50 protein-coding genes, 4 tRNA genes and 1 pseudogene (2 of these 55 cut by a window edge) are annotated in these 56,830 nt (G+C 65.3%); 17 read left to right on the forward strand and 38 right to left on the reverse strand.

What is annotated here, in order from left to right:
- The 4 genes from ACLI1P_RS10450 to ACLI1P_RS10465 form a co-directional block, all read right to left on the reverse strand.
- Nucleotides 1-45, reverse strand: the start of a protein-coding gene (locus ACLI1P_RS10450) for an acyl-CoA thioesterase (protein WP_408930939.1). It extends 417 nt beyond the left edge of the window; the window shows 45 of its 462 coding nt (coding positions 1-45); it begins with the start codon at nt 43-45; its stop codon lies beyond the left edge, outside the window.
- Nucleotides 46-99: 54 nt separating this feature from the next.
- On the reverse strand, nt 100-1,770 hold the full coding sequence (gene ettA, locus ACLI1P_RS10455; protein WP_296133510.1) for an energy-dependent translational throttle protein EttA: 1,671 nt from the start codon (nt 1,768-1,770) through the stop codon (nt 100-102).
- A gap of 94 nt (nt 1,771-1,864) precedes the next feature.
- The gene (locus ACLI1P_RS10460) at nt 1,865-2,503 is read right to left on the reverse strand and encodes a single-stranded DNA-binding protein (protein WP_408930940.1); all 639 of its coding nucleotides are present in this window, start codon (nt 2,501-2,503) and stop codon (nt 1,865-1,867) included.
- A gap of 205 nt (nt 2,504-2,708) precedes the next feature.
- On the reverse strand, nt 2,709-4,793 hold the full coding sequence (locus ACLI1P_RS10465; RefSeq protein ID WP_408930941.1) for a cytochrome c oxidase assembly protein: 2,085 nt from the start codon (nt 4,791-4,793) through the stop codon (nt 2,709-2,711).
- Between the two features lie 76 nt (nt 4,794-4,869).
- Between ACLI1P_RS10465 and ACLI1P_RS10470 the strand changes: the two genes are divergently transcribed.
- The 3 genes from ACLI1P_RS10470 to ACLI1P_RS10480 all read left to right on the forward strand — a co-directional run bounded on the left by ACLI1P_RS10470 (nt 4,870) and on the right by ACLI1P_RS10480 (nt 6,566).
- The gene (locus ACLI1P_RS10470) at nt 4,870-5,808 is read left to right on the forward strand and encodes a LysR family transcriptional regulator (protein ID WP_408930942.1); all 939 of its coding nucleotides are present in this window, start codon (nt 4,870-4,872) and stop codon (nt 5,806-5,808) included.
- 45 nt (nt 5,809-5,853) lie between these two features.
- A tRNA-Arg gene (locus ACLI1P_RS10475) sits at nt 5,854-5,927 on the forward strand.
- A gap of 3 nt (nt 5,928-5,930) precedes the next feature.
- Nucleotides 5,931-6,566, forward strand: coding sequence for a hypothetical protein (locus ACLI1P_RS10480; RefSeq protein WP_408930943.1), 636 nt, complete (start codon nt 5,931-5,933; stop codon nt 6,564-6,566).
- Between the two features lie 3 nt (nt 6,567-6,569).
- Here ACLI1P_RS10480 and ACLI1P_RS10485 read toward each other — a convergent pair whose 3' ends face one another.
- Nucleotides 6,570-6,755 (reverse strand): PspC domain-containing protein, encoded by a 186-nt coding sequence (locus ACLI1P_RS10485; protein WP_408930944.1) that lies wholly within the window; start codon nt 6,753-6,755, stop codon nt 6,570-6,572.
- 141 nt (nt 6,756-6,896) lie between these two features.
- Here ACLI1P_RS10485 and cmrA point away from each other — a divergent pair, with 141 nt between their 5' ends.
- Nucleotides 6,897-7,709, forward strand: a complete 813-nt coding sequence (gene cmrA, locus ACLI1P_RS10490) for a mycolate reductase (protein ID WP_408930945.1) — start codon at nt 6,897-6,899, stop codon at nt 7,707-7,709.
- Here the strand turns inward: cmrA and ACLI1P_RS10495 are convergent, their stop codons facing one another.
- A complete protein-coding gene (locus ACLI1P_RS10495; RefSeq protein WP_408930946.1) occupies nt 7,710-9,239 on the reverse strand; it encodes an alanine/glycine:cation symporter family protein in 1,530 nt (509 codons plus the stop codon).
- Between the two features lie 292 nt (nt 9,240-9,531).
- Here ACLI1P_RS10495 and orn point away from each other — a divergent pair, with 292 nt between their 5' ends.
- The 4 genes from orn (at nt 9,532) to ACLI1P_RS10515 (ending at nt 12,101) form a co-directional block, all read left to right on the forward strand.
- On the forward strand, nt 9,532-10,164 hold the full coding sequence (orn, locus tag ACLI1P_RS10500; protein WP_408930947.1) for an oligoribonuclease: 633 nt from the start codon (nt 9,532-9,534) through the stop codon (nt 10,162-10,164).
- Between the two features lie 51 nt (nt 10,165-10,215).
- Nucleotides 10,216-10,291 (forward strand) — tRNA-His (locus ACLI1P_RS10505).
- Between the two features lie 157 nt (nt 10,292-10,448).
- Complete coding sequence (locus tag ACLI1P_RS10510) at nt 10,449-11,522, forward strand: HNH endonuclease signature motif containing protein (RefSeq protein ID WP_411708826.1); 1,074 nt, start codon at nt 10,449-10,451, stop codon at nt 11,520-11,522.
- A gap of 33 nt (nt 11,523-11,555) precedes the next feature.
- Nucleotides 11,556-12,101, forward strand: coding sequence for a DNA-3-methyladenine glycosylase (locus ACLI1P_RS10515; protein WP_408930949.1), 546 nt, complete (start codon nt 11,556-11,558; stop codon nt 12,099-12,101).
- A gap of 8 nt (nt 12,102-12,109) precedes the next feature.
- On the opposite strand, the gene ACLI1P_RS10520 is transcribed toward ACLI1P_RS10515, so the two are convergent.
- Nucleotides 12,110-13,270 (reverse strand): L,D-transpeptidase, encoded by a 1,161-nt coding sequence (locus ACLI1P_RS10520; RefSeq protein WP_411708827.1) that lies wholly within the window; start codon nt 13,268-13,270, stop codon nt 12,110-12,112.
- 340 nt (nt 13,271-13,610) lie between these two features.
- On the opposite strand from ACLI1P_RS10520, the gene ACLI1P_RS10525 reads away from it, so the two are divergent.
- Nucleotides 13,611-13,683 (forward strand) — tRNA-Lys (locus tag ACLI1P_RS10525).
- Nucleotides 13,684-13,726: 43 nt separating this feature from the next.
- Here ACLI1P_RS10525 and ACLI1P_RS10530 read toward each other — a convergent pair.
- The 5 genes from ACLI1P_RS10530 to ACLI1P_RS10550 form a co-directional block, all read right to left on the reverse strand.
- Nucleotides 13,727-14,230 carry a 2'-5' RNA ligase family protein gene (locus ACLI1P_RS10530; protein WP_408930951.1) on the reverse strand — a complete coding sequence of 168 codons (504 nt, stop codon included), beginning with the start codon at nt 14,228-14,230 and terminating at the stop codon, nt 13,727-13,729.
- Nucleotides 14,231-14,241: 11 nt separating this feature from the next.
- Nucleotides 14,242-15,003, reverse strand: a complete 762-nt coding sequence (locus ACLI1P_RS10535; RefSeq protein WP_296133013.1) for an ABC transporter ATP-binding protein — start codon at nt 15,001-15,003, stop codon at nt 14,242-14,244.
- Nucleotides 14,994-16,100: a FecCD family ABC transporter permease gene (locus ACLI1P_RS10540; protein ID WP_296133014.1), complete on the reverse strand. Its 1,107-nt coding sequence runs from the start codon at nt 16,098-16,100 to the stop codon at nt 14,994-14,996. The genes ACLI1P_RS10535 and ACLI1P_RS10540 overlap by 10 nt, the downstream gene beginning before the upstream one ends.
- A 2-nt stretch (nt 16,101-16,102) precedes the next feature.
- A complete protein-coding gene (locus ACLI1P_RS10545; protein WP_296133042.1) occupies nt 16,103-17,251 on the reverse strand; it encodes an ABC transporter substrate-binding protein in 1,149 nt (382 codons plus the stop codon).
- Between the two features lie 249 nt (nt 17,252-17,500).
- Nucleotides 17,501-17,779 (reverse strand): DUF3618 domain-containing protein, encoded by a 279-nt coding sequence (locus ACLI1P_RS10550; RefSeq protein WP_296133015.1) that lies wholly within the window; start codon nt 17,777-17,779, stop codon nt 17,501-17,503.
- 132 nt (nt 17,780-17,911) lie between these two features.
- Here ACLI1P_RS10550 and bcp point away from each other — a divergent pair, with 132 nt between their 5' ends.
- Nucleotides 17,912-18,385 (forward strand): thioredoxin-dependent thiol peroxidase, encoded by a 474-nt coding sequence (bcp, locus tag ACLI1P_RS10555; protein ID WP_296133016.1) that lies wholly within the window; start codon nt 17,912-17,914, stop codon nt 18,383-18,385.
- Here bcp and ACLI1P_RS10560 read toward each other — a convergent pair.
- The 6 genes and pseudogenes from ACLI1P_RS10560 to ACLI1P_RS10585 all read right to left on the reverse strand — a co-directional run bounded on the left by ACLI1P_RS10560 (nt 18,366) and on the right by ACLI1P_RS10585 (nt 30,722).
- Complete coding sequence (locus ACLI1P_RS10560; RefSeq protein WP_408930953.1) at nt 18,366-18,791, reverse strand: holo-ACP synthase; 426 nt, start codon at nt 18,789-18,791, stop codon at nt 18,366-18,368. The two genes, bcp and ACLI1P_RS10560, sit on opposite strands and share 20 nt — an antisense overlap.
- 21 nt (nt 18,792-18,812) lie before the next feature.
- A complete protein-coding gene (locus tag ACLI1P_RS10565) occupies nt 18,813-19,565 on the reverse strand; it encodes an ATP-binding cassette domain-containing protein (RefSeq protein WP_306508004.1) in 753 nt (250 codons plus the stop codon).
- A gap of 2 nt (nt 19,566-19,567) precedes the next feature.
- Nucleotides 19,568-20,608 (reverse strand): ABC transporter permease, encoded by a 1,041-nt coding sequence (locus ACLI1P_RS10570; protein ID WP_306508003.1) that lies wholly within the window; start codon nt 20,606-20,608, stop codon nt 19,568-19,570.
- Nucleotides 20,605-21,594, reverse strand: a complete 990-nt coding sequence (locus ACLI1P_RS10575) for a substrate-binding domain-containing protein (protein WP_408931000.1) — start codon at nt 21,592-21,594, stop codon at nt 20,605-20,607. The genes ACLI1P_RS10570 and ACLI1P_RS10575 overlap by 4 nt, the downstream gene beginning before the upstream one ends.
- A gap of 105 nt (nt 21,595-21,699) precedes the next feature.
- Nucleotides 21,700-30,548: pseudogene (locus tag ACLI1P_RS10580) on the reverse strand (fatty acid synthase subunit beta domain-containing protein).
- 3 nt (nt 30,549-30,551) lie between these two features.
- Nucleotides 30,552-30,722: a hypothetical protein gene (locus tag ACLI1P_RS10585; protein WP_411708828.1), complete on the reverse strand. Its 171-nt coding sequence runs from the start codon at nt 30,720-30,722 to the stop codon at nt 30,552-30,554.
- Nucleotides 30,723-30,759: 37 nt separating this feature from the next.
- On the opposite strand from ACLI1P_RS10585, the gene ACLI1P_RS10590 reads away from it, so the two are divergent.
- Nucleotides 30,760-31,494, forward strand: coding sequence for an HNH endonuclease family protein (locus ACLI1P_RS10590; RefSeq protein WP_411708829.1), 735 nt, complete (start codon nt 30,760-30,762; stop codon nt 31,492-31,494).
- 60 nt (nt 31,495-31,554) lie between these two features.
- Here ACLI1P_RS10590 and ACLI1P_RS10595 read toward each other — a convergent pair whose 3' ends face one another.
- The 5 genes from ACLI1P_RS10595 to pflB all read right to left on the reverse strand — a co-directional run bounded on the left by ACLI1P_RS10595 (nt 31,555) and on the right by pflB (nt 37,372).
- Nucleotides 31,555-32,760, reverse strand: a complete 1,206-nt coding sequence (locus ACLI1P_RS10595; protein ID WP_408932595.1) for an SPFH domain-containing protein — start codon at nt 32,758-32,760, stop codon at nt 31,555-31,557.
- A gap of 96 nt (nt 32,761-32,856) precedes the next feature.
- Nucleotides 32,857-34,107, reverse strand: a complete 1,251-nt coding sequence (locus tag ACLI1P_RS10600) for an alpha/beta fold hydrolase (protein WP_411708830.1) — start codon at nt 34,105-34,107, stop codon at nt 32,857-32,859.
- Nucleotides 34,108-34,112: 5 nt separating this feature from the next.
- Entirely contained in the window at nt 34,113-34,982 is an 870-nt protein-coding gene (gene pflA, locus ACLI1P_RS10605) for a pyruvate formate-lyase-activating protein (RefSeq protein ID WP_408932593.1), read from the reverse strand.
- Nucleotides 34,983-35,234 (reverse strand): autonomous glycyl radical cofactor GrcA2, encoded by a 252-nt coding sequence (gene grcA2 / locus ACLI1P_RS10610; protein WP_296133027.1) that lies wholly within the window; start codon nt 35,232-35,234, stop codon nt 34,983-34,985. It lies immediately after the preceding gene.
- Nucleotides 35,235-35,278: 44 nt separating this feature from the next.
- Complete coding sequence (gene pflB, locus ACLI1P_RS10615) at nt 35,279-37,372, reverse strand: formate C-acetyltransferase (RefSeq protein ID WP_296133028.1); 2,094 nt, start codon at nt 37,370-37,372, stop codon at nt 35,279-35,281.
- Nucleotides 37,373-37,751: 379 nt separating this feature from the next.
- On the opposite strand from pflB, the gene ACLI1P_RS10620 reads away from it, so the two are divergent.
- The gene (locus ACLI1P_RS10620) at nt 37,752-39,671 is read left to right on the forward strand and encodes a solute carrier family 23 protein (protein ID WP_296133029.1); all 1,920 of its coding nucleotides are present in this window, start codon (nt 37,752-37,754) and stop codon (nt 39,669-39,671) included.
- Nucleotides 39,672-39,684: 13 nt separating this feature from the next.
- On the opposite strand, the gene ACLI1P_RS10625 is transcribed toward ACLI1P_RS10620, so the two are convergent.
- The 3 genes from ACLI1P_RS10625 to ACLI1P_RS10635 form a co-directional block, all read right to left on the reverse strand.
- Nucleotides 39,685-40,290, reverse strand: a complete 606-nt coding sequence (locus ACLI1P_RS10625; protein ID WP_408929515.1) for a hypothetical protein — start codon at nt 40,288-40,290, stop codon at nt 39,685-39,687.
- Between the two features lie 67 nt (nt 40,291-40,357).
- Complete coding sequence (locus ACLI1P_RS10630; RefSeq protein WP_408929516.1) at nt 40,358-40,744, reverse strand: DUF3817 domain-containing protein; 387 nt, start codon at nt 40,742-40,744, stop codon at nt 40,358-40,360.
- A complete protein-coding gene (locus ACLI1P_RS10635; protein ID WP_408931001.1) occupies nt 40,744-41,163 on the reverse strand; it encodes a hypothetical protein in 420 nt (139 codons plus the stop codon). The genes ACLI1P_RS10630 and ACLI1P_RS10635 overlap by 1 nt, the downstream gene beginning before the upstream one ends.
- A 149-nt stretch (nt 41,164-41,312) precedes the next feature.
- On the opposite strand from ACLI1P_RS10635, the gene ACLI1P_RS10640 reads away from it, so the two are divergent.
- Nucleotides 41,313-41,394: transfer RNA gene (locus tag ACLI1P_RS10640), tRNA-Leu, on the forward strand.
- A gap of 320 nt (nt 41,395-41,714) precedes the next feature.
- Here ACLI1P_RS10640 and rdgB read toward each other — a convergent pair.
- The 8 genes from rdgB to clpS form a co-directional block, all read right to left on the reverse strand.
- Nucleotides 41,715-42,326, reverse strand: coding sequence for an RdgB/HAM1 family non-canonical purine NTP pyrophosphatase (rdgB, locus tag ACLI1P_RS10645; RefSeq protein WP_296133032.1), 612 nt, complete (start codon nt 42,324-42,326; stop codon nt 41,715-41,717).
- Nucleotides 42,320-43,048, reverse strand: coding sequence for a ribonuclease PH (gene rph, locus ACLI1P_RS10650; protein ID WP_296133033.1), 729 nt, complete (start codon nt 43,046-43,048; stop codon nt 42,320-42,322). Before rph ends, rdgB begins: the two co-directional genes overlap by 7 nt.
- Before the next feature lie 23 nt (nt 43,049-43,071).
- Nucleotides 43,072-43,839 carry an MBL fold metallo-hydrolase gene (locus ACLI1P_RS10655; protein ID WP_408929517.1) on the reverse strand — a complete coding sequence of 256 codons (768 nt, stop codon included), beginning with the start codon at nt 43,837-43,839 and terminating at the stop codon, nt 43,072-43,074.
- Between the two features lie 66 nt (nt 43,840-43,905).
- Nucleotides 43,906-44,682 carry a glutamate racemase gene (gene murI, locus ACLI1P_RS10660; protein ID WP_408929518.1) on the reverse strand — a complete coding sequence of 259 codons (777 nt, stop codon included), beginning with the start codon at nt 44,680-44,682 and terminating at the stop codon, nt 43,906-43,908.
- A complete protein-coding gene (locus ACLI1P_RS10665; RefSeq protein WP_408929519.1) occupies nt 44,682-45,383 on the reverse strand; it encodes a rhomboid family intramembrane serine protease in 702 nt (233 codons plus the stop codon). Before ACLI1P_RS10665 ends, murI begins: the two co-directional genes overlap by 1 nt.
- Before the next feature lie 13 nt (nt 45,384-45,396).
- On the reverse strand, nt 45,397-46,371 hold the full coding sequence (locus tag ACLI1P_RS10670) for a P1 family peptidase (RefSeq protein WP_408929520.1): 975 nt from the start codon (nt 46,369-46,371) through the stop codon (nt 45,397-45,399).
- Nucleotides 46,372-46,379: 8 nt separating this feature from the next.
- Nucleotides 46,380-46,916 carry a DUF2017 domain-containing protein gene (locus ACLI1P_RS10675; protein WP_411708831.1) on the reverse strand — a complete coding sequence of 179 codons (537 nt, stop codon included), beginning with the start codon at nt 46,914-46,916 and terminating at the stop codon, nt 46,380-46,382.
- Between the two features lie 11 nt (nt 46,917-46,927).
- On the reverse strand, nt 46,928-47,263 hold the full coding sequence (clpS, locus tag ACLI1P_RS10680; RefSeq protein ID WP_408929522.1) for an ATP-dependent Clp protease adapter ClpS: 336 nt from the start codon (nt 47,261-47,263) through the stop codon (nt 46,928-46,930).
- A gap of 103 nt (nt 47,264-47,366) precedes the next feature.
- On the opposite strand from clpS, the gene ACLI1P_RS10685 reads away from it, so the two are divergent.
- From ACLI1P_RS10685 to ACLI1P_RS10695, 3 genes are read left to right on the forward strand one after another with little or no spacing between them, the layout of a single operon-like run.
- Nucleotides 47,367-47,939: a hypothetical protein gene (locus ACLI1P_RS10685; protein WP_411708832.1), complete on the forward strand. Its 573-nt coding sequence runs from the start codon at nt 47,367-47,369 to the stop codon at nt 47,937-47,939.
- Nucleotides 47,940-47,981: 42 nt separating this feature from the next.
- Nucleotides 47,982-49,328: a nicotinate phosphoribosyltransferase gene (locus tag ACLI1P_RS10690; RefSeq protein ID WP_408929524.1), complete on the forward strand. Its 1,347-nt coding sequence runs from the start codon at nt 47,982-47,984 to the stop codon at nt 49,326-49,328.
- A 20-nt stretch (nt 49,329-49,348) separates the two neighbouring features.
- Complete coding sequence (locus ACLI1P_RS10695; protein ID WP_411709719.1) at nt 49,349-51,337, forward strand: ATP-dependent DNA helicase; 1,989 nt, start codon at nt 49,349-49,351, stop codon at nt 51,335-51,337.
- A 13-nt stretch (nt 51,338-51,350) separates the two neighbouring features.
- Here the strand turns inward: ACLI1P_RS10695 and ACLI1P_RS10700 are convergent, their stop codons facing one another.
- From ACLI1P_RS10700 to nrdF, 4 genes are all read right to left on the reverse strand, one after another.
- Nucleotides 51,351-52,094 carry a peptidyl-tRNA hydrolase gene (locus ACLI1P_RS10700; RefSeq protein ID WP_296135008.1) on the reverse strand — a complete coding sequence of 248 codons (744 nt, stop codon included), beginning with the start codon at nt 52,092-52,094 and terminating at the stop codon, nt 51,351-51,353.
- Nucleotides 52,087-53,295 carry a phosphoserine phosphatase SerB gene (gene serB / locus ACLI1P_RS10705; RefSeq protein WP_411708833.1) on the reverse strand — a complete coding sequence of 403 codons (1,209 nt, stop codon included), beginning with the start codon at nt 53,293-53,295 and terminating at the stop codon, nt 52,087-52,089. The genes ACLI1P_RS10700 and serB overlap by 8 nt, the downstream gene beginning before the upstream one ends.
- 144 nt (nt 53,296-53,439) lie before the next feature.
- Nucleotides 53,440-55,146 carry a cytochrome c oxidase subunit I gene (gene ctaD / locus ACLI1P_RS10710; protein WP_408929527.1) on the reverse strand — a complete coding sequence of 569 codons (1,707 nt, stop codon included), beginning with the start codon at nt 55,144-55,146 and terminating at the stop codon, nt 53,440-53,442.
- A gap of 409 nt (nt 55,147-55,555) precedes the next feature.
- Nucleotides 55,556-56,545 carry a class 1b ribonucleoside-diphosphate reductase subunit beta gene (nrdF, locus tag ACLI1P_RS10715; protein ID WP_296134706.1) on the reverse strand — a complete coding sequence of 330 codons (990 nt, stop codon included), beginning with the start codon at nt 56,543-56,545 and terminating at the stop codon, nt 55,556-55,558.
- A 167-nt stretch (nt 56,546-56,712) separates the two neighbouring features.
- Between nrdF and ACLI1P_RS10720 the strand changes: the two genes are divergently transcribed.
- Nucleotides 56,713-56,830 carry the 5' portion of a FadR/GntR family transcriptional regulator gene (locus tag ACLI1P_RS10720; RefSeq protein ID WP_296134707.1) on the forward strand. Its footprint extends 605 nt past the window's final position, so 118 of the gene's 723 nt are visible here — the first part of the coding sequence; its start codon is at nt 56,713-56,715; its stop codon lies beyond the right edge, outside the window.

Genomic DNA, 56,830 nt, shown 5'->3' on the forward strand with positions numbered 1-56,830 from the left:
GACGTTGTCCGTGGTCTCTTCCGACACGACATTCTGAGTAGACATTCCAGAGTCCTTCCGGTTTCTTCTCTTCCCCGGCTTTCCCGAGGCGCTCGGGGCCTAGCGGCTGAGCTTGCGGTGGGTCACGCGGGACGGGCGGGCAGCGTCCTCGCCGAGGCGCTCGACCTTGTTCTTCTCGTAGTCGCCGAAGTTGCCCTCGAACCAGAACCACTGGCCCTCGGCAACGTTGCCCTCCCAGGCCAGGATGTGGGTACAGGTGCGGTCCAGGAACCAGCGGTCGTGGGAAATGACCACGGCGCAGCCCGGGAACTTCTCCAGCGCATTTTCCAGGGAGCCCAGGGTCTCGACATCCAGGTCGTTGGTCGGCTCATCGAGGAGGATCAGGTTGCCGCCCTCCTTGAGCGTCAGCGCCAAGTTCAGGCGGTTGCGCTCACCACCGGAGAGCACCTTGGACGGCTTCTGCTGGTCCGGACCCTTAAAACCGAAGGCAGAGAGGTATGCGCGCGACGGCATCTCGTTCTGGCCCACGTGGATGTAGTCCAGGCCGCCGGAGACGACCTCCCACACCGTGGCCTCCGGATCGATGTTCTCGCGGTTCTGATCCACGTAGGACAGCTTCACGGTCTCGCCCACGTCGACGGAACCGGAATCCGGCTGCTCCAGGCCCACGATGGTCTTGAACAGAGTGGACTTACCCACACCGTTCGGGCCAATAACGCCGACGATGCCGTTGCGCGGCAGGGTGAAGGACAGGTCCTTGATGAGGACCCGGCCGTCGAAGCCCTTGGTCAGGTCCTTGACCTCCACGACCTTGTTGCCCAGGCGCGGCGGGGTCGGAATCTGGATTTCCTCGAAGTCGAGCTTCTTGTACTGCTCGGCCTCGGCCGCCATCTCCTCGTAGCGCTGGAGACGGGCCTTGTTCTTGGCCTGGCGAGCCTTGGATCCAGAGCGCACCCAGGCGAGCTCTTCCTTCAGGCGCTTCTGCAGCTTCTTGTCCTTGGCGCCGGCGACCTCGAGGCGCTCCGCCTTCTTCTCCAGGTAGGTGGAGTAATTGCCCTCGTACGGGTAGAGCTTGCCGCGGTCGACCTCACAGATCCATCCCGCGACGTGGTCGAGGAAGTAGCGGTCGTGGGTCACGGCCAGGACAGCGCCCGGGTAGGACTCAAGGTGCTTCTCCAGCCACTGGACGGACTCGGCGTCGAGGTGGTTCGTAGGCTCATCGAGCAGCAGCAGATCCGGCTCAGAGAGCAGAAGCTTAGCCAAGGCCACGCGACGGCGCTCACCACCGGAGAGGTTGGTCACCGGGTCATCGGACGGCGGGCAGCGCAGAGCCTCCATGGCCTGCTCAATCTTGGAGTCAACCTCCCACGCATCGGCGTGGTCCAGCTCCTCCTGCAGCTTGCCCATCTCTTCCATGAGCTCATCGGAGTAGTTGGTGGCCATCTCCTCTGCGATCTCCTCGAAGCGCTGCTTCTTCTGGAAGATCTCGCCTAGGCCCTCCTCGACGTTTTCGCGGACCGTCTTGTCGTCGTTCAGCGGCGGCTCCTGGAGGAGGATGCCCACGGTCTTGCCCGGGTCGATGAATGCCTCACCGTTGGAGGGCTGGTCCAGGCCGGCCATGATCTTCAGGATCGAGGACTTACCTGCACCGTTGGGGCCGACGACGCCAATCTTGGCGCCCGGGTAGAAGGCCATGGTGACGTTGTCCAAAATGACTTTGTCACCGATGGCCTTGCGCACGTTTTTCATCGTGTAGATGAACTCGCCCATGTTTCACCCTTTGCTTCTGTCAGGATTGGTAAATAACAGTACAAAGACTACATCACATGGGCGGCGGCGGTGCCCCGCCCTTTGTTCCCTCGGCCTAGGCCATAACCTCCTCCGGCTCGCGCTGCTCCTCCTGCTCCGCTGCTGCCCCGTTCAGGGCCTGCTGGCGGTCCGCAGCCGTGTCGTGCGGGGAGTCCCCCGCTCCCGGCTGGAGCGCCTCCGGCATCTCTTCGTCCGGCGCGGGCTCTGCAGGCTGTTCCGTGCCCGCGTCCGGCTGGCCGGTGGGGACCGTGTGATCGTAGTCCGGCACCGGCGGGTTCTCCCCCAGCCACAACGGCTCGCTGCCGTCCTCGCTATAGACCGCCGGGACCTTGGTGGAGGTCACCACCACGAAGCGGTTGAGGTCTAAGCCCACGTGGTAGGCCTTGATGTAGCTTCGTGAGCGCTTGGCGCCGTGCTGATCCTCCCAGCGGTCGGTCACGAGGGGGCCAGTCACCAGAATCGGCATTCCCTTGCGCAGGGAGCGCTTCACGTTGATGGCGCACTGGCCCCACACCTCGGCGTCGATGAAATTAAGGTCCAGCTCGCGCCAGAGGATGCCGCCGCCCTCCTTCGGCTCGGCGACACTGCGCGAGGATGCGATGCGAAAGCGGGTCTTGTACATGTTCTCACTGATCTTGGAAAGCTCCGGCTCGTGAGTAAGCCGGCCGGTGATGGTGATGGGGTATTGAGACATTGTGGTAGTCCGTTCTTTGTAGGTTGTCGTGGGTTCTGTGCGGTTTTAAGGAAACCTGTTCGCTTCCCTCACTTCGCATCTTCGCCGCCTTCTGCGGAACCCACAATGCCCCGCGCGCCAGCCTGTGGATAACTAGTTGAAGACGTCAACTAGAACCCCGTTTCCCCAGGCTGGTTGTCACACCCGTTACACGGACAAAGGACTACTACTGCTGACGGAAGCCCGTCTCGTCGCCTTCACTCATCTGCTTGAGCATGGCGTTGTAGCGCTCCAAGTCCGCGTCACCATCAATGTCGGCCTTGGCGTCGTGGCGGCGAGCCAGGGCGCGGTCCTCCCGCAGCCAATCAATGAACAGCTTGCCAAAGACCACCACCAGCGGGAATTGGCCGAAGCCCCACGCAATGCCGCCGCCCGTGCGCTGGTCCGTGACAAAGTCCGGGTTCCACGGCAGCTCCAGGGACTGATAAAAGTCCAGACCCAGGATGGTTTGCATCTGCATCAGGTACACGCCGGCAAACAGGTGCAGGGGCATCGAGGCGAAGATGATGAGCAGCCGGATGCCCGTGGGCGCGCGCCACGGCAGCGGGTCTGGACCGATCACCTCCCAGTAGTAGATGTAGCCCGAAATCAAAAACACCCAGTTCATAATGACGTGCCCGGCATGCTCCGAAATCGCCAGGTCGTAGAAGTTCGGGAAGAGGTAGAGCACGTACAGGAAGCCGAGGAACTGCACCAGGTTGACAGCCGGATGTGTGAGCACGCGGAGGATGCGTGACTTGGTGAGTGCCACGGCGGCGTCGTGAAGCGTGGGCTTGCCCGGAGCCCCCGGTTCGAAGGCCTCCATCACCAGCGTGACCGGCGCGCCCAGCACCAAGCAGAGCGGGATGGCCATGGAGAGGATCATGTGGACCAGCATGTGCATGGAGTACAGCGCCGGCATGTACAGGCCGATGCCATTGCTCATGATGAAGGTCATACCCAGCGCACCGAGCAGGAACCACGCGGTTCGCGACGCCGCCCAGGTAAGCCCGCGGCGCTTGAGACGCCACACGGCGTACAGGTAGAAGGCAGCGAGGACCAGCCCCAGGGTGCCGAACATGAGGTCAAAGCGGAACATGGTCCACACGTTGGTGTAGCTGGGGGCGTCGAAAAGCTCGTAGCCCAGCAAGATCTGCATGGAGTTCAGGTTCGGATCGCGCGGCGGCGGGGGCGGGGTGCGACCCATCGAGATGGCCACGCCCACGGTGGCGGCCATGATGAGAACCTCCACCACAGCGACGCGGACAAACAGACGCGAGGAGCGCTCCAGCTGCGGGATGGTCACGCGGCGGTGGACGAAGCCGATGGCGGCAAGCACCACGGTGAACACGAACTTGGCGAGTACGAGCAGGCCGTAGCGCGTAGCAAACAGGTCTGCCAGCTCTACGCGGATCAGCGCATTGACCACGCCCGTAGCTGCGAGCCCGACGATGGAGAAAAGGGCCACGCTCGAATAGCGGCGCACCGCCACGCCCATGTCGGGGCCGAGGCGCCGGCCGTGCGCGATGAGCCCCATGAGGCCGCCTACCCACAGCATGATGAACAGGAGGTGCAGCAGCAGCGAGTTGGTGCCGTAGTCATGGTCGCCGCCGGCTGCGGAGTGGCCCTCCAAGCCCAACGGCACGGTGAGCAGCAGCGACAGGAAGAAAGCCACGACCTGACCGGACCACGAGCGGGCGGCGAAGCCCACCACTGCCACGACGGCCGCAATGACGGCGGTGACGAGCCAGACTTGCGACGCCGCAATCTGGCCCACCGCCATGCCCATGAGCTCCGAGTTGAGGACCTGCCCCAGCGGCGTGCCGGTCAGGTCCGACATCACCAGTGGGACCTCCAGCAACGACACCACGCCGGCACCAAGCGCAGCCCATGCGCCGGTGCGGGCGGCCAGGTGACCGTCGACAGTCAGGCGTGCCTTATTCAGCCGCTCGTTATCCCCCTCCGGCACGGCGGGGTAAATCAGCAACGCGCTGGCCATGAAGGAACCCACGGACAAGGCCATGAGCATCCAGGCGACGGCACGGAAGAAGGGCAGGCCAAAGGTGGTGAGGCGACCAGGATCCGGGATTCCCAACGCGGCAAGGGAATCCGCGAGGAAGAACAGGGAAATGACGCCGCCGACAAGTCCGGCAAAAACGAGGAAAAAGAGATAGAGAAGGCGGGAAGACTTGGCCCTAGAAGGCGCGTGCGAGGGCTGCGCCACAGCCTCCTTCGGGGCCCGTGAGCTGGAGTTATCTTTTTCTTCGTGCATAAGGGGCAGTCTACCGCCAGCCTTAGATTCTTACCTAAATAGCAGCAAAGATTCAGCAATCGGGTAATATGCCCTTATGGACTCCCGCCAGCTGCAGTATTTCCGGACGGTCGTTGACCATGGGTCCTTTACGCATGCCGCGGAACAGTTGCAATTAACACAGCCTTCACTCAGCCTTTCCGTGCGCAGGCTAGAGGAACACCTCAAGGTCAAGCTCCTCTCCCGCGGTCGCGGTGGAGTAAAGACCACAGAGGCCGGTGACTACCTCTATGGAATCGCCACCTCGATCGACGCCCTGCTCAACTCGGCGGAGACGCGCCTGGCGGAGATGGCGGCCGGCACCGCCGGCTCCGTCACGGTCTCCTGCGCCCCGGAGTTCACCTGGCTGTTCATGCCGGAAGCGCTGCGTCGCATGCGGATGCAGGCACCAGAGGTAAGCATTTCCTTAAATGACTTAGACGCCTCATCCACGCTCAGCCGCGTCACCGACGGCTCCGTCGAAATCGGCATCGTGCTCACCACGGACGCAGCCGCCTTCGCACACCGTTACAACGACCGGGTATCCATCCACCGCGTCTGTGACATCGACTTGTGCGTGGCACTCCCGGAGCGCCTGGCGCACCTTCCCGAACCGCTCAGCCTCACCGCGCTCACCCAGGAGACGTGGCTGCTGCCGCCGCAGGTCCATGAGCTGCGCACTCTACCGGATGCCCTCGAGCGCCTGTGGTCCACCAATCCCGGGTACGCGCCCACCTCAACGCAAGAGGTCTCCTCGCTCCAGACCGCACTCCCCCTCGTCGCCGGGGACTTCGGCATCAGCCTCATGCCCTACACGGCCCAGACATTCAGCCAAGCCGGCGTTCACTTCCGCCGCGTCCAGGAACCGCTTCCGACGGTGCAGGCCTTGCTCATCCACCGCGCGGATCACGCCCTATCCCCGGCGGCCAGCACGTTTGTGGACGTACTCTTGAACACCGACAGCGCCGCGGCCAGTACCCCACTCGCGCACATCTAGGCGTTTCGAGGCGGCTGCCACCTGTGAGCTATGATGACTCGGTACGCCTCCATAGCTCAGCGGATTAGAGCAGTGGGTTTCTACCCCATGTGTCGCGGGTTCGAGTCCTGCTGGGGGCACGTATGGACATCACGTTAGCCACGTTTGAGCACGCCCCGGCAGCAGCGCTGCGCGGGGTGCGCTTTGCTAACGCCTGGGCGCCGTCGGAAAGCTATGCGTCCTCGCGCCGCGGGGTGCTCACCGGCCAGTACCCGCAGCGCGGCGCCACCACCCGCATCACGGATGTGTTCGCGGAAGCCGGCTTCGAGGTGCGGGAAGACGCGCGCCACAGCGAGTCCGCGCGCGTGTTCCGGCTCCTAGAGCAGCCAGACCCAGCCGCGCTCGAGACCCTGTCCGGCGTCGTCGCGGTGTGCTCGCTGTTGGGCGAGCCGGCCCCGATGTCCGTGTGGTGGCCAGGGGTGGCCGAGGAAGGCACCTCGCGTGAGCTCGTCTCCCCCATGGATATCGCGCCGACGCTGGCGGCCATCGCGGGGCTCGACGTGCGGCCGAACGCCCGGCTTTCCTTCGACGGTCTCAACCTGGTGCCGGTGCTGCGCTACGGCGCGTCCGGGCACGCGGCCCTGTTCTTCGATTACGGCGTGCGCATGCAGGACGCCGCACTCATTCACGGCACTGCAACGCCTGCCGACGCCCTCCCCCGCCTCCAAGACGAATGGCGCACGTGGAAGGACTTCATGGAGCTAGGGCCGCTGCAGTAGCGTTTAGGCCACTGGGATAACGACCCAGAGGATCAGATACAGCAGAATGCCGGAAAAGCCCAGCAGGGTGGCAACCACGAAAAGGATGCGCACCAAGGTGGGGTCAAGGTCGTAGGTCTCCGCGATTCCGCCGCAGACACCTCCGATCATCGTGTCAGTAGTGGAACGGGTCAGTCGCTGGTTGTTCATGTTGTCTCCTTTCACCACCTATTATTCAGAACCCTGGCGGCGAAAGCATCAGTGTTTACCCCTATGTTTCCCCGAGTTTCTTTCCACTCGTGCTCTACGCTGGGTGGAAACCTCCCTATGACAGAAAGGACGCCTGACACCATGGCTCACTCCCCCGGGCTGCCCGCCCCCACCCGCACCTCCTACGCGCTGCTTACCGGCGCCAGCCAGGGCATCGGCGCCGCAATGGCCCGCGACTTGGCTGCGCGTGGCTACAACGTCATCCTCGTCGCCCGCCGGCAGGAGGTACTCGAGTCCATCGTCGCCGAGCTGCGCGCGCAGCACGAGGTGGATGCCATCGCGCTGGCCGCGGACCTGTCCGAGACTGCCGACGTCTCCCGGGTCATCGAATTCATGTCCACCAAGGAGATCTCCATCATCGTCAACTCCGCCGGAATCGCTAGCTTCGGCGCCTTCATGGACCAAGACTGGGACTACGAGACCCGCCAGTTCGACCTCAATGCGAAGGCCGTGCACCGGCTGACCCGCGCGGCACTAGAGCAGATGCTGACGCGCCGCAGCGGCGCCATCTGCAACGTTGGTTCTGCCGCGGGCAACGTGTCGATTCCGAACAACGCCACCTACGTCTTCACCAAGGCGGGCGTCAACGCGTTCACGGAGGCCCTGCACTACGAGCTCAAGGGCTCCGGCGTGACCTGCACGCTGCTTGCTCCCGGCCCGGTGCGCGATGCCGTCATCCCGGAAGAAGAGCAGTCCATCGTGGATAAGGTGGTACCGGACTTCCTGTGGACCACCTACGAGTCCTGCTCTCAAGAGACCCTCGAGGCCATGGCCCGCAACCAGCGCCGCGTGGTTCCCGGACCCCTGTCCAAGGCAATGAACACCCTGGGCAAGATTGTGCCCACCCCCATCGCCGCGCCGCTGATCGGAAGCTTCTACTCCAAGATGGCCTAGCTATTGCTCGCGGGCGACGGCCTTCTGCGCGGCCTCCTGGCGCGCGAGCTTGCGCTCCACCCAAAACTCGGCGTTCTGGATGCCCAGCGCCTCCGGGTCGAACTGCGGGTCCTTGCCGGCCTTCTTCTGCTCGCTGTAGTCCTTGAGGCACTTGAGCGCCGGGACCTGGAGGAAAAGGATGGCGATGATGTTAAGCCACGCGGTAGCGCCCACGCCGATATCGCCCAGCGCCCAGGCAGCACCCGGAGTGGTCGTCGCGCCAATGACGACGGAGGCCACCAAGAGGATGCGCAAAAGCCACACCAGCGCGCGGCGCGCGGCCTTGTTCTTGATCCAGCGGTTGAAGTAGGTCAGGTTGACCTCCGCCATGTAGTAGTACGCCAGCACCGTGGTGAAGGCGAAGAACGCGATGGCGATAGCAATGAAGCTCGGGCCGAAACCGGCCAACAGGGTGTCGAGGCCGTGCTGGACAAAGCCGGGGCCGACCGCGACGCCGTCGGGAAGCGCGCCTGCGTAGCGCACGGCACCGTCCTCGGACTCGCCTTCAAAGACCTTGTACATGTCGGTGGAGATAATGATGAACGCGGTAGCGGAGCACACGAAGAGGGTGTCCACATACACCGCAAACGCCTGCACAAAGCCCTGCTTGGCCGGGTGGGACACCTCCGCAGCCGCCGCGGACTGCGGGCCGGTACCCTGACCGGCCTCGTTGGAGTAGATGCCGCGCTTGACACCCCACATGATGGCAGAGCCCAGCAGTCCGGAGAACGCCTGCTCCGCGCCGAACGCGGACTTAAAGATCATGCCGAAGACCTCCGGAATCTGGCTGAAGTTCACGCAGAGGATGATGATGGCGAACAGGATGTACGCGCCTGCCATAAACGGCACAACCAGGGAGGCAAAGTTGGCAATGCGCTTCACGCCGCCGACAATGATGATGGCCAGCACGCCCGCCAGGACGACGGCAGACCACCCCACGCTGATACCCCACGCGTTGTCCACCGCCGCAGCCACACCGTTGGCCTGGATACCGGGGAGGAAGTAACTCGTGGCCAGAATCATAGCGATGGCAAAGACGATGCCGTAGACCAGCATGAAGGGGCCGGCCTTGGTGTGCTTATAGGCCTTCTCGATGTAGTAGGCCGGGCCACCGCGGTACTCGCCGGTGTCCTGGTCCTTCTCCTTGTACACCTGCGCTAAGGTACATTCCACAAACGACGTGGCGGACCCCAAAAGGGCCACCGCCCACATCCAGAACACCGCGCCCGGGCCGCCGAACGCGATGGCGGTGGCCACACCAGAAATGTTGCCCACGCCCACGCGGCCGGCCAGGGAAATCATCAGGGACTGGAAGGAGGACACGCCAGCGTCCGAACTTTCGCCGTCCTTGATTTGCTTGATCATGTCCGGGATGCACCGGACCTGCAGGAACTTGGTCACGAGGGTGAAGTAGACGCCGGCGGCCAGGCAGAGGAAGACCAGCGCTGGTGACCAAATTATGGAGTTAAGTGTGTCGAGAAAGCCTGACATGGGTGGGTGACCATCCTTCTTTGAATGTGAGTGCCGTCACTATGCGGACTGAATCAATTGTGGCGCATCTCAACCCGGTTATGTGACGGTAATCCCAATCAATCTTCCACACGCGGACGCCGCGCTTGCCGACGCCTCCCCAAACCACCAGCTCACACCAGATCTCCGCAGCCAAATCTTTTCTTCCTAAAATTGGTCGTACAAAAGATTCGGCGTCGTTCGCGCACCCCCTCGCCTACCCCCGGCCACCGCGGCGTCCGGTGAGAACTGCAGGGAAACTATGGTGGAGTGCATGAGTGAAATTCCCGCCAAGAACGACCGCCTTGTCTGGATCGACCTGGAGATGACAGGCCTCGAGCCCGACCGACATGTCATCGTCGAGGTCGCCGCAGTGGTCACCGACGCCGAGCTCAACATCCTCGATGAAGGACTCGATCTCGTTGTCCACGCCTCTGAGGAGCAGCTCGGGGAGATGGATGACTTCGTCACCGCCATGCACGCGAAGTCCGGCCTGGACAAAGAAATCCGCCAGTCTTCGACCACCATTGAGGAAGCGGAGGACGCAGTACTTAAGCTCCTGCAGAAGCACTGCGACCCAAATCATCCCGCCCCCCTTGCCGGTAACTCCATCGCCACCGACCGCACGTTTATCCGCGCCTACATGCCCCGCCTGGATGCCGCACTGCACTACCGCATGATTGACGTCTCCACCATCAAGGAGCTGGCGCGCCGCTGGCACCCGCGCGCATACTTCAACCAACCCGACAAGGGCATGGCGCACCGCGCGCTGCAAGACATCATCGAGTCCATCCGGGAGCTCGATTTCTACCGCCGCAGCGTATTCCGCACCGACAACGGTCCCACCTCCAAAGAAGCAGAGGAGCTCAAGTCCACCACTACCGCCGACTACCAGGCGTTTTTGTAATTCCCAGCGCGTGAGTTAACCTGTATCTCGTTGCTTTTCAAGGCAACAATGGTGGCTGTAGTTCAGCTGGTAGAGCACCAGGTTGTGATCCTGGGTGTCGCGGGTTCGAGTCCCGTCAGCCACCCCAAAGTCACGCACACGCCGCGCAGCTTGGACATGTTCCAGCCGCGCGGCGTGTGCTTTTTGCTGCTCCGGTTGCGGGGGTGTCTCACCCTGCTTTAGTCTCTGTGGTCACGGGGGTATTAGAAACCTACTTCCACTACCGCAACTCGGGGATGACGCTAGTGGAGAAAGCATCCAGCTCACCCGAGAAACTCCGCGCGCTCGGCGCCGACGCCAGTGATGCCGCCGAGCTTGCCCGCCTGCACCGCATCTACTTCGGCCCCACTCGCTTCACCGGAAAACAACGCAAAGCCCGCACCGCCGCCCAAAACAACGCCCACGGGCTGAGCATCCTCACCCTGATTGAGTCCTACGCCTCTCGGGTAAAGAAAGAACTCGACGCCTGGAACCTCCGCGCACGCCTGGCCGCCACACCAGCCCACAAAATCCGCGAAGTCGCCGTAAAACGCCTCAAAGAACTTAAAGAGAAACACGAACACAAACCCGGGGTACGGTTCACCTACCGCAAGCAAGGCCCCAACTCCGTCACCATCACCGACACACCCACCGTCATCGCCGATATCCGCGGCACCCTCGAATCCGTCAACCCCACCAACCTGCTTGATGCCGCGAAAACCGTCATCCTGGGTGGTAACACCGGTACTAGGCCTGCCGTGCACGCCCAGGTCGTCGTCACCCTTAACGAACTCGACCAAATTGTCAACGGAGACGGCGACGAGATTGAGTTGCAACTCACCAATGGGGCGCGCATGACCGGGGCGGAATTCCTCACCCACAAGTTTGCAGAGATTGGCTACGCCACCATTACCCACCCAGTAGAAGGACCCATCAACTCCTACCGAGTTGAACGCCACGCAAACTGGAAACAACGCCTCACCCTGTGCGCCGAAACCCAAACCTGTTCCAGACCAGGCTGTAACAAGCCGGCTGACTACTGCCAGGTCCACCACATCATCCCCTGGCAAGCAGGCGGGCTTACCAACATCAAGAACCTGACCTTCCTGTGCGCCTATCACAACGGCATCAACGACGACGACCCCAACCAAACCCACAGGAAGAGGCTACGTATTCAGAATGCCCGGCGGCATCGGATACATCCCACCCTGGGGAGCACCAATCACCGCCACACCCGAATACCAACAAGCCCTCGCCAGACTAACCGCAGAACAACCACCAGGCGCAGGCTAAGCGCCTGCGCAGAGCCACAACGAAACCCGCCAACCACACCAGGTTGACGGGGAATTCGGTGATCGCGCTACACTGCGGCAATGATTGATTTCTCAGCCTCTGCCGAGGTGGTAGCCCCGCAGCTGCTCGGCGCGGTGCTTAGCCACAACGGGGTGTCAGTGCGGCTTACTGAGGTCGAGGCCTACCTCGGAGAGCGCGACGCCGCCTCCCATACCTTTTCCGGGCGCACCCCGCGCAACGCGGCCATGTTCGGCCCTCCCGGGCATCTCTACGTCTATGCCTCCTACGGCATCCACCGGAACGGCAACATCGTCTGCGCGCCCGAAGGAACCGGTCAGGGTTGCTTGCTGCGCGCGGGCGAGGTGATCGACGGCGTCGACAAGGCCTACGCCCGCCGCGGTGAGACCGACTTCCACAACCTCGCCCGCGGGCCGGGCAACCTGGGACAGGCGTTGGGATTTACGCTGGCGGACAACGGCAGCCCCATTCAGCTCATCGAGCGCCAGACAGAGCCCCGCTGGGTCCAAGGCCCGCGGATTGGCATCTCGAAGAACGCCCAGGCCCCTCTCCGGTTCTGGATCCCCTTCGACAAATCCGTCTCCCGGCGCCGCGGCCTTCCCGCCTAAGCAAATCCTTACTGGTTAGCCGTGGCGTTGCCCGCAGACCAGGTGGCCCAGTCCATGTTCCAATCGCCCAAGCCATCCAGCGGGTTGAGCGTCTCGCCACCAGTGTTGGACACCTTGACCACGTCGCCGCGCTTGACGGTGTTCTGGAACCACTCAGCCACCTCAGGCATGACGTTGATGCAGCCGTGGGACTGGTTGTAGCTGCCCAGCGCGCCCGCCGCCCACGGCGCCGAGTGAACGTAAATGCCGGAGTAGGACATCTGGGTGGCCCAGTTGACGTTGGTCCGGTAGCCGCCGGCTGCTAGCGACAGGCCGAAGGTCGTGGAGTCCATCGTCAGGGTGGGGTACTCATCGCCGATCACGTAGGTGCCGTTCGGGGTATCCCACTTGCCGTCGGTGCCCATGGACACCGGCACGCGGCGCAGCACCTCGCCGTTCTTAAACACCGACATCATCTTGGTGTTGTTATCAATCAGCGCAATGACGCGCTCACCAACCGTGAAGTTCGTCGAGGCGTCCTCGCCGCCGTAGGCTCCGCCGCCCAGGTCGCGCCCGTACAGGTCCACGTCGACGCTAACCTTGGTTCCCGGCTGCCAGAAGTCCTTCGGGCGCCAGCGCACCTCCTGGTTGTTGACCCAGTAGAACGCGCCCTCCACGGCCGGCTCCGTCTTCACCGTGATGGCTTCTTCGGCCGCTTTGCGGTCGGTGACGTAGTTGCCAAAACGCACGCCAATCACCTGGCCCACGCCTACCTCGGAGCCCGGCAGCGGGGACAGCGCGACATCCGACACGGCAGCGGCCTGCGGCGTCGAGAAGGTCATGGTCTTGTGAACGCCGTCTTTGTCAGTGGCGTCGATGGTGTAGGTGTGGTTGTAGCCCAACTCCTCGGCCGTGGTCCACGTCTTTTCGTCGTCGGATAGCTTTTCCTGCACCACGGTGCCGACCTCGTTCGTCATCGTGACGTCCTTGAGGCCCGCGGTGGAGGTCACCTTGATGGGCTCGGAGGGGTCGACGTCCTTGGCGCCGTCCTTCACGGAGAACTTCAGTTCTTCGGCCTTCTTGGCCTTTTCAGCCGCCGCGCTTGCCGACGCACTCGCCTCCACCGACGCGTCGGGCTGGGCACCTCCTTCCTGCCCCTCGGAAGCACCAATGGTGCACGCGGTGGTCATAGAAGTCAGCAGGGCCAGCAGAGAGAGAGTTACTGCGGGACGTGCAGAAGGGAAAAAGGATTGCACACAAACCCCTAGTTAGAGTTGAACGAAGGTTGTCAAGACAGTGCTCTAAGACTAGCCCGCGCAACACCATCGAAACCAGTTGACACCACCAACATCGCAGGCTTTAACCGATTCGTTATCGCCGGCGGCACGGACACCCCACCAACCCTTCGCCCAAATACCCCGAAAACGCGCATTCACCAGGCGATTTTACCTTTTTCCACACAGGGTGTTAAAGTTACTTCTCGTTGCACGGCAGGCGCTGAGAAAATCAGCAGCTAGTACGACAACGAATGCGCCATTAGCTCAATTGGCAGAGCAACTGACTCTTAATCAGTGGGTTCGGGGTTCAAGTCCCTGATGGCGCACAATATCACCCCTCACCTGTCAAGGTGAGGGGTTTCGTCGATCCTAACCCAGGATTTCGAGTTGCTGCGTCTTCGGACGCCACCACGCGGCCTGCGGCGCCGAGAACTCCTTGTGCCGGAAGGTGGAAATGTCGTCGAGGGCCCGCATGTAGTCGGGCATCATGGCCCGCGGCAACCGCAGCCCCATCGTCAGGTGCGGCGTCCATCGCGGACCCCTCCCCTCCGGGTTGGCGGCACTTATCCGGCGCGCAGCGGTTTCCAGCTCATCTGTGGTTTCTAGGAGCCACGCCACGGTCTGCTTACTCTTGGTACCAAAGACCACCGTGCCCACACGGCGAAAGGTCGCGGGCAGAAGCGGCGGCAGCAGCTCGCGGGCAAGGTCGACTACTTTCACGTCGAGCGCCGGCGCAAACGTCACCGTAATATGCGGGCGCTGGTGCTGCACCGGAAAACCGCGCTCCGCCAGGGCAGCATAGACCTCCCGGATGGTCTCTTCATCCTCCGGCGTGAGGTACAGCAGGAGGTTCTCGGGCGATTGTCGGCTCACATGGCCCGAGTCTAACTAACCTCGCGCAGCGCCACGACAGGCTGACCGCGGTGGTCCAGCACGTCCGCCTCCACGCCGTAGACCTCACGCAGGAGTTCCTCCGTGAGCACCTCCCCCGGCGTGCCGTGCGCGCGGACGCTGCCGCCGTGGAGCACGACGAGCTGGTCACACATGCGTGCAGCCAGGTTGATGTCATGTATAGCCACCAGCGCGAGGCTGCCTTCCTCCCGCGCCTTTGCCCGCACGCGGCCCAAGACAAAGAGCTGGCGGTGCAGGTCGAGGGCGGAGGTGGGTTCGTCGAGAAGCATGAGCCCAGGGGTGCCCACCAGCATCTGCGCCACGGCGACGAGCTGGCGCTGGCCGCCGGAGAGCTCGTTGAGATAGCGCTGCGCAATCTCGTCGAGCCCCATGGAGTGCAGGACCTCGGCGGTGCGCGCGACCGGGTCGTCGCACGCTTCCCGACGCGCCGCAATGAGCACCGTCTCAAACGCCCGCAGCGCCGCGGTGTGCGGCAGGCCCTGCGGCACGTAGCCGACGAGCTGACGGCGCCGCTGTCCACGCGGGGCCTGGCCGTCGACGCGGAAATCCACCGCCCCACCCCGCGCGCGGTGCACGCCGGCCAGCGTCTTGATGGTGGTGGTCTTGCCGGACGCGTTCGGCCCCAGCAGCCCCACCACCTGCCCGCCGCGCAGGGTGGGAAGGCTCAGCCCGTCCACCACCGTGTGCGAGCCATAGCCGGCAGACAGTTCGGAGATGGTGAGTTCTACGTCCACAATGCCCTCCTCCGGGTCATGACGATGGCGATGAAGAACGGCACGCCCAGCAGCGAGGTGACGATGCCGATGGGGATGACCAGCCCCGGCTTAATCACGAGGCTGAGAGCGTGGGCGGCGCACATCACCGCCGCGCCCGCAGCCATGGAGGCAGGCACGAAGTAGCGCTGATCCTCGCCCACCAGCATGCGCGCGATGTGCGGGCCGACGAGGCCGATGAAGCCGATGATGCCGGCGAAAGCCACGGTGGTGGCCGCGACGAGCGAGACCACGACGAGCACGATGACCCGCAGGCGGGAGGTGTTGATGCCGAGGGCGGTGGCGCGGGCGTCGCCAAGCCGCAGCGCCGTCAGCCGCCACGACAGCGCTCCCAGGATGGGCAGCGCCACCACGAGCACCCCCGCTAATACGGCGTTGGCCTGCCAGCTGGCGCGGGTGAGTGAGCCCATGGACCAGAAGACGATTTGCTGGAGCGCCTCGCTGGAGGAGCGGTACTGGATGAGTGCGAGCATGGCCTGGAAGAAGAAGACGAGGCCGATGCCGAGCAGCACCATCGTTTCGGACTTCGCACCGCGGATGACGGCGGCGACGACGATGATGGCCGTGGCTACCGCAGCGGACAGCCACGCGATAAGCGCGAGGTTAAACTGCGGCTGGGCCAGAAGCTGCCAGCGCAGCACGATGGCACTGGCCCCGCCGAAGGCCGCAGCGGCGGAGATGCCGAGGGTAAAGGGCTCTGCCAGGGGGTTATCCAGGATGGTCTGCATCTGCGCGCCGGCGAGCGACAGGCTGGCCCCGATGAGCAGCGCCATGACGGCCATGGGCAGGCGCAGGCTCCACAGGACGGTACGCGTTTGCTTGTCGACGCCCCCTGGGTCCACCATCCCCCGCAGCACCTCGGCCGGGGTGAGGTTGATGGCGCCGACGATGACGCTGACGACGAAGGCGGCGAGTGCGACGAGGATAAGGCCGGCAACGATGGCAATGCGGCGGCGGGTTACGCGGGAATGCTCGCGGGCAAGCGCCGCGGCGGCGGCCACGGGATCGGTGGTGCTCTCAGCGCGAACCGGGCGTGCGGTGGTCGTAGAAATGCTCATAACTAGTTGGTGCTAAAGAAGGTTCCGTCGCCGGGGACGGGCGAGTACTTCTCTTGGGCATCGGCCCACTCTTGCTGGACGTCGATGTCTGCGTAGTCCTCCGGGTGGAGCCACGCGGCGATCTGGAGGAGTGCCAGGTAGTTGAAGGGCGAGTTGTAGAACTGGTGCCACAGGCCGTGGAGGTTGTGTTCCTTGACGGCGGTGAGGTCCTCGAAGCCGGGCTGGACGCTGGCCAGCGTGGCGGCGCTGTCGTGAGCGTCCTTGTCGCTGATGCCGTAGCCGGCGGCCGCGAAGCCAGTGTGTCCCTTCGAGCTATCGACCTTGGCGGACCAGTCGCCGCCGGTGGCGATGATCATGTCGGGATCAGCGTCGATGACCTTTTCCGGGGTCAGGGCCCCGGATTCGCCGTCGATGATGCCGTCGGCCAGGTTCGAGCCGCCGGCGACGTTGACCAGCTCGGAGATGTTGGAGTCGTTCCACGAGCCGCAGCAGTCGGAGACTCCCGCGGCGCGCCACACGAAGGCGGTGGGCTTGTCGTGCGCCTTCTGGGCGCGCTCGCTCACCAGGTCCACAGTCTTCTGCCAGTCGGCGATGAACTCGTCGGCGCGCTCTTCGTGGCCGAAGATATCGGCGAAGATTTCCATGGTGGGGGCGGTGCTCTCCAGCGGCTTGGCGCGGAAGTCCGTGACGGCGTAGTCGAGACCGGCCTGGTCCAGCTTGTCGGTGAGCCCGGCAGTCTGGGAGGCCTCGTACTGGTCCATGGAGAGCACGATGAGGTCCGGGTCGAGGCTAATCAGCTCCTCCACGCTGACGTCGCCCTTGGTGAAGCCGCCGATTTCAGGCAGCTCGTTGACCTTGGGAACGGACTTTTCCAGCTCGCGGTAGTAGTCCGGGACGGTTTGCTTGAGGTCCGAGCCGATAGCCACGACCTTGTCCAGCGGGTCTTCCTTGTTGAGGACGCCGGTGGCGAAGACACTGCGCCCCTCGCCCAGGATGACGCGCTCGGGTGCGTGGTCCAGCTCCACCTGGCGGCCGGCCAGGTCTGTGAAGCTCACGGCACCTTCGGTACCCGTGGCCGCATCGTCACCGGCGTCGGCACCGTCGTTGCTGGAGGCGCAGCTTGCCAGCGCGGCGGCCAGTGCCGCCACCATGACGCTCGCCCCTACTACTCGCCCGGCACGCGGCCCGGGTGTCAACACGTGAAGCACGAATTCTCCTTCAGACTTTCGTTTGATGTTCTGTTCGGAGGTTCATCCTACACAATCAGGTAAGGCTACCCAAAGTCTCTATAGGCTAGGCAATAATTCTCCAGATGACCCAAGACACAAAAAGAACCCTGCCCTGGGACAAGTCCCCAGGCAGGGTGGTGCGTGCGCGGCGTCGTGCCGGCGCGCGGTGTCCTAGCGGCGCTCAGCCAGCAGGCGCTGCAGCTCCTTGATGTCGGACTTGCGGCGCTTGGAGCGGAAGACGGAGAAGGCGATGAGGCCCACCACGGCAGCGCCCACGCCGGCGAGCGCCATCTGCACGTTGCGGTCCTGCAGCTTATCGGTGGCGGCACCTTTGGCGTCGTCCACGAAGTTCTGCGGCTTGCTACGGTCAGCCAGCTCATCCAGGGTGCTAGCCAGCTGGCGGCGGGTGCGCTCGATGTCGCGCTGGATGTCATCAATGTTGCGTGCCACGTATATCTCCTGAGATTTTTGACTTCGTTTTTGCTCTAACGCCGACATTCTACATTGACCTTCACCTTCACCGCATGTCCACCCGTGCGAAGGCGACCTACCGTGTCCGGAGCACACGGTAGGGTGGGGAGCATGACTGAAGCACAACGACTTTCCGTGGGAGATTCCGCACCGTCCTTTTCCTTGAGCGACGATGCCGGCAACACCGTAAGCCTGAGCGACTACGCCGGCCAGCGCGTCGTGGTCTACTTCTACCCGCGCGCCAATACCCCTGGCTGCACGAAGGAGGCGTGCGACTTCCGCGATAGCCTGGAGCAGCTCAACGGCATGGACATCGCCGTGGTGGGCATCTCTCCGGATAAGCCGGAGGCCCTGGCGAAATTCCGCGCGGACCACGAGTTGAACTTCCCGCTGCTGTCGGACCCCGACAAGGAAGTCATGACGGCCTACGGCGCCTTTGGTGAGAAGAAGAATTACGGCAAGGTGGTCCAGGGCGTTATCCGCTCCACGTTCCTCGTGGAGGCCGATGGCACGATTGGCCAGGCCATGTACAACGTCAAGGCCACCGGCCACGTGGCCCGCGTGCTCAAAGCTCTCGACAAGTAAGAATGACCGTGGCGGTGGCGTAGTCGCCGTCGTGGCTGATTGATAGCGCGGTGGAATACTCCCCCAGCGAGCGCTCAGCACCGCGCGCTATGTCCCCGCGCAGCGTGAGGGCCACGCGCCCCCACCCATCGGGCTGGACTTCGATCTCTGCCCAGTCGACGTCCTCCTCGCCCACCACCGGCGCGCTGCCATACAGCGCCTGCGACCAAGCTTTGATGAAGGCCTCTTTGGCCGCCCAGCGCCCGGCTAGGTGCCGCGCTCGGGCCTGACCGTCTAATCCGCGAGCCTGGGCCACGCGCAGCTCGGAGGCGCTAAAGACCTGCTCAAAGCGCGTGCCTGGGGTGGCCAGCTGCTGGGCAAAGGACGGAATGTGCACTAGGTCGGTGCCCACGCTTATGCCACTCATGGGGCCTAATCCTACCGCCGCCTACCGCGCCAGCTCCTGCTTGAGCTCCTCCAGCTCGTCGCCGCCTGCCATCCACTGGGTCAGCTCTGGCAGGGTGACGTCCTCCTTGGCGGCGTCGACAGTCGCCTCGCCCACCGTCAGCACCACGAAGTGGTCCCCCACCAGGTACGCGTGCTGCGGGTTGTGCGTAATGAACACCACGCCCATCCCGCGCTCGCGGGCGGCGTCGATAAAGCGCAGCACCATGCCGGACTGCTTCACGCCGAGGGCGGCGGTGGGCTCGTCCAGGATGATGTAGCGCGCCCCGAAGTAGATGGCGCGCGCGATGGCGACCACCTGGCGCTGGCCGCCGGAGAGGGCGGAGAGTTCTACGGAGACGTCGCCAAGCACAATGCCCATGCTGGACAATTGCTCGTGCGTAATCTTCTTCATCTCCTCCTCCCGCAGGCGGCCCAAGGCGCCGGTGAGCTCCTGACCTAAGAAGAAGTTGCGCCACACCGACAGCGACGGCACCAGCGCCAAGTCCTGGTAAACGGTGGCAATGCCGGCATCCAGGGAGTCGCGCGGGCTAGCAAAGTGCACCTCTTCCCCATCGACGGTAATGGTGCCACCCGTGGGCGGGGTCAGCCCCGCAAGAATCTTGATCAGCGTGGACTTGCCCGCGCCGTTATCCCCCAGCACGCAGGTGACAGTGCCCTCACGCACGCTGAGGTTGATGCCGCGCAGGGCCTGGAAGTTGCCGAAGGTCTGGGTAATCTCGTGCAGCTCAATCATGCCTATCGCCTCCTCGTGAAGTTGGCCACCGAGGTGTTGGTGAGCACCGCGAAAAGCAGCATGGCACCGAGGAAGAACTTGAACCAATCCGGGTTCCAGCCCGCGTACACGATGCCCTGGTTGGTCATGCCGAAGATGAGCGCGCCGATGGCGGTGCCCACCGCCGTGCCACGCCCGCCGGTCATGGAGCAGCCGCCGATGACCGCAGCGATGATGTAGAGGAACTCGTTGCCAATTCCCTGGCCGGCCTGGATAGAGTCGAAGGCGAAGAGCGTGTGCATGCCTACGAACCACGCGGCGAAGCCAACGAGCATGAACAGCGCCACCTTGACCCGGCGCACGGGCACGCCGACGGCCCGGGCGGAATCGTCGTCACCGCCGACGGCGAAAATCCAGTTGCCCCAGCGCGTCTTGTACAGCACCCACGAGGCAAGTGCCACGAACAGGAGCCACCACAGCACCGTGGCGCGAATGCTCAGCGATCCCACGTGCACGGTGCCGGCAAAAACCACGCGCGCGGAGGGAAAACCTTCCATATCCGCGACGGTGGGGGTGGCCACCTGGCCGGTCACCAGCTTGGTAATCGCCAGGTTAAGCCCCTGCAGCATGAGGAAGGCGGCGAGCGTGATGAGGAAGGAGTCAATCTTGGTGCGGGTGACCAGCACGCCATTCAGCGCCCCGATGGCCAGCGCGGTCACGAGCGACAAGACCACGCCCACCCAAGAGTTGAGGTGAAAATTGTAATTGAGCATCGTGGCCACGAGCGCGGCCGAGGTCACAGCCACGCCCGAGGAGAGGTCGAACTCGTTACCAATCATGAGAAGCCCCACCGCCAGGGCCACAATTCCCAGCGTGGAGCTGGCATAGAGCACGGTGGAGAAGGCCTCCAGGGAGCGAAAAGCGGGGGCGACCGCCATGAACAGCGCGAAGATCACCACCGCGCCGAGCAAGCTGGCCAGCTCCGGGCGGCGGATGAGGCGGGAGAATCCGCTGCGGCGGGTCAGGCGGGTATCGCCTGCGCTTGTCGACGCCTCCCCGCTCATCGCAGCCCCTCCTTCGCTGCCTCCGAAATGGCGTCGACGTTGGAGGAGTCCACGAAGGACGGCCCGGTGTAGACCGGCCTGCCGCCACCCAGGGTGGAGCCGTTGCGGTGGGCCAGCCACAGGGCGTCGACGGCGAGATAGCCCTGCATGTAGGGCTGTTGGTCCACGGCCCACTGGATGGTGCCGTCCGCGATGGCGTCGACAAGCTCGGCGTTGGTGTCGAAGGTGGCGACCTTGGCGTCGGAGCCGGCATCGGCCACCGCGGCGGCCGAGCGCATGGCCACCGAGGCCTGTAGGGCCATGACCCAATCGATGGACTTATCCTGCGCCAGCTTGGCGTTGATGGTGGACTGCGCGGCGGTGAGGTCCTTGCCGTTGACGTAGAGGATGTCCACCTTCCCGCCGCGAAGCCCCTCCTTCACGCCGGCGCAGCGCGCCTCCTGTGAGGAGTTTCCCTGCTCGTGGATGACGCACAACGCGTGCTGGGCGCCCTCGGCCTCAAGACGCTCGCCAGCCTTGGCCCCGGCGACCTTTTCCTCTTGGCCGAAGAAGGCGCTCATGCCGTACTTCTGGTACTCGTCCATGCCGGCGTTAAGCCCCACGGTGGGGATGCCGGCGTCGGCGGCCTTCTGGGCGGCAGGCCCAATGGCGCCCGCATTCGGCATGGTCACAGCAATGCCGTCCACGCCGGAGTCGATGGCGGATTGCACCAGGTTGGCCTGGTTAGGGGCCTCCGGATCGGAGGAGTAGCGCAGCTCGACGTTGTCTTTGCGCGCGGCGTCCTCCGCACCCTTGCGCACGAGGTCCCAGTAGGTGTCCCCCGGCGCACCGTGGGAGACCATGGCGATAACGAGGCGTTCGGTGTCGACGCCACCGGCCAGCTCGCCCTCCGCGGTGGGGCGGGGTGCACCGCCGGTGGCGGAGCATCCCCCGATCGTGGCAGCGAGGGCCACTGCGAGGACAGGGAGGGCAGGTTTGATGTTGATTTTCACACCCTGCATGGTGCCCCAGCCCACGCACCCGCTTCAACCCAACCTGACCTGCTTCTTTATCGTTTCAGACCGCGCACGCTGGGGGTATCGGGAGACTTTTTACCCCCGCTGGGATGTACCTTCCGCACCCGGATCGGGTTCGAGGACGCCGCCGCGCAGGCGCGCGGACTCGCTGAGTAGCACCGCGGCCTCGCGCTCTGTGAGCGCGGCCGGGTCGCCGCCGCCCAGGTTGCGTTCGGCCGGCCGTTGGTACAGTGCCGGCCCGCCCCGCATGGCTTCTTCGAGGCGGCGCAGGCCCTGGTGCTCCCGCGCCGTGGCAGCCGCGCGCCAGGCCTGGGCTGCGTCCTTACCGCGCTCGGCCGCGAGTGCTGCGACGAAAGCCTCCGGGTGCACCAGCGCAATGAGCGCGGAGACGTGCCCGAAGCCCAGCGAGGTGAGCAGTCCAGCCTTCGGCGGGGCCGCGCGCAGGTCCAGCGGCTGGCGCAGCCACACGAGGTGCTCGTGGCGGCGCAGTGCTGGGTCCACGCAGTCCAGCGAGCGGTTCGGCGGCACGATGCCGCCGCGCAGGACCTGGCACAGGCCTGCCAGCTGGAAGGCCGCCGCCCCGCCCTTGGCGTGGCCGGTCAAAGCCTTCTGGGAGATGACGTAGAGCGGGTTGCCGGCGCTGCGCCCGAGGGCGCGGGCGAGGCGCTCGTGCAGGTCGGATTCGTTGGGATCATTGGCGCTCGTGGAGGTGTCGTGCTTGGACAGCACCGCGATGTCGTCCGCCGAAACGCCGAGCGCCGCCAGATCGCGGGCGAGTCGAGAATCTGCTCCCCCACGCGCCGCTGAGAGGGCGCCCAGGCCCGGCGCGGGGATGGAGGTGTGCGCGCCGTCGGCGAAGGACTCGGCAAAGGCCACCACGCCCAGGACCGGAAGGCCCAGCTCCGCGGCCAGGCTGCCGCGTGCGAGCAGCAGCGTGCCGCCGCCCTCCGACTCCACGAATCCGCCGCGGCGGCGGTCGTTGGCGCGGGAAAAGAAGCGGTGCTCGATGCCCTTCGCTTCCATCGCCGCGCTATCGGCGGTGGCCGCCATGTCGCCGAAGCCGGTAATGCCCTCCACGGATAGCGCGTCGATGCCGCCGGCGACGACGAAGTCCGCCTTGCGCAAGCGCAGCTTGTCCACGGCCTCCTCCACGGAGACCGCCGCCGTGGCGCATGCCGCCACCGGGTGGACCATCTGCCCGTAGCCGCCGACATAGTCTTGCATGACGTGCGCGGCGATGACGTTGGGCAGAGCTTCCTGGAGGATGTCGTGCTGGCGGGAGTGGGCCAGGAGCTTATCGACGTACAACGAGCGCAGCGCCTCCTGCCCCGCCATCCCGGTGCCCTGGGTGGAGCTCACCCGCGCCGGGTGGACGTGGGTGAGCAGCTCGGCCGGGCTCAAGCCCGCGGCGAGGAAGGCCTCGATCGTGCACACGAGGTTCCACAGGGCGAGGCGGTCGACGCTGTCCAGCATGTCCGCCGGAATACCGTAGACCGCCGGATCGAAGCCCTCCGGAATCTGGCCGCCGACAAAGCGCGTCATGGCCACCCGCCGCGGCACGCGCACTGCGGACCCGGCGGGCCGGGTGACCTGCCACTCAGCGCCACCGGATTCGACGTCGACGCGCTTCAGGGAAGCGCCCTCGCACCTGTCCACGAAGGAGCGTGCGGTGGCCTCATCCTCCACGGCGAAGGTGAGTGGCTTGTCCAGGTAGATGGTGGTCAGCTCAGGTGCGAGGTTATCCACCATGGGCAGGTGCGGGCCGAAGTCATCGTGGAAGCGGCGCACGCCGATGCCGGCGAGGACGTTGTCGTGGAAGCGTTCGTAGACGTCTTCCTCGGCTACCTCCTCGCCCTCCGGCGTTACCCAGGCGGCGGAAGGGCCGTCCCAGGTCACCAGTCCCTGGCTCCACGCCAGCTCCAACACACCGGCGGCGGAGAGATCCCCGCCCACCTCGACCTCGAAGCGCGTGCGCGCGGTTCCCAGCGGCCCCAGCTCCCCTGCTCCGACGAGGACGACCATGTCCTCCAGGGATTGGGTGAGCCCACGGAAGTCGGGCCGGGTCCACTCCACAGGTGCGAGCGCGTTCGGCAGGGCCGTGACGGTGCGCGGCGCTGGGGTGAGGTCCTCGGTGGTGGCCGGGGGGACGCTGGACAGCGCGGCGTCGCGGGCCAACGCAGCCAGGTCTAGGTCGGCCTCGGCCAACCCGCCGGTGAAGTCCATGGTCAGCGGCCCGTCGGCGGCGCGGAGGAGGGCCTCCTCGTCCGCGGCGCTATCGACAAGTTGAATCGCCATGTCCTTCGCCGAGTACGTGCTCACCCCGCGGGCCTCGACCTGCTCCACCAGCGGATCGTTGCCCGCCATGAGCCCGGTGCCGCGTACCCAGCCAATGAGCGCGTGGACCAGCGAGGTTCGCGCGCCCCACGCTGCCTGTTCGGAGTGCCAGCGCTGCACCAGGGCGTCGAAAGCCGCCTTGGCCTCGCCATACGCGCCGTCGCCGCCGAAGCGTCCGCGGTTGGGTGATCCCGGCAGCACCACGTGGAGGCGGTGGCCCAGGTGGGTATCCGCGCCCAGCGCGGACAGGCCCGCGATGAGCTTTTCTACCGACCACAGCAGCAGGCGCATCTGGGCCTCTGTGTCGGGACCGGCCTCGGCCAGGGTGCCGCGCACGGGCGGGGCGGCGAAGGGGAAGAGCAGATCGGGCACGAAGGCCGGTTTGAGCAGCTCGGTCTTCCCGCCCACGGTGACCGTCTGCTGCGTGCCGATCCATTCCACCAGCGCGTCGATATCGGAAAAGGAGTTGAGGTTGGCTGGCACTACCCACAGCGCCGCCGTGCCGACGGCGCTGGTGCGGTAGAGCTCCTTAAAGAATTCCAGGCGGTCCTGGGTTAGCTGCGAGGTCGTCGCGATGACCGTCGCTGCCTCGGCGAGCAGCTCGGCGATGATCTCCGCGCCAATCGAGCCCGGCGCCCCACCCGTCACCACGGCCACCTGCCCGGCGTGCAGCAGGGAGTCGCCCGGCACCTCAGCATCCACGGCCTGGCGGCGGTAGCCCAGGTAATCGGCCATGCGCGCAACCTCCGCACCGGCTCCCAGGACGTCGAGGTCCGGTTCCTTTACGCCGGCCGCGGCAGCCCGAACGAGGTCCTCGCGGGCACTGGCCCAGCGGTCATCCAACAGCACCGCCTTCTGCGCGTCGAAGGCCGGCGCCACGCGCTTCGCCCAGTCCGAGCCCAGCTCAGTCTCCACGAGCTCGGCCAGACCAGTCGGGTTTTCCTCCTGCGCGGATTCCTCGCCCTGCTCGTCGCCGCGCCCCAGGGCCGCCAGTAGCGTGCGGGCGGAATCCTCCAGCGCGGACTCGAGCCTTTCCGTGTACGCCGCCAGCGCCGCGGAATCCACCGCGGTTGCGGTTTCCTTCACCACCCGGGTCACCTCCACGCCGGCGCGGGTGGCGGCGGTGGTCAGGGAGGCGTCGATAAGCGCATCCAGCTCCGTTGGGGTGGTGACTGCCGTGACGGGCAACGTGGCCAGCTCCCCGCCCCGCACGGAGGTGCCCTCGCGGCTGCCCAGCACGAGCTCCGCCACCGCGCGGTCCGCCCAGCCGGGGCCCAGGCCCCACTCGGCGCTCACGCGCTGGGCAATATAAGACGGCTTCTTCCCCGCCGGCCCGGTCGCGCGGCGCACGGCCTGCGCCACCTGCTCGGTGAGCACCGGCCCGAAGGCGTGATAGCCCGGCGCGCGCTGGGCCACGGTCTCCGCGAGCTGGTTAACCGGCATATCCGCCGCACCATCGATGGCGGGGATGCCGAACTCCACGCCTAGATCCAGCAGCAGCTGGTTGCGGCGGGAGGAGACCCCCTCCACGAGGGTCTCGATTGTATCGGTGGCCGCCATCTGGTCGGGGCGCACCTTGGTCCACAGCGCGATGAGCATCTCCACGGCGCTCTGCACGCTCAGCGGCCGGTCAGCAACCTCCTGGCGCGGGGACTGAGCGCGCGCGGGTGCCTCTGCTACGGGAGCCGGCGCGGGGCAGCCGGCGCGGCGTCCGGAATGGGTGCTTCTTCCGGTTGCACATCCGCGTCCTCGGCGAAGACCCTGGCGCGGTCGCGCTCGGAGTTGCGGACCTCGACCCTCACCCCCGCGTACTCCGGCGCGCCCAGCGTCTGGCCCACCATGTTGGCCACGGTGGGGGCATGGCCTACTCCCACCTCGATAAAGCGTTCAATGCCCAAGCCCGCAAGCCCCGACGCGGTCTGCCTCCCGCGCGGGGTGAGCAGCAGTTCCTGCGTTTCGATCCAGCGCACCGGGGAGGCGAACTGCCAGGACAGCAGCTCCACCAGCAGCGTGCGCCCAAGCTTCTGCGGCTCCGCGGCGGCGGCGTCGAAATCCGCGAGGATGGCCGCGATGCGCGGGGAATCAACAACCTCCGCGATGGCCTCCACGAAGCCGCGCTCCAGGGCGAAAGGGCGGGCCACGAGGTTGGGGACGTAGCGCCCCACCAGCACAGACAGATCAATCTCCTGCGGGATGAGCTCATCCAGGTGGGCGCGGAAGTCATCCACGCCTGCCACCAGACGCGAGGAGTGGAAGGGCACGTCAACGCCGGGAATGGACACGAAGGCACGTGCGCCAGGCGCTCGGTGCTCGGCGGCGGCCTCAACGGCGCGAAGGCCCGCGGTGGTACCGGCGATGGCGTACTGGCGCCCGGCCACGTTGTAGTTGACCACTTCCAGGAACTCACCGGAGGTCGCCGCGATGCCGGCCACGTAGTCCTCAACCTCGTCGGCACGCATGCCCATCCGGTGCGGCCGCAGCGCGCCCAGGCCGTAGCGCGAATAGCCTGCGGCGTCGCGCTCCACCAGGCGGTCCATGGTGAGACCGCGAACGTAGACGATTTCCAGGACCACCTCCAGCGAGAGCACCCCAGCATAGGCTGCCAGGGCGTTGTACTCGCCCACGGAGTGCCCGCCGAAGGCCGCGGTGGTGTCTAGGACCCCCGCCTCCCTTAGCGCCGCCACCTGCGCGCAGCCCAGCGTGGCCATGGCCACCTGCGTGAAGTGGGTCAGGTACAGCACGCCGTCGGGGTGGGAATACGCGGTGCCGTCGACCACCACGGTCTCCGGGTTGTTCCGCACGATCTCCAGGATCGAAAAGCCCAGGTGCTGCCTCGTGTGCGCATCGGCGCGGTCCCATACTGCGCGCGCGGCGGGCGAGGCGCCATACTCCGCCATGCCCATCCCGGGCGCCTGGATACCCTGTCCGGGGAAGGCATAAAACGTGCGCGGCGCGCTCAGTGTGGCGCGGGCGTCGAGCACCACCACGCCGTGGCTGGTAGCAGTGACGGAGCGGACCTCGCCGTGGCCGCGGCGCTTGTCGACGCCCACCCGGTGCACCACCAGCTCCACCTCGCTGCCCGGCTGCACCGGGGCCAGCATCTTCGCCGACCACTGCAGGACCCGAGTGCCGTCGAAGGCCGCGGCCGCCTGCGCCAGCGCGGAGGTCCACATGCCATGCACGATGGGCCCGTTCTGCAACCCCGCCAGCGCCGCCGCGTTCGCGGAGACGTGAATGGGGTTATGGTCCCCCGTCACCGCGGCGAATGGGCGCAGGGATTCTGGCGCCATGACGGTGAGGCGGTGCCGGAAGGAGCGCGGGGTGTCGCGGACGAACGCCTCGGTCGTGTCAGCGTTCTCATCCACGCCGGGCACAGGCTCCTCGCCGGTGCGCCCGGGAATGAGGAAGCGCTCGCGCAGCTGGGCGGCATCTGCGTCACCGCCCAGTGTCACCGCAACCTCGATCACCCGGCCAGCAGTTGTATCCCGCACTGCGCTCAGGTCCGCGGTCACGGACAGGTCCAGGGGCGTGGCACCCGGCGCGGCCGCAGCGTCAAGCAGCGCAGCCGCGCCGTCCGCCAGCTCCAGCGAGTGCTCAAAGTGCACCAGGTTGAGCAGGCCCTCGACCACGGGCTCGCCTGCCCCGGCGCTATCGGCGTTTGTGCGGGCATCCGCAATGACCGCAAAGATAGCCGGCCACGCAGCACCCACCAGGACGTCCGGCGCACATGCCCCATCGACCACACCTGCGCTGGTCACGGACAAGTAGTTCGCGATGTCAGAGGCGTCGAGGCGGGCGGTGACCGTGGCGCTGCCGTGGTCTACCTCCGGCAGGCGTCCGCCCGCGGCCACGCGCGCGAGCTCCCGCATGGCGGAGGCTGCGTCCTCCGCGCTGACCACGGGCGAGGCACCCGGCACGCGCGGCGGGGTGATGCGCACGCGCAGTGCGGCGCCGCCAGTCGCTTCGCGGTGGGCACCAGGGTCCAGCGGGACAGTGAACCAGAAGTCGGCGGAGTCTGGGTTCACCCGCTCCAGCGTCGCGCCGGGCAGCTCGAGGAGCAGCGGGTTCGGCTGTTCGCGGCCGGCCCAGCACAGGCTGGGGGCACGGCGGATTCGCTCGGCGGCGCTCGGCGCGGGCACGTCCAGGCCCTGGGGAGCAGAGTCGGCGACCCGCTCAGCGGCAGCCTGCTCGAAGCGCACCAGCAGCTGGGCCACCGGCTCGTTGGCGCGCTCGATGCCGGCCACGGCGGCGGTGCCGGGGATGATGCACACCTGGTCGGCGCTGTAGTGCTCGTCGTGGGCCTGCCACAGCGAATCCTGGCGGAAGCGGCGGCGCACGGAGGCGTCGATAAGCGGCACGAAGCTCGGCGGTTTGCCGGGGCCATCGATGAGTGTGATGAACCACGCGGCGTCCGTGGGGTGAAGGGCGGCGTCGCCGTAGAGCCCAGTAAGCGCGTCAATAGCGACGGCGGGCGCATCACCATCGACGGTGACCTGCAGGGTTATCTCGCCGTGGTCGGCCTCATGCAGGCGGGCCTCGGCGCGCGCCACCATCTGCTCGAAGCGTGTGCGCCACGACTCGTCCACCCAGCCGCCCAGGAAGGACAGCTCTAGGTAGCGCCCCAGCCACTCGGCATAGGTCATGGCGTCGAGGTCACCGAAGTAGGGCTTGCTGGTCTGCGCCAGCGCCGCACTGATCTCCGCGCGGCGGGCGGCGACGATCTCCGCGTCGCCCGCGACCTCATCGAGCAGCCGCCCGGCACGGGCGAAGGAATTGTCCAGCTCATGGATGCTCGCCCCCAAGTCAGAGCGGCCAGAGGTCACGTCCTCCTCCGTGGCGGCAACGAGGGCGCGCTTCACCGATTCGGACGCTGTGGACTCGCGGGTAGCCATGGCGGCGGTGCCGACCATGATGGCGTCGACAGGCGCTTGAGGCAGGCCGAAGCGCTGCGACCACGCGCCCGTGAGGTACTCCGCGCCCCGCGCCGGGGTGCCGATGCCGCCGCCAACCGCGAGCAGGACATTGGGGCACCGACGGATGTCTGCATACGTTGCGGCGAGCAACGTGTCGAGCTCTTCGGTGGAGTGGTGCCCGCCGGCGCTAGCACCCTCGACCTGCATGATGAGCGTGGCGGACGTGTCTCGGGCGAGGGCGAGCACCTGCTCGATCTGCTCCGCCGTCCCGGGCTTGAAGGCCACCCAGGGGATGTTCTCCGCGTGGAGGCGCTCTATGAGGGCGAGTGCTTCCTCGTGCGGCGGGATGCCCGCGGAGATGACCACGCCGTTGAGCGGTGCTCCGGCGGCCCGCGCCCGCGGGATGGCATGCTCTTCCGAAATCTGGCGGCGCCACTGCGCGGCCGAGAGGTACAGGGCGTTGAACTGGGCGTTGACCCCCGGATGGAGGAGCCCTGCGAGCCTTGTCAGGTTTCTATCCAGAATGGCGTCGGTGTGCTGCCCGCCGCCGGCGAGCTCCGCCCAGTGGCCAGCATTGGCTGCTGCGGCCACGATGTCCGGGTCCACCGTGGTGGGCGTCATGCCGGGCAGCATCACCGGGGAATAGCCGGTAACCTCAGTAAACCGCGTGGTGAGGCGGCCACCTGCCAGGCGCGGAGCGAAGTCGGACCACGCCTCCGGCAGCGCGGGTGCGCGTCCCGGCTCGAAGAGCTGCGACTGGCCCTCAGCAGTCCCCACGGCTAGGGTTCCCACACCGCGGCCGGCCACCGCGGCCCGCGTCAGCGGCTCGACGCCGCGGGTGGGGCCGACCTCCAGGATCCACTGTGCGCCGGCGTCAACGGCCTCATCGACGCAGGCAGGCCAATCGACGGTATCCGTAAGCACCGCGCGCGCCAGCTCCCTGCTGAGTGCCGAATCGAGACCGATTCGGGCCGCCCAGTGCTCCACCTGCTCCACCGCCTGCGCCAGGGCGGGGTGGTGGAAGGCGGCGTCGACGTCGAGGTCAGTGAAGGTTGCCTGCTCGTCTGCCATGCTGCGGCGCACGCAGGCAAGTTCTTCCGGGGTGCCCACGATGACGTGGCGGTCGCGGCCGTTGATAAGCCCGATGCAGGCCCCGGCCTCGCAGAGGCGCTCCTGTGTGACACCCGTGACCGCGACCATCGGGACGCCCTGCGCCGTGCGCACGAGACCATGGATACGGGCGGTCGTCGTCAGCGCGGCGCCGATGAGGCGGGATAGGGCGAGGGCCTCGGCCGGAGCGGCGCGGCCGGACGCGACGGCGGCGGCAAGGCAGCCCTGGGAATGGCCGATGTTCAGCACGGACGCGGAAGCATCGAGGCCCTGCGCGCGGAGGGACTCCAGCACCGCGAGCTGCGCGGTGAGGATGCCCGGCACCGACACGGCTGGGGCGGTGAGGGCAAAGGCGGGCTCGTTATCGGCCCAGGCTAGCGGCGCGAAGCCGTGCGGGCTGGCGGGGAGGAGGTCGCCGGCCAGCGGGGCGAGTAGTTCCTCCGCGTCGGCGAGGTACTCAGCCACCTGGGGCCGCACCCCCGCAGCCAGCGCCTCCTGGAGGGTGGGAAGCCAGGCAAAACCTTGCCCAGAGAAGGACCGCGCGAACGCGTTGTGAGGGATGTTCACGCGCTACTCCCCCAGGCCGCGCGCAACCCGCTGCGCGGCCTCCTCGAGTGCCGCCTGCGGCGAGTCCCCGGGCTGGGCACAAAAGACCTGGCAGGCGTGATCCGGCACTACCTCGGCTGAGCGGGTCAGGCCGCGCTCGGAGAGGTACTCGTCAAAGAACATATCGATACTCATACCGACAGTAGATTCTACCCACTAGGATCAATGCGTCATGGCCTCTCGTACCCCGTTCATTCTCGCAGCTCTCCTCAACGTGGTTGTCGCTGTACTCGTGCTGTGCGGCATCGTCTTCTCCTCCCCCAACACATCCACCACGGCATCCACCGGTGCGCACTCGGACGCCGCGCTTTCCGGCACCCCAACTCCCGCACCGCAGGCCGCAGACTCTCTTGCGGCGCTGGATTCCCTCGCGGTCAAGGGGCGCGCGCCGATGACCGGCTACGAGCGCGAACAGTTCGGGCAGGCTTGGTCCGACGACGTCACCGTGGAGTTCGGCCACAACGGCTGCGATACCCGCAATGACATCCTGCGGCGCGACCTAGACAACCTGGTGATCAAGGAAGGCACTCACGACTGCGTGGCCCTGTCCGGCACCCTGCACGACCCGTACTCGGACGAGGACATTGACTTTCAGCGCGGGGCGGATACGTCGAGTGCGGTCCAGATCGACCACGTGGTGCCGCTTGCCGACGCCTGGCAGAAGGGCGCCCAGCAATGGTCACCGGAGCAGCGCCGCGACTTTGCCAACGACCCGCGCAATCTCCTCGCCGTGGATGGCCCCCTCAACCAGCAGAAAGGCGCCGGCGACGCGGCCACCTGGCTGCCGCCGCACAAGGCCTACCGCTGCGCGTACGCCCAGCGCATCGTCGACGTCAAAGCCGCCTACGGCGTGTGGGTGACCGAGGCCGAAAAGGACGCGCTGAGCCGCCTGCTGCATGCCTGCTAAGCGCAGGGCCTCCCCCGCTTCTGGAGGAAGGCCCTGCGTCTGAGTTGTCGTGCCTAATGCCTAGTGGTTGCCGTTGTTGTTCTGGTTGAGCTGGTTGCGCAGCTGGTTAAAGTAGTCCCGCGCGCTCTGCGGCTGGGCGCTGCCCTGCTGGGTGCCCGGGAAATTCGGCATCTGGCCCGGGTTCTGCTGGGCGTGTTGCTGCACCTGCTGTTGTGCCTGTTGCTGGGCGCGCTGGGCCTGCTCCATCGCCTCCGCATCGCGGCTGGCACGCTCATCGCGCTCGCGGCGCTCCTGCTCCTCGCGCCGGCGGCGCGCGTCGGCGAAGTCCTCGCGGCTGCGCTTCGCCTCCCCGGCGGGCACGGACGGCTTCGGGGCGGAGTTGATGGCATCGGTCGACAGGAGCGTGTCGCGCATGCCGCTGAAGAGGTCCTGCATGCCACCCGGGTTCGACGGCATGTACAGCACGTTGGTGTGCGCCCGGTCCGCCACGTCCACCATGGCGTCGAGGTATTGAGAGACCAGCATGAGGGTCTCCGGGTTCTCCTCCACACCGGCGGCGCGCAGCAGCTCGTACTGTTGGGCAATACCCTCGACGATCTCCTTGCGCTGGTCAGCCACGCCGCGGCCCTGCAGCTTCTTGGCTTCGGCCGCACCCTCGGCCTCCTTGACCACGCGGATCTTCTCGGCCTCCGCCTGGGCCACCGCCGCCTCGCGCTCACGCTGCGCGGCGTTGATGGAGTTCATGGACTCGCGCACGCGGGAGTCTGGGCGGATATCCGTCACCAGGGTGTTGACGAAGTTCCAGCCGTAGGCAGCCATGTTGTCCCGCAGGCTCATCGCTACGTTGCGGGCGATGGTGTCCTTGGAGGAGAAGGAATCATCCAGTGCCATGTTCGCCACCGAGGAGCGAACGTTGTCCTGCACGTAGGCCACAATCTGCTGCTCGTGGTTGGACAGGGTGTAGAAAGCTTGGCGCTCGCTGCCCTGAACCACCTCGTACTGCACAGCGACCGGAATCTGGACGAAGACGTTGTCCTTGGTCTTGGTCTCCACCATGACGTCGAGCTGGCGCACCTGCAGGTTGATCTTCGCTCGCACGCGGTCCACGAACGGCACCTTGAGGTGTAGGCCGGCGTGCGCGACCGTGACGAACTTACCCAAGCGCTCGATGATGGCGGCTTCCTTCGTGCGCACGATGTAGAAACCGTCGAAAGCCGTGACGATGATGAGAATTAAGAGGAGGCCGACGACGACAAGTCCGAACATAGACTACCCTTTCTGAAGATCTGTACCGTTAACGACAATTTTGCCACAACGTGAGCACCGCCACGACCTACCCGGCGCGCTGGGCATAAGGAGCGCTTAGTGGTCGTCGGCCAAGCGGAACAGCTCGCCCAGAATCCCGGCGCCGTCTTCGGCGATGCCGTTGTGCTGGAAGCGATTGGTCACCATCGGGCGCAGGTCGCGGTAGGTCTCCCCCGTGGCCAGGGAATCCTCGAAGGGCACGAAGACGTCGTCGAGGTAGACGGCGGCCGCAGCACCAAGCGGTGCGCTGCCAAGCACTTCGGCATCGTACGGCGAGCTGCTCCACTCATGAGCGGCCAGACCTTCCGCGCCCTCCTTGAAGGGGCGCAGCGCTGGGTCCTCGTCGAATTGCCAGGGGAAGATGTGCTCGCCGGTCAGATACATCCCGTCCTCGGCGAACTCGGGGAACTCCTCGCGGATGCGGTGGGCCGCCCAGCCGGTCACGGACTGGCCGCCGACGCCGCCATAGATCGACTCGTGGATCGCGGCATAGAGCGGCCCGGCCTGGAAGCTCACGCGGCTTCCGACGTTGTGCAGAAAGTCCGAGCGCAGACGCTTCTCCCCGTCCACGGTGCGGAAGGGTTCCTCCAGCAGGTAGGCCAGGTTGTCGAACCCGGTGCCGCGGCCCAGCTCGATGCCGATGGTGCGGAAGCGGCGGGAAGATAGCCTCTCGCCCGTGGGCAACAGTTCTTCCGAATTGTCCAGGTGGTGGATAATCTCTTCGATGCGTTCTTGAGCCCACGGGAACTGGGTATAAAAGCGCTCGTGGCGCACCTTGAGCTTGGCAAAGGTGGTCCGATAGAGATCGTCCGCGCCCTTGGTCAAGGTGGGCAGGCCACCGGTGAGGAAGGCGCGCCCGATGGAATCCGGGAACAGCGAGGCATAAGAAGTGATGATGAAACCGCCGAAGGATTGGCCGAAGAGATTCCAGCGCTCCTCCCCCAGGTGCGCGCGGAGGCGCTCGGCGTCGCGCACGATGTTTTCTTGGCGCAGCTGGGACAGGCGCAGCGCTGTGCGGTCCGCCGCTGGGCTGAGCTCGTCGATCCGGTGGCTGCGCCCAGTGCCACGCTGGTCCATGAGGATCCAGCGATAGCGCTCCAAGCCTTTGCCTAGGAGCCCCGAGGCGCCAACCGGCCGCGGAGACGGGAAACCCGGCCCGCCCTGGTTATAGAGCAGTGCCGGGTACTTCTCACCGCCAGGCGGGATCACCTCCCGCGCGTAGAGCTCGAAGGAGCCCGCCGCGGGGTTCTCGTAGTCCCAGGGGACGGTGAGGGTGTGTTCCTTGATGGTGTGGCCGAAGCGTTTCATGCCCTCTAGTAGACCACGAAACCTTCCGCGCGGAACGCATCCCGGATAGATTCGATGTCCTCCGGTTTGGGTGGCTTCGTATCCTCCAGGGTGTACGGGTAGCCCAACTCGTGCCACTTGTCCGCGCCCATGTTGTGGAAGGGCAGGACCTCGACGCGCTCGACGTTGCTCTTCCACCGAGAGACAATCTTGACCACGTTGGCGACGTTCTCGGGGGCGTCGGTAAGCCCCGGCACCACCACGAAACGGATCCACACCGGCTTGCCCACCGCGCTGAGGCGGTCGCCAAAGTCGATGGTGGGTTGCAGCTCGCGGTGCGTGACCTTCTTATAGGTCTCCTCGTCGCCGGACTTCACATCCAGCAGCACCAGGTCAATGTTGTCCAGGTCCTCATCGCGCAGGCGCGAGCCCAAGTATCCCGACGTGTCAATCGTCGTGTGAATACCTGCGTCGTGGATCTCCTTAAGCACGCGCCTGGCGAAGGCAATTTGGAACAGCGGCTCGCCGCCCGAGATGGTCAGGCCACCGCCGGAGGCCTTGAAGACCGGCTTGTAGCGCTTGATGCGCTTGACCACGTCCTCGATGCGCTCCAGCGTGCCCACCTTCATCTCCATCGTGTCCGGGTTATGGCAGTACTGGCAGCGCAGCGGGCAGCCCGACATGAACATGGTCATGCGGGTTCCGGGGCCGTCGACGGACGTCACCAGCTCCCAGGAGTGGACGAGGGCCACGTCACCAGTACGCCGCGCCTGCATCAACTCCGGGCGAGTAATGTCCTCGAGGTCGTTGACCGAGCCCAAACCGGCGGCGGCGCCGCGCACCTTGTCTCCCGCTTCGGGGGATAGGTGAACGACGCCGGTAATGCCATCAGCCATTTAGGAGCCCTGGTGGAAGGTACGGGAGATGACGTCGAGCTGCTGCTCGCGGGTGAGCTTTACAAAGTTCACCGCGTAGCCGGAAACACGCACGGTCAGGTTCGGGTACTTCTCCGGGTGCTCAACGGCGTCCTCCAGGGTGGACTTGTCCAGCACGTTGATGTTGGCGTGGTACAGGCCAGAGTTCATCTGGTGTGCCTCGCGGTTGGCCTTCATAGTTGCGAGACGCTCGTCAAAAGTGGGGGTTGCCATGATGTTTTCTCCTTCGGAAGAGATAGTTGCGTTTGGGGGGAGGATTATTCGGAGTCCATGATGAAGCCGGCGTCGAGGACGCCCACCAGGTTGGTGATGCGCTCCTCCGGCGTGCGGCCCAGGCCGGACGGGGTGATGGTGTTGGTCAGCGAGATGCCGTCAAGAGCGTCCTTGTAGTCCAACTTGCCTACCGAGAGCATGGAGGCGACCATGCCGTGGCTGTCCGCACCGTTCTCCGGGTTAGCGCCCGGCGCGAACGGGGTGCCCGCCTCGTGGCCGGATGGGAAGGAACCGGTGGCCTTGCCGTAGACCACGTTGGACGTAATCGTCAGCACCGACTGGGTGGGGATGGCGTTGCGGTACATCGGGATGGCCTTAATCTTCTCCATCACGGTGTGGACGACGGTGGCGGCGATGTCGTCGGCGCGGTCGTCGTCGTTGCCGTAGAAGGGGAAGTCACCTTCCGTCTTGTAGTCCACAATCAGGCCGGTCTCATCGCGCACCGGGTAGACCTTGGCGTACTTAATGGCGGCGAGGGAGTCCGCCACGATGGACAGGCCGGCGATGCCACAGCCCATGGAGCGCACGATGTCGGAATCATGCAGCGCCATTTCGACGGCCTCGTAGGCGTACTTGTCGTGGCAGTAGTGGATGATGTTCAGCGCCTCGACGTAGGTGCCAACCACCCAGTCCAGCATCTCTTCGTACTTCTGCCAGACCTCGTCGAAGTCCAGCGGGCCGTCACCCTCGATGGCCTTGTAGCCGTCGACGACCTGCTTGCCGCTGACCTCGTCACGGCCGCCGTTGATGGCGTAGAGCAGGGCCTTGGCGGCGTTGACGCGGGCTCCGAAGAACTGCATTTGCTTGCCGACGGCCATAGGGGACACGCAGCACGCAATCGCCGCGTCGTCGCCCCACTGCTCACGAATCTGGCGGTCCGACTCGTACTGAATAGAGGAGGTCTCAATCGAGATGTGGGCGCAGAATTCCTTGTAGCCGGCCGGCAGCTGCGGATCCCAGAAGATGGTGATGTTCGGCTCCGGGGACGGGCCCAGGTTGATCAGCGTCTGCAGCAGGCGGAAGGAGGTCTTGGTCACCATGTGGCGGCCATCGCTACCAAAGCCTGCATCGGACCAGGTTGCCCAGTACGGGTCGCCGGAGAAGATCTGGTCGTAGTCCTCGGTGCGCAGGAAGCGGACGATGCGCAGCTTGAGCACCAGCTGGTCGATGATCTCCTGGGCATCTTCCTCGGTGATGATGCCGGCGGCGAGGTCGCGCTCGAAGTAGCAGTCGAAGAAGGCGGAGAGGCGGCCGATGGACATGGCGGCGCCGTCCTGGGACTTGATGGAGGCAAGGTAGCCAAAGTAGGTCCACTGCACTGCCTCGTGCGCGGTCTTGGCCGGGCCGGAGATGTCGAAGCCGTAGGACTCCGCCATCTTCTTCAGCTTCTTCAGAGCCTTGATCTGCTCAGAGTGCTCTTCGCGGTAGCGCGCCCAGTGCTCGGAGAATCCCACGTCACCGACGGAGTGCTTGGCGGCTTCCTTCTCAGCAATGAGGTAGTCCACGCCGTAGAGGGCCACGCGGCGGTAGTCACCGATGATGCGGCCGCGGCCGTAGGCATCCGGCAGGCCGGTGATGATGTGAGACGAGCGGGCAGCGCGGATACGCGGGGTGTAGATATCGAAAACCGCGTCGTTGTGAGTCTTGCGGTAGCGGGTGAAGATCTTCTCCACGTCCGGGTCGACTTCCTTGCCGGCCTCGAAGATGGCCTGCTTGACCATGCGCCAGCCGCCAAAGGGCATCATGGCGCGCTTGAGCGGGCTGTCGGTCTGCAGACCGACGATGACGTTGTCATCCTCGCAGATGTAGCCGGCCGGGAAAGCGTCGATGTCTGTCGGGGTGTGGGTGTCCACGTCGAAAATGCGCTTCTTACGCTCGACGGACAGGTAGTTCTCCTCCAGGTGGTTCCACACGTTCTTCGTCTTCTCGGTGGGGCCGGCCAGGAAGGAGGCGTCACCGTCGTACGGGGTGTAGTTGCGCTGGATGAAGTCGCGGACATTAATGTTCTCGGTCCACGGGCCCGGCTCAAAGCCCTTCCAGGCTTCGAACTGTACGGACTGCTCGGTTGCGGTGGTCACGTAAATGACTCCCTTCTTGGTTCACACGACGTCACAAAGGTTGTGTTTAGAAGGGCTTTTATGACGTGGGCTACGGAGGGTCCGGGCTGTCATCAACCCTTCTCTGCACACCATCCTAGGACGTATTCACAACAACCTCACATCGGCCATTTTGAGACCCACGCCACCATATCATGGGGTTTTAGCACCAACCTACTGGTTATAACAGCCATGGGTAACGGCCGTACGGTTTAACTCCGGGGGTGAGCCACCCCCTATCATGTCTTTTAACACATTAAAACCGGAGTAAATCCAAGATTATTTTTTGTGACGTGTCCGCGGCGCGCTCTAAAGTAAGTGCACAAAACGTCTTCTGCCCTGTCCCAAGGAGCTTGCCCGCGTGTCTGACACCGCCGCCGTACCTCACTCCCCACGTCCCACACACCCCGTTGATTCGGTCCCGCCCGCCCCGAAACTGGCCGCGCTCGGCCTCCAGCACGTGCTTGCGTTCTACGCCGGCGCGGTCATCGTCCCGCTGCTCATCGCCGGCTCCCTGGGCCTCGATGAGGCCACGACGATTCACCTCATCAACGCCGACCTGCTCACCTGTGGCCTGGCCACGTTGATCCAATCGGTGGGCGTCGGCAAGCACATTGGCGTTCGCCTGCCCATCATCCAGGGCGTGACCACCACCGCGGTGAGCCCGATTATCGCCATCGGCCTCAGCGCCGAGGACCAGGCCCTGCCTACCATCTACGGCGCCATCATCGCCTCCGGTATCTTCACCTTCCTCGCCGCCCCCGTCTTCGGGCGCGTACTCAAGTACTTCCCTCCCATCGTCACCGGCACAGTGCTGCTGGTCATGGGCACGTCCCTGCTGGCGGTCTCCGCCAATGACTTCGTCAACTATGCCGAGGCCACACCCACCGCGCGGGACCTCGCCTACGGATTCGGCACGTTGGCCATCATCATCGTGGTCCAGCGCTTCTTCCGCGGCTTCCTGGGCACCCTGTCCGTGCTCCTGGGCCTCGTCATCGGCACGGGCGTGGCGCTGGTGCTGGGGGATACTTCGTTCAACGGCGTCAGCGACGCCGACGCTATCGGCATGACCACCCCGTTCTACTTCGGCGCCCCGCGCTTCGACATCATGGCGATTCTGTCCCTCATCATCGTCATGATCATCACCATGGTGGAAACCACCGGTGACGTCTTCGCGACGGGCGAAATTGTGAAGAAGCGCATCAAGCGCGACGACGTGGTGCGCGCCATCCGCGCCGACGGCCTGTCCACCATGCTCGGCGGCATCATGAACTCCTTCCCCTATACCTGCTTTGCGCAAAACGTTGGTTTGGTCCGCCTCACCGGCGTGAAGTCGCGCTGGGTGGCCGCTTCCGCCGCCGGCTTCATGGTCATCCTCGGTCTGCTGCCTAAGGCCGCAGCCATCGTGGCCGCCATCCCCTCTCCTGTGCTCGGCGGCGCCTCCCTGGCGTTGTTTGCCAACGTGGCGTGGGCGGGCCTGCAGACCATTGCCAAGGAGAACATCGCCGACGGCCGCAACGCCGCCATCGTCACCACCGCCCTGGGACTGGCCATGCTGGTGACCTTCAAGCCGGACGTGGCCGCGGCCTTCCCGGAGTGGGCGCAGATTTTCGTCTCCTCCGGCATGTCCATTGGCGCGATTACCGCCATCCTGCTCAACCTGCTCTTCTTCCACGTGGGCACGCAGTCCGAGGATGACGTCAGCCGCATCGACGGCGCGGGGGTCTCCCTCAGCGAGCTCAACGCGATGGACCGCGAGGGCTTCGTCGCCGCCCTGCGCCCGCTGTTCAACAACGAGACCTGGCCGCTGAAGGCCGCGTGGGAGTCCCGCCCGTTCGCCGACGTCAGCCAGCTGCGTGAGGCCATCCAGGTGGCCGTGCTCACCGCCCCGGCCGAACAGCGCCGCGCCCTCATCCACGACTACCCGGCGATGGATGAGCTGCTGCTTGCCGACGTTGACACGGCGGCCACCATCTCCGCCGATCGCGGCTCGCTCGCGCTCGATGACTTGGACGATGTGCAAACGGAGCAGCTGGTCGACGTTGCCCGGGCCTACCGCGAGCGCTTCGACATGCCGTTCGTGGCCTACCTGGACACTAACGATTCCGCCGACCGTGTCATCGACGCCGGCGTGCGCCGCCTGTCCAACTCCGACGAGCTGGAGCAGCGCGTCATCTTAAGCGAAATCATCGAGATTGCCAACGACCGCTTCGACATCCTGCTAGCGGATGCCAACCCGGTGCGCGCGTACTGGGACCGCAAGTTCACCGAGGTGGAGTAACCGCCCTCAGGGCCTAGTGAAACTCCAAGGTGACCTGGGCTTCCGGGTCCACTCCGCGAATGATGCCCTCGTAGAAGGAACGGGCTTGGTCCTGCAGTAGCTCGCGGTTGTCGTTGATGTCCTCGCGCTTCTTGTCCGCACTGAGGACATCGGAGACGGTCGAGGCCGCATCCAGCGGCTGCGTGGTCCAGCTCAGCACGCCGTTATCCTCCACCGCGGTCTTGAACTCCTCATCCGTGTGGCCGATGAAAATGAACTGCGGGATCTCGACGGTATAGGCGTGCTCGCCGGACTCGGTGACGCGGACGTCCTTTCCTTCAATACCCAGCTTGGCCTTGTAGGAGTACTGCACAAACTGGGTGCGGTCGGTCCACGGGACGCGCACGCCCATGACCTCGCCGGCGGAAGACTTCTCCGCCAGGCCCTGAATGCCCAGGCTGAGGAGCACGACCTGCTCCTCGCGCTGCACGGCGTTGATAACCTGCGTGTTGGTGGATTCCACAGGGGCGCTGTAGATATCGTCCGACGAACGCAGGGCGTAGACGCCCAAGGCCGCGCAGGCCAACGACAACAGCACGACGACGGCGATAAGCGTAGTGCTGACTTTGCGAGGAGACATGACTATAGAGCCCCTTTCACGGCACGAAAAGACGCTGTCTAGCGTAGCGCGTGCCGCGTGTCCCTGGCTAAAGCTGGAACTGCTCCTTGAGCTCCGCGCGGCGCTTGTGCTCCATCCAGAAAGACAAGAACGGCACCACGCCGGCCAGGGCAGTGGTGATCAGCTTGCTCACCGGCCACAGCGCGCGCGGGCCCAGGATGAGGATGGATAGCAGGTAGATCATGTAGGCCACGCCGTGCGCCTGGGCCACCAGGGTTGCCCAGGACGGCATCTCCATGCCGACTCCGTACTGCAGGATCATGCGGGCGACGAGCACCAGCAGGAAGATACCGGTCACCGTGGCCGCGATGGAGAAAAACTTCAGCGGGCCGCGGATGCGGTCCTTACGGGCAGGGTGAATGCCCTTGGTCTGCTGCGCGGACTCGGTAAAGGGGGAATTCGCGGAGTTGCTCATTAGTTCTCCTCTTCTGTGCCGCGACGGCGGCGTTGGGTGTTCATAGCGTTGAAGGTCTCGACGTCGATCTGCGGGCGCGGGGGCAGGAAGTCCTCGTCGATCTTGGTGACCGGCTGGCGTTTCTCGGCCTGTGCGCTCTTGCCGCTGCCCGTGGCGCGCTGCGGCGCCTGGTAGTGGCCGGGCTCTGTGCCCTGCTCAAGGGCTTCATTCTCGGCGTCGATGCGCTCGTTCTCGTAGCGCATCGCCGTGCGGTAGGCGTAGACGACGAATACCGCGAACAGCGGCCACTGGAAGGCATAGCCCAAGTTCTGGAAGGTTCCCGAGCCGGAGCGGAAGCGCGTCCACTGCCAGTAGGCAAGGAACAAGAAGAGCACAACGAAGAAGGCGATGAGAACGATGTGCCACCATCGGACCTTCATCTTCTTTTTCGGCGTTAGGTTGTTGCTCACGGTACAACAGCCTACCCACCAGCCCCGCAAAAGTGGATTTCCGTCCGTGCCCTGCCGCCCTGTAAGCTGGTCCCCGTTGCCGCAGACGCATTCGCGTCGTGCGCGGCAGCACATAGTTTGCGCCCGTGGCGGAATTGGCAGACGCGCTAGATTTAGGTTCTAGTGTCTTATGACGTGTGAGTTCAAGTCTCACCGGGCGCACAATTTCAAACCCCGCGCGAGTTTTCCGTGCGGGGTTTTCTTTACCCCAGCCCTGCCCCCAAATGGTTTTAGTCATTTGGTTCCCCTCATCGGGCTCCTCTGGGGGCAAAGAAACCAGCTGAAGCACCGCAGAAGGTTCGTTTGAGGGCAGGAGAACCATTTGAGTAGAACCATGTGCGGAAGGGACCAAAGTTAAGGGACCACCTGCGATTCAGCTTCTGCATTTCCCTAGGTGGTCTTCGCAGAATGTGTGCAGATGGTCCTTCTTAACCAGCCCCGCTAGCGGATGCCGGGGCTTGCGGTCATGGCCCGGCGGATGCTTAGGCTTGGCCGGCAAGCGCCGCCAAAGGCTCGCGCAGCTGCGCCAGGGCGCGGCCGCGGTGCGAGACCGCGTTCTTTTCCTCAGGGGACATCTCCGCAGCGGAGCGCTGCTCGCCCTCCGGCTGGAAGAGCGGGTCGTAGCCGAAGCCGTTCTCACCCTGCGGCGCGGTCAGCAGGACCCCGGGCCAGCGGCCCTCCACCACGTGCTCCTGCCCATCGGGGGTCACGAGCGCGCACACGGAGACGAAGGCCGCCGCGCGGCGCTGCGCCGGCACGTGGGACATCTGCCCCAGCAACAGGCGGTTGTTCGCCTCATCGTCGCCGTGGCCGCCCGACCAACGCGCAGAGAGCACGCCGGGCATGCCGTTGAGCTCTTCCACGGCCAGGCCGGAATCATCCGCAATCGTGGCCAGGCCAGTGTGCTGGACCCCGGCGCGGGCCTTGATGAGCGCGTTATCGGCAAAGGTGCGCCCGTCCTCGATCGGCTCCGGGTAGGCCTCCACCGCGGACAGCGGCAGCAGCTCGATGCCTTCAATCCCGGCATCGGCCAGGATGCGCTCCAGCTCAGCGAGCTTCTTCGAGTTATTCGACGCGACGAGAAGTTTTACCATCCCAGGGCCGCCTTTTGAACGTCGATAAGCTGGGCACAGCCCTCCTGCGCCACGTCCAGCATGTCATTGAGCTCCGCACGACCGAAGAGACCGTGCTCCCCGGTGCCCTGAATCTCCACGAAGTCTCCGCCTTCCTGCATCACCACGTTGAGGTCCACCTCCGCGCGGGAGTCCTCCTCGTAGGGCAGGTCCAGGCACACGTGGCCGTCGATGATGCCAACGGACACCGCCGCGATGGGATCCAGCAGCGGCTCGCCCGGAACCACGCCCTCCTCCTTGAGGTGCGCGATCGCATCGGCAAGCGCAACATAGGCGCCGGTAATCGACGCCGTGCGGGTGCCACCATCGGCCTGCAGCACATCGCAGTCCAGCTGGATGGTGTTCTCCCCCAGCTCCTCCAAATCCACCGCGGCGCGCAGGGAGCGGCCCACCAGGCGCGAGATCTCGTGGGTGCGTCCCTTGACCTTGCCCTTCATGGACTCGCGCGGCATGCGGTCGTGGGTGGCGGACGGGAGCATCGCGTACTCCGCGGTCAGCCAGCCCTCCCCGGAATCCTTCTTAAAACGCGGCACGCCAAACTCCACGGAGGCGGTGCACATCACGCGGGTATTGCCGAACTCCACCAGCACCGACCCAGCCGGGTTGGTGGTGAAGTTGCGGGTAATGCGGACGCTGCGGAGCTGGTCGAGCGCGCGACCATCGGCACGAGTGAAATCAGTCATGCCCCCTACCCTACCGTGGGCAGCTACAGCTCAAACTCCATCCCGGCGGCACCCAGGACAACCTCGCCGTCGAACTCGCGGGCCGCGGCCGCGAACGTGGCCGCCGCGTCACCCCACGGCTGCAGGTGGATGAGCACCAGCTTCTTCACCCCGGCCTCGCGGGCCAGGCGCCCGGCCTCCGCCCCGGACATGTGCATGTTCGGGGCCTTGCCCTCAGAGGTCTCGCCCCACGCGGCCTCGCACAGGAAGACGTCGGCGCCCCGTGCGGCTTCAACAAGCGCGGGTGCGTAGGCCGAATCCCCCGAGTAGCACAGCGTGGCGCCGCCCTTGGCCTGCTCCATGCGCAGGGCGTAGGCCTCCACCGGGTGAACCACGCGGTAGGGGGTGATGTAGACGTCATCGACCAACTGGCGCTCACGGTCCACCCAGGGGCTAAACGCAAACGTATCGCTCATATCATCCACACCCCCCGGATCATCCGAGGACAACCGCCCCAGGTGGGACTCCGTGCGCTGCGGGCCCAGGCAGAAATTGCGGGCCGGCGCTGGCGCGGTGGGGTGAAAGCGGCGCCATACCATCAGGGAGGGAAAGTCTAGGCAGTGGTCCGCATGCAGGTGCGTAAACACCACGTGGGCATCGCACGGATCCTGATGCTCTTGCAGGCGCGCGAGGGTGCCGGGCCCCAAATCCATGATGATGGACGGGGCAGAGTCAAAGGACACGAGGTAGCCAGAGGCCGGATTGCCCACGGTGGGCACCGAGCCGGAACAGCCAAGGATGGTCAACTTCATGCGTTCAATCGTTCCACGAAACTATAAGGCGTGCTGGATGTACAACGATTGTACATCCCCCGCAGGTTAAATCTTCGGCCCCAGAAAGCGCGCGGCTAAACGGGAAAACGCCTCGTGATCACCGGTGCTTTCGAAGGTGCGCACGGGGGTGTGCCCGGCCGGCGCCAGCATCTCGGTGTTGGTGAGGATGCGCATGACGTCCTTCGCCGTCTCCTCCGCGGACGAGACCAGGGTGACGTTGTCCCCCATAGCCAACTGGATTACGCCGGTGAGCAAGGGATAGTGCGTGCAGCCCAGCACCAGCGTATCCACCCCTTCGGCCTGCAGAGGGGCGAGATAGTTTTCGGCCACACCCAGAATCTGGCGGCCCGCGGTGATCCCGCGCTCCACAAAGCCCACGAAGTCCGGGCAGGCCACCGCATGCGCCTGAACGTTCGGGTTGACGGCAAAGAGGTCCTGGTAGGCGCCCGACTTCACGGTTCCTTCCGTGCCGATGACGCCAATCTTGCCGTTACGCGTCGTGGCAATCGCGCGACGCACGGCTGGGCGGATGACTTCCACGACGGGGATGTCGTAGCGCTCGCGGGCGTCGTGCAAAAACGCCGCCGTGGCAGTGTTGCACCCAATGACGAGTATCTTGCAGCCGCGGTCTACTAGTTCATCGGCGATGGCCGTGGACAGCTCACGGACCTGGGCAATGGGCCGCGGGCCGTACGGCGCGTGCGCCGTATCGCCGATATAGGAAATGGATTCGTTCGGCAGCTGCTCGATGATGGTGCGGGCCACGGTGAGCCCGCCCACGCCTGAGTCAAAAATTCCGATGGGTGCGCTAGCGTCCGGCATCAGTACCGCGCCGCCTGGGACGTCGTACGCACGCTCCGAATCGGGTCATCGGAGGTAATCACCATGCCCGCTACGACGCCGCCGATGGCGCCGAACAGGTGGCCCTGCCAGCTGACCCCCTCGTAGATTGGCAGCACGCCCCAGATCAGCCCGGAGTAGGCGAATCCCAGGACGAGGCCGGTGATGAACTGAATCAGCGAGCGGTTAAAAATGCCGCGCACGATGAGGTACGTCAGCCAACCATAGATCAGCCCGGAGGCGCCGATATGGGAGGTGCCCGGACCGCCAAGCAGCCACGTACCCACGCCCGCGATGAGCACCACGATGATGGTGACCTCCCACCACGCCTTGCGCCCCGACAAACCGATGAGGAAACAGAAGACCGCTCCGGGCACCGAGTTGCCGATGAGATGTTCAAAGTTGGCGTGCAGCAACGGCGCGGTGAAAATTCCCCAGATTCCGTTGAAGTCCAACGGGTGAATACCGAACTGGCCCAAGTCGTTGCCGAAGAGGACAGCATTAACAATCTGGATAATCCACTCGATGGCCAGGAAGCCCACGGTCAGCGCGGTGGCCGTCCGCAGGCGCCCGCCGCGGGTGTAGTTCCTGGAATCGCCCTTATTCACCGGTGCGTTCGCGGGGCGCCCCGTGCCGAAATCCGCGGGGGTCGAGCCCTGCCTATACGGTCCACTCGTTGTCATAATGCCTCCCACATTAGCAAGGCAGCAGTGCGGAGTACGTTTCCAAGCCCAGCCCCGGGGAGGCGCTGACTACGGCGTCCACGATGGCGGACTCGACGGCATCCGCGGCCGCGGCGCTGAGCCGGGCGAGGTCCTCGGGGCCGAGTACTGGTGCGGGGTTAGGCGCTGAACTTGTTACTGGGCTTGTCACAGGGCTTGACGACGCCGCGAAGAGCGTGTCCCCATCCAGCGGCGAGTGGGATGGGCGCACCGCCCGCGCGATGCCATCGTGGCCGGCCAGGGCGAGGCGCTTGGCCTGGGCTTTGCTCACCGGGGCGTCGGTCAGCACTGCACCGATCGTGGTGTTGAGGTGCGCGTCCGCCAGGCTGCGGGCTGCGGCGAAGCGATCAACGTCGACCGCTGGGCGCTCCGGGGCGCCGAACAGCCGGCCCGTGCGGGCATCAATGACTTGGCCCACGGGGTTTGCCACCACCACCGCGGCCACGGTGTACGGCGCGGCATCAACCAGCGCGCTGCCGACCCCACCGCGGATCTTGCCTGCGCACGCGCCAACGCCGGCGCCAATGCTTCCCGACGTCGCATCGTGCCCCGCCAGAGCACTCGCCAGGGCGGCGGCGCCATCGGCAGCCGTCGGGCGCTGTGGCCCGGCGAGCAGGTCAAAGATGACCGCGCCCGGCACGATGGGCACCCGCGGGCCCGGAACCTCGTCTCCGAAGACGGGGAATCCGATACCGGCCTCTTCCAAACCGCGCATCACGCCATCGGCTGCCGCCAGCCCGAAGGCCGAGCCGCCTGCGAGGACCAAGGCGTGGACGCGCTCGACGGTATTGTGCGGCTCGAGCAGATCCGTCTCCCGGGTGCCGGGGCCGCCGCCGCGCACGTCGACGCTAGCCACCGCGCCCTGCTCGCCGCAGAAAATGACGGTCACGCCGGTATCGTGCCCGGTGGCGTGACCAACGGAGAATCCCAGCTCAGAGATATCGCGCACGGAGGGCACTACTCCATGAGCGCGGTGAGCAGCGAATCCTGGCAGAAAGCCAGCCACTCCACCAGGGCATCGCGGTTGTCCTGCGCGTCCGGCTCCGGGGTTTCCCCCGAGGCCACATAGAGGCGCAGATCATTGAGCCCCGCCAGGAAAGCGTGGGCCTCGTCCTCACTCAATGCCACCTCGACCCCGCCGGTGGGGCCGAGTGCGGTGTTCATCACCTGGAGGTTCTCCAGCTTGGCCCGGGCAATATCCGTTTCGTGCAAGGAGCGCAGGAGCGAATTATCGCCCTCGTACTCCTCATCCCCTGGCTTCTCAAAGTCCGGGAACAGACGAGCCAGAGAGGGATCCTCCGGGGCCTCGGTGTGGCCGGTGGGCATGTCCAGCATGTCCGCCAGCTCATCCTTTGGTGCGGACTGGGCGCGCGCGATGATGGCCTCCGAGACCGTGGAGGTGAGATCCCCCAGGACCTCTCGCTCCATCGGCTCAAAGACAGCGGTGAACTTGGCCCCTCGCATGAGGGACTTTTTCTTCTTCCAAGCCTGCATACGTCGTGTGCCTATCCCGCCTGCTGCATCGTTGCCCACAGGCCGGCGATCTGCAGCTTCTTCACGTCGGCCTCAATCTTGTCGCGCTCCCCGGAGGACACCGCGGCCTTGCCTTCGGTGTGCACCTGCATCATGAGCTCGTTGGCGCGCTTTTTGTCGTAGCCCAGCACGGTCTGGAACACGTAGGACACGTAGCTCATGAGGTTGACGGGATCATCCCACACGATGCACATCCACGGCAGGTTTTCGCTGGTGGCGACATCAACCTCAATGGCCTCATCCAGCTCCGGGGTGGCCATGGGCGAGCTCATCGTCACGCCCGCGGACGGAATTTGGTGTGCAATCATGTTCTCTAGCCTAGCTAGGCTAGCCAGAAATTTCTGCGTCGCATGCGGCTATACTGTCTGGCACATCCCCTCCTTTCTTGATTCCCGTTTCCAGGTGGCCTCGATGAATTCCTCTTTCCTTCCTGACGCGGTGGCAGACTTCTTGGCCGGCCGCGCGCCGGTATCGGAGGACTTGATCCAGCTTATGCAGCGCGTTGTCACGGTAGTGGCCATCGTGGGCACCCTGGTGGCGGCGATTATAAGCCTCAGCTCGCCCTCCACAGGCGGCAGCTCCCAAGACACCCCGGCGCCGCGCACGTGCGACTACGAGCTGCCAGATCGCTCGGTGCAGCGCGAACTCGAGCGGACCCAGACCGACCTCATGGAGGCGCTCAACGCGTGGCGCGCCGAAGACCAGCAAGCGCCCCTGCTGCCGTGGATCGACCGTCAAACCGCGGCCCGGGAGAAGGCCGAGTGCAATGCGGTTACCCATTCCGAGGAGCCTGCCGAAGAAAACATTCAGATGGTCCAGCACCATCTTCCCGTGGACCAGGCCAGTGCGTACGACTTCGTGGAGGCCTTCCGCTCCTCCCCCGCACACGTCAATGCGCTGCGGGATCGGCGCATGACCACCGCTGCCGTGGGCGTGGCCTACAGCGACGGCCAGGTCTGGGTAGTCATCCAGCTAGAGGAATAGGTATTCCTGAATTTTCCGTGGTGGCGAAGTAGCATCTGGTATGTGACTGACACCGCGAACCACGCAGCCGCCAACGTTCCCACGGATCGTTCGACCGCGCTGCTTACTGACAAATACGAACTCACCATGCTGCAGGCCGCGCTGCGGGACGGATCCGCACACCGCCAGGTAGCCTGCGAGGTGTTCGCCCGCCGCCTGCCCAACGAGCGCCGCTACGGCGTGGTCGCTGGCATCGACCGCGTGCTCCGCGCCGTGCGCGACTTCCGGTTCACCGCCCACCAGTTGGCGGAGATGGACTTCCTGGATGAGCAGACTAAGGAGTACCTGGCCAACTACCGCTTCTCCGGCCAGATCGATGGCTACCGGGAGGGAGAAATCTACTTCCCCTACTCCCCGCTGCTCACGGTGCGCGGCACCTTCGGCGAATGCCTCATCCTGGAAACGGTCATCCTCTCCATCATGAACGCCGACTCCGCGGTCGCTTCTGCGGCTTCCCGCATGGTGGTGGCTGCGGACGGTCGCCCCATCATCGAGATGGGGTCGCGCCGCGCCCACGAGTACGCCGCCGTCACCGCCGCCCGCGCTGCCTACCTGGCGGGTTTCCAGGCCACCTCCAACCTGGAGGCGGGCTACCGCTACGACATCCCGGTCTCCGGCACCGCCGCGCACGCGTGGACCCTGGCGCACGTCAACGAGGACGGAACCCCGAACGAGGAGGCGGCCTTCCGCAGCCAGATCGAGACCTTGGGCGTGGACACGACCCTGCTGGTGGATACCTACGACATCACCAAGGGCGTAGAGACGGCTGTCAAGGTCGCCGGCCCGGAGCTCGGCGGCGTCCGCATCGACTCGGGCGACTTGGGCGCGGTCACTCGTCGCGTGCGCAAGCAGCTCGATGACCTGGGCAACCACAACACGAAGATCGTCGTCTCCTCCGACCTCGACGAGTTTGCCATCGCCGGCCTGCGCGGCGACCCGGTCGACGTGTACGGCGTGGGCACCTCCGTGGTCACCGGCTCCGGCGCGCCGACGGCCAGCATGGTCTACAAGGTGGTCGAGGTAGAAGGCCATCCGGTGGCCAAGCGCTCCTCCTCCAAGAAGTCCCAAGGCGGGGCGAAGCGCTCGCTGCGCACCTACCGCTCCACCGGGGTGGCCGTCGAAGAGCTCGTGCTGCCAATCGACGCCGCGGACCCAGACACCGGCACCCTCAGCACGCGGGAGATGACGGTGCCGCTGATGCGCGACGGCAACATCGTGGACAACCTTCCCTCCCTCCACGAATCCCGCGACTACCTGGCCCAGGCCATCACCACCCTGCCGTGGGAGGGCCTAGCGTTGACCCGCGACGAACCTGCGGTGCCTACCCGTTTCGTCGGCTTCTCCCAGTAGCGCATCCGGGGGCGGCTAGACTGTCTCGCGTGAGTGACGAGCAGCCCCTGAACCAATCCACGCACGAGCTTCTCGCCGCCGCCGTCGACTCCCTCGGCGGCGCCCGGCGCGACGGCCAGGTACGCATGGCCACAGCGGTCACCGCGGCGCTGGAAAAGGAGCGCCACCTCGCGGTGCAGGCAGGCACGGGCACGGGTAAGTCCCTGGCCTACCTGGTGCCCGCCTTCCGTCACGCCCAGGCCACCGGGCATACCGTCATCGTCTCTACAGCAACCCTGGCCCTGCAGCGCCAGCTGGTGGAGCGCGACTTGCCGCGGCTTGCCGAAGCCTTAGAGCCCCTCCTCGAGCACAAGCCCACCTTCGCCATCATGAAGGGGCGCTCCAACTACGTCTGCCTCAACAAGGTGGCCCAGGCCTCCGAGCTGGAGAGCGAAGACGCCCTGCTGGATGAGCACGAGGTTTCCCGCCTCGGCCGCCACGTGCAGCGTATCTACGAGTGGACGGAGGACACCGAAACCGGCGACCGCGAGGATCTGGAGCCAGGCGTGCCGGACCTGGCGTGGCGCCAGGTATCCGTGACCTCGGCGGAGTGTTTGGGAGCCACGCGCTGCCCGCACGGCGAGGGCTGCTTTGCTGAACAAGCGCGTCAGCGCGCTGCAGACGTCGACGTGGTGGTGACGAACCATGCCCTGCTGGCTATCGACGCGGTGGCGGACATCAATATCCTGCCCGAGCACGAGGTGGTGATCATCGATGAGGCCCACGAACTGGACGGGCGCATCACCTCCGTATCCACCGCCGAGCTCACCGGCCGCGCGCTCAAGATGGCGGCCAACCGCGTCAAGGCGCTCGGCGCCAACGGCAAGGAGCAGCGCCTCAGCGAGCAGGCGGCGGAACTCACCCAACTGCTGGGCGAATTCTCCCCGGGCCGCTGGACCGACCTGCCGGAGGAAGCCAAGCAGCAGCTCATGGGCCTTGCGGACACGTTGGGCAGCTGCCGCGAGACCATCGCCCGCGCCCCCGAGGGCGAACAGGCGAGCGACCCGGAGAAGTCCGCCGAGCGCCAGAACCTGGCTAATCACCTGGCCACCATGGTGGAGGCCATCGCCCGCATCCTCGACGTGTTTGCTACGGGGGATCCCGCGGCCCACGCGGACGTGGTCTGGCTGGAGCGCGACGAGCGCACGAACACCGACACGCTGGCCGTTGCTCCCCTCTCCATTGCTGGGATGCTGCACGAGAAGTTGTTCGGGGAGCAGACCGTGGTGCTCACCTCCGCCACCCTGGCGCTGGGCGGGCGCTTCGACGCCATGGCCGCCCAGTGGGGCCTGCCGAAGGGCACGTGGGACTCCCTGGACGTGGGCTATCCCTTCGACCCGGCCCGCAGCGGCATCCTCTATACCGCCACGCACCTGCCGCAGCCGGGCCGCGATGGGCTCCCGGCGGAGACCGTCCAGGAAATTCGGGAGCTGATCATGGCCGCCGGGGGGCGCACCCTGGGCCTGTTTTCCTCCCGCCGGGCCGCGCAGCAGGCCGCCGAGGAGCTCAAGCCGCTGATTCCCTTCGACATCTTCCTCCAGGGCGAGGACTCCATCGGGGCGCTGGTGGACAAATTCACCAAGAACGAGAACTCCTGCCTCTTCGGCACGCTGAGCCTGTGGCAGGGCGTCGACGTGCCCGGCCCCTCGTGTTCGCTGGTGCTCATCGACCGCATCCCCTTCCCCCGCCCGGATAACCCGCTCATGCAGGCGCGCACCGAGGCCGCGAAGGCCGCCGGGCGCAACGGCTTCATGGAAGTCTCCGCCACGCATGCGGCGCTACTCATGGCGCAGGGAGCCGGCCGCCTGCTGCGCTCCACCAGCGACCGCGGCGTGGTTGCCGTGCTGGATAACCGCCTCGAGACCAAGCGCTACGGCTCCTACCTGCGGGCATCCATGCCGCAGATGTGGCCGACGACTGACCCGGCCGTGGTGCGGGGAGCGCTCAAGCGGCTGGTCGACGCCCGCTAGGGCCCAAGACCGCTTAAGGCTTCTCGGGCCTCTCAGGCCTCCGCAGAGCGCAGACGGTGGCGGAATCAGGCGCGACTTCGGTGAACCCAGCGTCGCGCACCACCACCGCCCCGGGGCGCGCGCGGGCGGCGGCGAAGTTCTCCGCCGAGACCTCGCGCACCGACAGCGGGAAGTCGCGTGCTGCCCACTCCTCGACCTCGTCGGCGCTCATCGCCGCAGCCAACAGCATTGAGCCGTGACCCACCTGGGCTGCCGCCTTGCCCGCGCTCATGGCGAGGGAGGCGTCGACGTAGATCACGGGGACGTCGGCACGCGCCGGCCCCGGGGAATCCATGGGCAGGTCCGTGTTCCCAATCTGCAGTTTGGCGATGAGCGAATCGACCTCACTGACCGCCGACGGCACAAACGCGCGTGCGCGGTCCGCCACCGTCGCCCCGGGCAATGCCTGCACGTCGCGCCAGGCCTTGTTGCGCGCCCGGCGAGCCACCTTGCGGATGCGGTGGCCGTACCACTGACCCAGCGCCGCAGCAAAAGCTCCGTCCTGGCCCGCTCGGTCATCCAGACAGACCTTAACCACCGCGCGTGCCGCGGCCTCCAGCACCTCCGTGCGCGCCGGCGGCTCCTGCTTGGGAAGGTGCAGGGCGATCTGCATGGCCTGCACGGTCTCTGGCCGGTTCGGATCCTCGGGATCATCGCGCCAGCTGCGCTCGCTGCACGCCTCTACCAACCGGCGGTGGGCCTCTAGGAGGTTACTCACTGAGAACCTCCTCCATGGGGATGCCCAGAATCTGCAGAATTTCGTCCATGTAGGGGTAGTTCACGGAGGTATCGGCGACCTCCCGCAGCGCGGGCTTGGCGTTGAAGGCAATGCCCAGGCCGGCGGCGGAAATCATGTCGATGTCGTTGGCGCCATCCCCCACCGCAACGGTCTGTGACATGCGCAGACCCGAATCCGCAGCGAACTCGCGGAGGAAGCGCTCCTTTGCCTTACGGTCCACCACGTCACCTATAACCTGGCCGGTGAGCTTGCCGTCCTCGATCTCCAGCGTGTTGGCCCGCACGTAGTCCAGGTCGAGCTCGCGAGCCAAGTCCTCCAGCACCTGAATGAAGCCGCCGGAAACGACCGCCACGCGGTAACCCATGCGCTTGAGCGTGCGGATGGTGGTGCGCACGCCCGGGGTGAGCTGAATATCCACCGCGGTCTCCGCAATGATTGACTCTGGCAGCCCGGCCAGGACGCCCACGCGCTGGCGTAGAGATTCCTCAAAGTCGATCTCACCGCGCATCGCGCGCGCGGTGATCTCGGCGACTTCCTCCTCCTTGCCGGCATGCGCGGCGAGCATCTCGATGACCTCGCCGGTGATCAGCGTGGAGTCGCAGTCGAAGCAGATCAGCCGCTTGGAGCGGCGCTGCAGGCCCGCGCGCTCAATGGCGATGTCCACCCCCTGCTCGGTGGCCAGGCGGGCCAGGGCCGCGCGAACCGCATCGCAGTTATCGCCGACAGTAATAAACAGCTCAAGGCCGTTAAGCGGGGATGTCGACAGCCCGCGAATGCGGTCAATGTTCGCGTCGTAGTTGGCCAGCTCCCGAGCCACCGCGGACATGTGGCTGGCGTTGAGGTGGCGGCCCAGCACCACGACCACGTGGGTGGAGCGCGGGCGGGAGGTCGTCTCCTTCTCGCACGGGGAGACCGTCACGTGCTGGGCGTAGATGCTCAGCGTGTTGCGCAGCCCCTTCTCCATGGCCTCCAGGCGGGCGGCGTCGACGCGAATGTATGCGGACAGGGAGAAGCGCCCGGAGAAGATGGCCTGTTCAACGTCGACAAGCTCAACGTTGTAGGAGCCCAGCACGCGGAAGAACGCCGCGGACACTCCAGGCCGGTCGGGACCCGAGGTGGTCACGACGGCGAAGGCGGTGCCGGGCTTCGGGTGTTCATTCTGAATATCCACGGCGTTCATTATCGCACGCAGGGACCGACCAGAGCCAAGGCACGTCTCAACGCCAAACGCCGCCTCCCCATCATCGCGAGTGGATGACAGGGAGGCGGCGGTTCAGGAGGTCTCGCTATCAGTGGGCGAGACGAGCCACGAAACTAGCGGGGCTTAGTGGGCCTGCTTGGCGTGGCCGTAGTGAGCCTCTTCGCGCATGCGCTTGACCATGTGCGGGTAGTGCAGCTCGAAGGCCGGGCGCTCAGAACGGATGCGCGGCAGGGAGACGAAGTTGTGGCGCGGCGGCGGGCAGGAGGTAGCCCACTCGAGGGAGTTGCCGTAGCCCCACGGATCGTCCACGGTGACGATCTCGCCGTAGCGCCAAGACTTGAAGACATTCCACACCAGCGGGATAACGGACGCACCGAGGACGAAGGAGAAGATGGTGGAAATCTGGTTGTAGACCGTGAAACCATCGGACGCCAGGTAGTCGGCGTAGCGACGCGGCATACCCATGTTGCCCACCCAGTGCTGAACCAGGAAGGTGCCGTGGAAGCCAATGAAGGTCAGCCAGAAGTGAATCTTGCCCAGACGCTCATCCAGCATGCGGCCGGTCATCTTCGGGAACCAGAAGTACAGGCCGGCGAAGGCGGAGAAGACCACGGTACCGAACAGGGTGTAGTGGAAGTGCGCGATGAGGAAGTAGGACTCCGCGAGGTGGAAGTCCAGCGCCGGGGAGGCCAGCATGACGCCGGTCATACCGCCGAAGAGGAAGGTGGACAGGAAGCCCATAGCCCAAATCATCGGGGTGTCCCAGGTGATGTGGCCCTTCCACATGGTGCCGACCCAGTTGAAGAACTTCACGCCGGTCGGCACGGCGATGAGGAAGGTCATGAAGGAGAAGAACGGCAGCAGGATGGCGCCGGTCACGAACAGGTGGTGTGCCCACACAGCCATGGACAGGGAGCCAATCGCCAGGACGGCGAAGACCAGGCCGATGTAGCCGAAGACCGGCTTGCGGGAGAAGACCGGGACGACCTCAGAGATAACGCCGAAGAACGGCAGTGCGAGGACGTAGACCTCCGGGTGGCCGAAGAACCAGAACAGGTGCTGCCACAGGATGGCGCCGCCGTTCGCGGAATCGTAGATGTGGCCGCCGAGCTTGCGGTCGTAGAGAACGCCCAATGCTGCAGCGGTCAGCAGCGGGAAGATCATCAGAACGATGACGGAGGCGGTGAACACACACCAGGTGAAGACCGGCAGACGAAACATGGTCATGCCCGGAGCACGCAGGGTCAGGATGGTGGTGATCATGTTGACCGCGGAGGCAATGGTGCCGACACCGGTGGCGCCGACGCCGACGATCCACATGTCCGCGCCGATGCCCGGGGTGTGGACGGAGTCAGCCAGCGGGACGTACATGGTCCAGCCGAAGTCAGCCGCACCACCCGGGGTGACGAAGCCGAGCAGCATGACGATGCCGCCGGTCAGGGTGATCCAGAAGCCGAAGGCGTTCAGACGCGGGAAGGCCACGTCGGGGGCGCCAATCTGCAGCGGCAGGATGTAGTTGGAAAAGCCCCACACAACCGGCGTTGCAAACAGCAGCAGCATCACGGTGCCGTGCATGGTGAACAGCTGGTTGAACTGCTCGTTGGACAGGAACTGCAGACCCGGGGTGAACAACTCAGCACGGATCAGCAGGGCCATGAAGCCACCGAGGAAGAAGAAGCTGAAGGACATGATCAAGTACATGATGCCCAGCTGCTTGTGGTCGGTGGTGGTCAGTAGAACCCAAGCCTTGGAACCGGTCTTGCCGTTGCCGGTCGGCTCAGGGCGTGTGGGCGCGACGTAATCGTCGAGCCGTGGCGCCACAGCGGTCATAAAATCCTCCTGAAGAACAAGTGCTTCGCCTCCCCACCAGCAGCGCGAATGCCCGCGCCACCGACAGAACGGTGAAACACCTAGGTTTACTCGCCTTATATTAGGGCACCTAGCAGACAAATTTCCAGCGCTCTTCCATCTTCCGCCAATCTTGTTGACCCCGCCCACAGCTGAACCACGCGCTGAACTCCCAGCACGCGGGCCGCCCGCGCGGCCACGCTGCACCCATACCGCACAACCCCCAGCGCAACGCGGTGATCCAGAACACAGCGACGGGGGTTACCCTCGCTCAAAACGCCGAAAACGCACCCCCTGAAAGAATCAACCTTTCGGATGATCTCAGGGGGTGCGTCAGGAGGGGCGCCGACAAGCGCCGCCCCGTCACCACAGTGACAGGAGTGAAAACTGTTTAGAAATCCCAGTCGTCGTCCGTGGTCTCCTCCGCCTTACCAATGACGTAGGAGGAGCCGGAGCCGGAAAAGAAGTCGTGGTTTTCATCGGCGTTCGGGGACAGCGAGGAAAGGATGGCCGGGGACACGCGCGTCTCATCGGCCGGGAAAAGCCCCTCGAAGCCCAGGTTGTTCAGCGCCTTGTTGGCGTTGTAGCGCAGGAAGCGCTTCACGTCCTCGGTCCAGCCCAGGTCGTCGTATAGATCTTCGGTGTAGTCGATCTCGTTCTCGTAGAGTTCGTAGAGCAGCTCGAAGGTGTAGCCCTTGATGTCCTCCTGCTCCTCGGCGGAGAGCTGCTTGTAGCCCTGCTGGAACTTGTAGCCAATGTAGTAGCCGTGCACGGCCTCATCACGAATGATGAGGCGGATGATATCCGCGGTATTGGTCAGTTTCGCGCGGGAGGAGAAGTACATGGGCAGGTAGAAGCCAGAGTAGAAGAGGAAGGACTCCAGCAGCGTGGAGGCCACCTTCTTCTTCAGCGGGTTATCGCCTTGGTAGTACGACATCACAATCTTGGCCTTGCGCTGCAGGTTCTCATTCTCCTCAGACCAGCGGAAGGCATCGTTGATCATCGGGGTGGAGGCCAGCGTCATGAAGATGTTGGAGTACGACTTCGCGTGCACCGACTCCATGAACGCAATGTTGGTGTAGACGGCCTCCTCGTGGGGCGTCACGGCATCCGGCAGCAGCGAGACCGCGCCCACGGTGCCCTGGATGGTATCCAGCAGGGTAAGGCCGGCGAAGACGCGCATGGTCGTCTCCTGCTCCTTCTCCGTCAGCGTCTTCCAGCTGGGAATGTCATTCGACACCGGGACCTTCTCCGGAAGCCAGAAGTTACCGGTCAGGCGGTCCCACACCTCGGAATCCTTGTCATCCGGAACGGTGTTCCAGTTGATCGCCTTCACCGGCGCCTCGTGGCTGGCGATGTAGTCGTCGTAGTCGTGAGACACGCACGTCACCTCATCTTGCTAGTACGGGTTTGTTACCCCGCCATGGTACCAACTTAGCCCCCGCCGTGGGGCGACTCCCCACGCGTCCCCAGCCGGCGGCTGTGCGGATTTATACTGTCTTCTTATCTAGCCTGAGAGAGCACCAGCTTCACGGAGGTTTCGCCACCATGACTACCACGCAAGAGTCGTCCGCTCCCCTACTCAGCACGGTGCTCGATACCATCGGCGCAGAGATTGTTAGCGGCACCATCCCCGCCGGTGAGCGGTTCACGCTCAGTGACATCT

It is taken from the genome of Corynebacterium tardum (genome assembly GCF_046717785.1).
GTDB lineage: Bacteria > Actinomycetota > Actinomycetes > Mycobacteriales > Mycobacteriaceae > Corynebacterium.

Bases quoted from the DNA above. Each gene is read 5' to 3' on its own strand.
- ACLI1P_RS10595 (WP_408932595.1), bottom strand. From the start codon at position 32,760: ATGTTCGGACTTGTCGTCGTCGGCCTCCTCTTAATTCTCATCATCGTC.
- ACLI1P_RS10480 (WP_408930943.1), top strand. From the start codon at position 5,931: ATGGACATCACGTTAGCCACGTTTGAGCACGCCCCGGCAGCAGCGCTG.
- clpS (WP_408929522.1), bottom strand. From the start codon at position 47,263: ATGATTGCACACCAAATTCCGTCCGCGGGCGTGACGATGAGCTCGCCC.
- ACLI1P_RS10635 (WP_408931001.1), bottom strand. From the start codon at position 41,163: ATGAAGGTCCGATGGTGGCACATCGTTCTCATCGCCTTCTTCGTTGTG.
- ACLI1P_RS10540 (WP_296133014.1), bottom strand. From the start codon at position 16,100: ATGAGCATTTCTACGACCACCGCACGCCCGGTTCGCGCTGAGAGCACC.
- rdgB (WP_296133032.1), bottom strand. From the start codon at position 42,326: ATGGTAAAACTTCTCGTCGCGTCGAATAACTCGAAGAAGCTCGCTGAG.
- ACLI1P_RS10560 (WP_408930953.1), bottom strand. From the start codon at position 18,791: ATGAGTGGCATAAGCGTGGGCACCGACCTAGTGCACATTCCGTCCTTT.
- murI (WP_408929518.1), bottom strand. From the start codon at position 44,682: ATGCCGGACGCTAGCGCACCCATCGGAATTTTTGACTCAGGCGTGGGC.
- ACLI1P_RS10470 (WP_408930942.1), top strand. From the start codon at position 4,870: ATGGACTCCCGCCAGCTGCAGTATTTCCGGACGGTCGTTGACCATGGG.
- ACLI1P_RS10600 (WP_411708830.1), bottom strand. From the start codon at position 34,107: ATGAAACGCTTCGGCCACACCATCAAGGAACACACCCTCACCGTCCCC.
- ACLI1P_RS10675 (WP_411708831.1), bottom strand. From the start codon at position 46,916: ATGCAGGCTTGGAAGAAGAAAAAGTCCCTCATGCGAGGGGCCAAGTTC.
- ettA (WP_296133510.1), bottom strand. From the start codon at position 1,770: ATGGGCGAGTTCATCTACACGATGAAAAACGTGCGCAAGGCCATCGGT.
- ACLI1P_RS10655 (WP_408929517.1), bottom strand. From the start codon at position 43,839: ATGAAGTTGACCATCCTTGGCTGTTCCGGCTCGGTGCCCACCGTGGGC.
- pflA (WP_408932593.1), bottom strand. From the start codon at position 34,982: ATGGCTGATGGCATTACCGGCGTCGTTCACCTATCCCCCGAAGCGGGA.
- ACLI1P_RS10570 (WP_306508003.1), bottom strand. From the start codon at position 20,608: ATGAGCGGGGAGGCGTCGACAAGCGCAGGCGATACCCGCCTGACCCGC.
- ACLI1P_RS10460 (WP_408930940.1), bottom strand. From the start codon at position 2,503: ATGTCTCAATACCCCATCACCATCACCGGCCGGCTTACTCACGAGCCG.
- ACLI1P_RS10585 (WP_411708828.1), bottom strand. From the start codon at position 30,722: ATGAGTATCGATATGTTCTTTGACGAGTACCTCTCCGAGCGCGGCCTG.
- ACLI1P_RS10465 (WP_408930941.1), bottom strand. From the start codon at position 4,793: ATGCACGAAGAAAAAGATAACTCCAGCTCACGGGCCCCGAAGGAGGCT.
- ACLI1P_RS10665 (WP_408929519.1), bottom strand. From the start codon at position 45,383: ATGACAACGAGTGGACCGTATAGGCAGGGCTCGACCCCCGCGGATTTC.
- orn (WP_408930947.1), top strand. From the start codon at position 9,532: ATGAGTGAAATTCCCGCCAAGAACGACCGCCTTGTCTGGATCGACCTG.
- bcp (WP_296133016.1), top strand. From the start codon at position 17,912: ATGACTGAAGCACAACGACTTTCCGTGGGAGATTCCGCACCGTCCTTT.
- ACLI1P_RS10485 (WP_408930944.1), bottom strand. From the start codon at position 6,755: ATGAACAACCAGCGACTGACCCGTTCCACTACTGACACGATGATCGGA.
- serB (WP_411708833.1), bottom strand. From the start codon at position 53,295: ATGAACGCCGTGGATATTCAGAATGAACACCCGAAGCCCGGCACCGCC.
- ACLI1P_RS10630 (WP_408929516.1), bottom strand. From the start codon at position 40,744: ATGAGCAACTCCGCGAATTCCCCCTTTACCGAGTCCGCGCAGCAGACC.
- rph (WP_296133033.1), bottom strand. From the start codon at position 43,048: ATGACTGATTTCACTCGTGCCGATGGTCGCGCGCTCGACCAGCTCCGC.
- ctaD (WP_408929527.1), bottom strand. From the start codon at position 55,146: ATGACCGCTGTGGCGCCACGGCTCGACGATTACGTCGCGCCCACACGC.
- ACLI1P_RS10515 (WP_408930949.1), top strand. From the start codon at position 11,556: ATGATTGATTTCTCAGCCTCTGCCGAGGTGGTAGCCCCGCAGCTGCTC.
- grcA2 (WP_296133027.1), bottom strand. From the start codon at position 35,234: ATGGCAACCCCCACTTTTGACGAGCGTCTCGCAACTATGAAGGCCAAC.
- ACLI1P_RS10495 (WP_408930946.1), bottom strand. From the start codon at position 9,239: ATGTCAGGCTTTCTCGACACACTTAACTCCATAATTTGGTCACCAGCG.
- cmrA (WP_408930945.1), top strand. From the start codon at position 6,897: ATGGCTCACTCCCCCGGGCTGCCCGCCCCCACCCGCACCTCCTACGCG.
- ACLI1P_RS10545 (WP_296133042.1), bottom strand. From the start codon at position 17,251: ATGGTGGCGGCACTGGCCGCCGCGCTGGCAAGCTGCGCCTCCAGCAAC.
- ACLI1P_RS10565 (WP_306508004.1), bottom strand. From the start codon at position 19,565: ATGATTGAGCTGCACGAGATTACCCAGACCTTCGGCAACTTCCAGGCC.
- ACLI1P_RS10625 (WP_408929515.1), bottom strand. From the start codon at position 40,290: ATGTCTCCTCGCAAAGTCAGCACTACGCTTATCGCCGTCGTCGTGCTG.
- ACLI1P_RS10520 (WP_411708827.1), bottom strand. From the start codon at position 13,270: ATGACCACCGCGTGCACCATTGGTGCTTCCGAGGGGCAGGAAGGAGGT.
- ACLI1P_RS10685 (WP_411708832.1), top strand. From the start codon at position 47,367: ATGAATTCCTCTTTCCTTCCTGACGCGGTGGCAGACTTCTTGGCCGGC.
- ACLI1P_RS10590 (WP_411708829.1), top strand. From the start codon at position 30,760: ATGGCCTCTCGTACCCCGTTCATTCTCGCAGCTCTCCTCAACGTGGTT.